Source organism: Flagellimonas sp. HMM57 (genome assembly GCF_021390175.1).
In the GTDB taxonomy this organism is placed as follows: Bacteria; Bacteroidota; Bacteroidia; order Flavobacteriales; family Flavobacteriaceae; genus Flagellimonas.
The window spans coordinates 3,286,435-3,344,105 of record NZ_CP090004.1 but is presented as its reverse complement, the minus strand read 5'-3'; the positions used below and the strand labels follow the sequence as shown (position 1 = coordinate 3,344,105).

Below are 57,671 nucleotides of genomic sequence, written 5' to 3'. Positions count from 1 at the left end.
TTAGCCGACGCATCCAAAGAATATGGCTATGAACTGGAACTAGGGGAAATTGCAAAAATCTGGCGAGCAGGTTGTATCATTCGTGCCGCCTTGTTGGCAGATATAACAGATGCATTCAAAGCAGAACCTCATTTACAAAACTTATTGTTGTCTTCCTCTTTTAAAGAAAAAATTCAAGATACGGTCAATTCTGCCAGAGAACTGGTTTCCTACAGTGCTACCAATGGTATTCCGTTACCTGGGCTATCAAATGCACTAACCTATTTTGATGCATATACCAGCAGTAGACTACCTCTAAATCTAATCCAAGCACAGCGTGATTATTTTGGTTCGCATACCTACGAGCGCCTAGATCGGGAAGGTGTTTTTCATACGGAATGGGAAAAGTAGATTCCTACTATTAAACTGAATAAAACAAAAAGAGGGCAATACGATAGCATTGCCCTCTTTTTAAATTTGTAATACGATTACTTACTTAAGTACATCTTCCTTCTAGAATACAGATTGTAAAAATCATCGTCTTTTAAACTGTCAATGAACAGGATACTTTCCCCTGTACTCTTCATCTCTGGCCCAAGGTTTTTGTTCACATTCGGGAATTTATTGAATGAAAACACAGGTTGTTTTATAGCATATCCATCCAAATGTGGTTTGAAATCAAAATCCTTAATCTTCTTTTCGCCCAACATCACTTTAGTGGCAAAATTCACATAGGGCTCCCCATAAGCCTTAGCGATGAAAGGAACCGTACGCGATGCTCTTGGGTTGGCTTCAATGATATAGACCATATCATCTTTCACAGCAAACTGAATATTGATTAATCCAACCGTTTTCAAAGCCAAGGCAATCTTGCGGGTATGGTCCTTTATCTGTTGTAATACAAATTCACCTAAATTGAAAGGTGGTAAGGTTGCATTGGAATCACCCGAATGGATACCGCAGGGCTCAATGTGCTCCATGATACCAATGATGTAAATATCTTCCCCATCACAAATGGCATCGGCTTCCGCTTCTATGGCACCGTCTAAATAATGGTCCAACAATAATTTATTATTAGGAATTTTACGGAGTAAGTCAACGACATGCTTTTCCAGATCTTCTTTATTGATCACGATTTTCATCCCCTGTCCTCCCAATACATAAGAAGGTCTTACCAATAAGGGAAAATTAAGCTCTTCTGAAAGTTCCAGCGCTTCATCGGCTGTTTCAGCAACACCAAATCTAGGATAAGGAATGTCATTTTCTTTTAATAATGTGGAAAAGCTACCTCGGTCTTCTGCCAAATCCAATGATTTAAAGCTGGTTCCAAGAATTTTAATACCGTATTTATCCAATTTTTCGGCCAATTTCAAAGCGGTCTGGCCTCCTAACTGTACAATAACGCCTTCCGGCTTTTCATGGAGGATAATATCGTAGATGTGTTCCCAAAAAACAGGTTCAAAATAGAGCTTATCAGCAGTATCGAAATCCGTGGAAACTGTTTCGGGGTTGCAGTTGATCATGATGGTTTCGTAACCACATTCGGCAGCGGCCAAAACCCCATGCACGCAGCAGTAATCGAATTCAATTCCTTGTCCAATCCTGTTTGGACCAGAACCCAAGACCACAATTTTCTTTCTGTCCGTAACCTCACTGTCATTGGCCACGTAGCGTTTACCATCTGCCGTTTCTATTTCTTCTTCAAATGTGGAGTAGTAGTACGGTGTCATTGCCTTAAATTCTGCAGCACAGGTGTCCACTAACTTAAAGACACGGTTTATTCCCAAGTTCGTTCGCTTTTTGTGCACTTCACTTTCATAACAGTCCAACATGTGTGCAATTTGTCTGTCCGCAAAACCTTTTTGTTTCGCTTCCAATAAAAACGCCTTTGGTAAACTTTCTATGGTATATTTTGAAATCTCCTGTTCCAAGAAATGCAGTTCTTCGTATTGTTTTAAGAACCACATATCTATTTTGGTAATATCGAAAATCCTCTTCAAAGGTATTCCTAATTGAATAGCGTCATAGATTACAAAAACCCTGTCCCAACTCGGAACTTTTAGTTTTTGAATAATAGTTTCATAATCTTTATATCCTTTTCCATCCGCACCAAGTCCATTACGCTTAATCTCTAAGGATTGTGTGGCCTTGTGCAATGCCTCTTGAAAAGAACGTCCGATGCCCATAACCTCACCTACAGACTTCATCTGAAGTCCCAACGTTCTATCAGAACCTTCAAATTTGTCAAAGTTCCATCTTGGAATTTTTACGATAACGTAATCCAATGTTGGCTCGAACAATGCCGAAGTAGACTTGGTTATCTGATTTTCCAGTTCGTCCAAACTGTATCCGATTGCCAGCTTTGCAGCGATTTTCGCAATTGGATATCCCGTAGCCTTGGAAGCTAAAGCGGAAGAGCGGGAAACCCGTGGATTGATTTCAATGGCAATAATATCCTCTTTTTCATCTGGACTCACGGCAAACTGGACATTACATCCACCTGCAAAATCCCCGATACTGCGCATCATATGGATGGCCATATCCCGCATGCGTTGATATGTTCGGTCAGAGAGTGTCATTGCTGGTGCCACAGTAATTGAATCTCCAGTATGAATGCCCATTGGGTCCATGTTCTCGATAGCACAAATGATAACTACATTGTCATTTTTATCACGAAGTAACTCTAATTCGTATTCTTTCCATCCCATTAAAGCCTTGTCAATCATGACCTCATGAATTGGGGAAACCTCAAGTCCATGACTTAGCAGCCCATCAAAATCCTCAGGGTCATAAACAATGGATGCTCCCGCCCCACCAAGTGTAAAAGAGGCTCTGATTACCAGTGGAAAACCAAACTCTTGGGCAATTTCTTTTCCTTTTAAAAATGAAGTCGCTGTTGCTTGAGGTGCCATTCCTACTCCAATTTGAAGCATCAACTCCCTAAATTTCTCCCTATCCTCAGTAATGTTGATAGCGTCAATATCAACACCAATGATCTCAACATCAAAATCTTCCCAGATTCCTTTTTCGTCGGCTTCAATACATAAGTTCAACGCGGTTTGCCCACCCATCGTAGGTAGCACCGCATCTATATTAGGGTGCTTTTTTAAAATGTCTATAATCGATTTTGTGTTCAATGGCTTCAGATATACATGGTCTGCCATCGCAGGATCTGTCATTATCGTTGCCGGATTGCTATTGATCAAAATAGTCTCGATTCCATCTTCGCGAAGGGAACGTAGTGCTTGGGAACCAGAGTAGTCAAACTCACACGCTTGTCCAATTATAATTGGGCCCGAGCCAATTATCAAAATGGATTTTAAATCTTCTCTTTTAGGCATTCTATTAGGTTACTCGTTGTTTAATTTTTAAAAATAGGACAAAAAAAAGGTGCTAAACTTGAAAAGTAGCACCTTTAATTAAAAGTTATTGACAGTCATTATTTTTTATGTCTTGGCTCTGAGGAAACAGTTAGTTTTTTTCTTCCTTTGGCTCTTCTTCTTGCAAGTACTTTTCTACCATTGGCAGTCGCCATGCGCTCTCTAAAACCATGCTTGTTTCTTCTCTTCCTTTTTGACGGCTGATATGTTCTTTTCATTTCGGAACTATTTTAATGGATTTCTTGTACTGGGAAACAAATCTCCCCAAATTTTCTGGGCGCAAATATACAAAGAGTTTTTACTTTGGCAAGTGCAAAAATAAAATATTTACAATAGTTTTTACTACTTTTGCATCCGCTGAAATCAAGGTAAAATTCCAACGACATATGTTCAATAAAAATTTAAAACTAGTAATTGCCGCACTTATTATAGGATACGCAGTATATCAGTTTATAGAAGGTTATATTGGCAATGGTATTTCCTTGATTTTGCTTTCCACTGTTTTCATTTTCCTATACTTTAGAAATGAATTGATACTTATGGCATTCCTACGTATGCGAAAGCAAGATATGGAAGGTACACAGAAATGGTTGGAGAAAATCAAGAACCCCGAATCTGCACTTGTCAAAAAACAACAGGGGTACTACAATTACCTTCACGGCATCATTTACTCGCAAAAGAACCTTACCCAGGCCGAAAAGTATTTTAAAAAAGCATTGAAGCTGGGTCTCAACATGGATTATGATGTTGCCATGGCCAAATTAAGTCTTGCAGGTATTTCCATGCAGAAACGCAGAAAACGAGAAGCTACACAATTGCTTCAGGAAGCCAAAAAACTGGACAAGAACAACATGCTTACCGACCAAATCAAGATGATGCAACAGCAGATGAAGAAGATTTAGGTCTGTAAAATCAACCCATCCGCTAACTCCTTACTCATCAAAATATTACTTAATATTTTTGATATTCGCTGTGCAATGAATATGCATTATTTGGATTTAGATTTATCCATGAATATCCGTAACTTCATTATCCTGTAGAGGAATAGTACCCTTATACATCTAAAGAAAACATGAGATAATTAAAGCCTACCGTATGAAAAACGTTCTGACTTTTGCAATAATAGCTTTATTGATTCTAGCAGTATTGATTACGTATTTGGGTCTACAACGAGATACCATCGTAAATCCACCAGTAGTTACCGGTGTTGGGTTTCTGATAGTTGCAGTCGTTTTTTTTATGCTTAGAAAACGACTATAACCAAGTAGCAACACATTATTTGGACTCCCTGTAGTATCCCTTATTTGGAATTTCAATCACATACTTTTTGCGGGACGCGTTGTTCAGATGCGGTTCGCGCAACCAAGGATTATGGCGCTTCAAGATTTTATAATTGATTTCATATTCCTTTGCAAAATCAGCCCAACTGGCAACGGGCTCATCAATTTCTACCGAAAATGTAGGCACAGCTTTGTACAAATCGTCCTTTTCAACCTCAAACCCATATTTTTCAGGATTGGATAGAATTTCTTTAAGTGCCATGATTCTAAACACGTAACGCCCTGTTTCTTGACCCAACAAAAGGTCGTAGTAATCATCCACTTTTTGGATGTCCATATATTTTTTGATTCCGCCCGGACCTGCATTATAGGTAGCCGCGGTAAGTGTCCAGGTACCAAAACGCTTTTTCCATTTGTTGATATACTCACAGGCCGCCTGTGTCGATTTTCTGATATGATATCGTTCATCGACATTGGCATTGACCTCCAACCCGTATTCTTTTCCCGTAGCTTTCATAAAGTGCCACATCCCTGCTGCTCCTTTGGGCGAGGCAACATCAATCAATGCACTTTCCGCAACGGCCAAATATTTGAAATCATCCGGTATACCGTTCTTTGCGAGAATCGGTTCTATGATAGGGAAGAATTTGTTGGCGCGTTTCATCAACAACAACGCATTGGATTGCCAGTACGTGTTCACCAAAAACTCGCGGTCTACCCGTTCCATGACTTCAGGGTCGTCAAGCGGCACAGGCTCACCTGCAAAATTTAAGTCTTCTGGAATCTCTATGGCACTTATCCTATACCCATCGGTCACGTTCCTGTTAACAGGATTTTCTTTTTCAGTAGTCATAGGCTCTTTATCCTCTTCCACATTGTTCGATTGTGCGGCAAAAACAAGACTTCCCACAACTACTACCAATCCAATAACCGCTAAAATATTTTTTATATGCTTCATGTTGTCTCTCTTATACTATAAAGATACTATATAGAACTACCTTCTTCTAAAATAATTGTAGGGAGATGCTCATTAAACCATTTTGCCCTATGGATTATCATAGTATGCGTTCCCTTTTTTATAGTGATGCAATTTTTGATATTGGTTGCGGGGAACACGGCATCCGAGTCACCATGAATGTGGACAAGATTTTTAGGTGGCTCAGTCTGTTGCCAGTTTACGATGTTGTCTATGGCCCAGTCTATATAATATTTATCCCTAACAGAAAGGTATTGTTCATAAAGATGCAAACGTTTGGTTACCGTTTCCCCAAAGGCATATTTTGCCAGAAGCTCTACGTTGGACACCAAACCCGTTGGAAGTAATTTGTGTACTTTGGTATATTTTGCAAAGAGCATTTTTTTAGGGAGTTCACTACTCTTTTTCACACACGAAACCGCGATTATTTTGAAAGTGGGTCTATGCTTTGCCATTTCTTGTACCAAAAGTCCCCCAAACGACACACCAAGCAATACTGGTTTTTCGTGATGTATTTTTTTCCACATTTCCTTGGCATAGTCGGCCAAGGGCATTTTCTTTTGGGGAACGAACCATTCCAATCGATGCAGTTCAAAGGTTTCTTCCGGAAGTTTTATACCGTCAAATATAGATGGGTTGGCCGCCATTCCCGGCATAAGGTATATATGGATTTTATCGTCGGGCATTTCTCACCTAATATCGATTAAGCTAGGAATTTAACTAAATTTTCACTAATTTTGTACTCCTTTTGCAACAAGCCCCATTTTAGAATACGCATGCATCAAAAATAGGGAATAAACCAAATTACCGCTACGGTAATTTCAAAGTCAATTTAAAACAATACTACATGACAGAAATGGAAGTTAATGACAATAGTTTCTTGCGTCAATTTGAAACTAAGGTTGATGGGCATTTAGCTAAAATCGAGTACTCTTCACAGGAGCGTAAAGTATTTTTAACAAAACTGGTAATTCCTGAGGAAATTACCCAAGATGGTTTTAAAGAGACCTTTATCAAGGCCGTTTTAAATCAAATCCAAGAAAAAAACCTTAGGGTCGTACCTACAAGCCCGCACATTGCAGGTTTCTTGAGAAAAAACAGACAGTACAAAGAAATGTTGCCCGTTGGTATTCGTATCTAAGTAACAAAAGTAAAATTGATTTTAGCCTCTCTTTTCGAGAGGCTTTTTTTATGCCAATACTTCGTTCTGGACGAACTCAAAGCGGACCAAACCGTCCTCATCGATTTTGGTAAGTTCCACAGTATGCAACGTGTTCACCAATTCTGGATTCCAAGGCGCCTTTACCTTGACGTAATTTTCGGTAAACCCGTGAATGTAACCCGATTTGTTCTCTCCCTCGAACAACACGGTACGGGTACTTCCCAACTGACTTTCGTAAAATGCCCTTCGTTTTTTTGCAGATAGTCCGCGCAACATTTTACTGCGCTTGCTCCTTACATTTTTGGGCACCACGTCGTCCATACCTGCCGCTACGGTATTATCGCGTTCGGAATACGTGAATACATGCAAGTACGAAATATCCAGCTCATTGAGAAAATGGTACGTTTCCAAGAAATGTTCATCGGTCTCTCCTGGGAAACCAACAATAACATCCACCCCAATACAGGCATGTGGCATCGTTTGTTTGATTCGGTTAACCCGGTCGACATATAGATTGGACAGGTACCTGCGACGCATCAGTTTTAAAATGTCATCGCTACCGCTTTGCAAGGGAATATGAAAATGCGGGACAAAGCTATTGCTCTGGGACACAAAATCTATAGTTTCATTTTTAAGCAAGTTTGGCTCTATGGATGAAATACGAAGGCGGTGTATGCCGTCCACTACCTCCAAAGCTTTCACCAAATCCAGAAACGTATGTTCGTGCTTTTTATTCCCGAATTCGCCTTTACCGTAGTCTCCAATATTGACCCCGGTAAGTACGATTTCCTTAATGCCTTTGGAAGCAATTTCTGAAGCATTTTTCAACACATTATCTAAAGTATCACTTCTGGAAATTCCACGTGCCAATGGAATGGTACAGTACGTACACTTGTAATCGCAGCCGTCCTGTACTTTTAGGAATGCCCGGGTCCTATCGCCAATGGCGTAACTGCCCACATAAAAATCGGCGTCTTCTATCTCACAGGAATGTACTTCTCCCTTATCGTTTTTGGCAAGATCGTTCAGGTAATCGGTTATCTTGAATTTTTCGGTGGCACCCAAGACCAAGTCCACACCATCAACTGCTGCCAATTCTTCGGGTTTTAGCTGGGCATAGCACCCAACGGCAGCTACAAAAGCAGCTGGATTGCTCTTTTGCGCTTGTTTTACGATAGTCTTAAAGCGTTTATCTGCATTCTCGGTAACGGAACAGGTATTGATTACATAAATATCCGCTTCTTGGGAAAAGTCCACACGATCAAAACCCTCATCCTCAAAACTTCTGGCAATGGTAGAAGTTTCGGAAAAGTTCAGCTTGCATCCCAAAGTGTAAAAAGCAACTTTTTTGTTCATGGGTATATCCCTGATTTTTAGGGTTGCAAAGATAGGAATTAGTTGTTAGTCTTTAGTGCTTAGTAATGAGCGTTGGACTTCTATACTTTTCAACTTTCAACCTGTAAACGCCAACTTCTGACTTCCCAATCCTTATTTTATGTTCCAACTTTTAATCTCAGCATAATCAACCAACAACTCTTTGAGCTTGAACCTTGAACTTGTACTTAAACAATCCTGTTGACATCTATTTGAAATCTTGCTATTAGCACCTATAGATGTTGTAGTCTTTTTCAACTAACTTCGTTATCGGTCGATATAATTCATTAAAACAGAATCATATCTTCGACGTCAGGCTACATCATATACATTTTATGTTTGAATACAAAATAGAAAAAATAAAGTTTAAGAATAGCTTCATTTTTAAACCTAAAAACTTGGTAGTTTTAATAGGGCCTAACAATTGTGGTAAAAGTCAAGTATTAAAAGATATACTTAAAATTACTACGATTGAAAAACCTGATTCCATCGTTGTTGATGATATAAGTTACAGTTGGCCATCCAAACTTAGTGAATTGCTAGACAGTTATAATATTAACTCGATAATTGATAATGATGGTAATCATTACATAAGAACTTTAAATTCCTCTTTTAGTGGTGTAAAAAACCTATATATAGGAAATGATTGGGAAGATAGAGTTGAAAAGTGGTTAGAAAAAAAAGATGAACAGTCAAGAAAGAATTTCTCAAACTATTTTGGTAATTTCTTAGTTAACTTTTTAAGTACTGAAGATAGATTGAAAAATATCTTACAATCAAAAAGTGGAGAAGTAAATAAACAGGTTGAAAACCTTTTGCAAGCTGTATACAAAGAAGGCACAGAGATTGAGGCAAAGTTAAGAGAATTGGTTAAGGATTCATTTGAATTAGATATTTTGCTCGATTACACAAACCTTGTTAATCTTTGTTTTCGAATTTCAAAATCTTTTGGAACCGTCCCTACTGATCCTAGAGAATTAAGGAAAATACTTGAGAAAGAAAGAAGATTAGATGAGCAAGGTGATGGCTTAAAAAGTTTTATTTCAACTTTTCTATCACTTCATGTTGGACAAAAGCCAGTTTTATTATTAGATGAACCTGAAGCTTTTTTGCATCCTCCTCAAGCTCTAAAACTTGGAGAAATTATTGCAGAGCAGGCAAATAATAAAAAACAAATATTTATAGCAACACATAGTGTTGATTTGTTAAGAGGTATTTTGAACATCAGACAAGATATTGACCTTATTAGAATTACAAGAAAAGATGATATCAATAGCATAAGCCAGCTAAATCCTGAGGAAGTAAAGAAAATTGCTAACGATCCTTTATTAAGTTCAACAAGAGTTTTAGAAGGTTTGTTTTACAAAGGAGTTGTAGTGACAGAAGCAGATAGCGATTCAATTTTTTATCAAAGATTATCTAGGCAACTATTCGACAATGATGACATTCATTATACTCACTCTCATAACAAACAAACTGTTACTAAAGTCTCTATGCCATATTTTAAGTTAAAAGTTAATCATGCGGTCATTGTTGATTTTGATATACTTAGAGTATGGGATGAACTTAAACGACTATTAGAGCAAAAAAATGCAGACAGAGAAATAATTGACAAGATTAGGGAATTAAGAAAAGGTATTGTATCCGAGGTCGAATCTCAATCTCCAAAATCTATATTGACAAATTTAAAAACTGAGATTAAGGATTTACTTGATACAATAAAACTTAATGTAAGTATTGACATCATAGAATCAACAACAGTAGAAGTAAGAAGAAAATTAAAAAAGATAAGAGAAGAAAATTCACCATGGTCAAAATATAAAAATGAAGGTCGAAGACAATTGTCTGTCGATAATCAGACTAAATTTGATGAAATAAACAGTTATTGTAAAGCCATTGGGGTATTTATTGTTCCTGTAGGAGAATTAGAATCTTGGCTAGTTACAAAAGGATTGCCAAAATCGTCAAGTAAATCAAAATGGATAGTTAAAGCATTGGAGAGAATACCTGAGTTATCGGCAAAGAAAACAGATATACCATGGAGTTTTGTTTCTGAGGTTCATAATTTCTTAAAGAATTAAGACAATATAAAAATAATAGCCAAAACAGATGCAAGTTCAAAGGCTTTAGTTATCTTTATAAGTAATTTAAAATCAGTTATTTAATATTCAAACATTTTGATAACGAAACCTCTGAAAACTTTTTTTGCCAGTTCCAATACTCTTACCCAAAGTATTAGTTTTTCATCCCTTAGTTTTAGATATCAAAATCAAAAAAAAAATGCCTCATAATCCCGTAGTTTATTTTGAAATTCCGGTAACCGATATGAACAGGTCTGTAACATTTTACAGTGCTATATTTAACTTGAGCTTTGAGAGAGCAATTATCGATGGCAATGAAATGGCGCTATTTCCTTTTGCGGAAAATAGCCTTGGGATTTCCGGAGCTTTGGCCAAAGGTGATATTTATAAACCTACCAAAGATGGAGCCGTTATATACTTTAAAACGGACAGTATTGACGAGACCCTGCTTTTGGTCACCAAAAATGGCGGGCAGCTATTATACCCCAAGACCTCAAACGGTGATCTAGGCTTTGTCGCCGAATTTCAAGATACTGAAGGAAACAGGATTGCACTGCACCAATCCTTACAATAATCGTTCTAATAATTCCGCCACTTTTTGGTCAGCTCAAATACATGCTCTAAAATTCGGGCTTCGGTGGCATCAAAAGTAACACCTCTACGCGCCATCATGACTTCTGCAGCCTCAAAAGCACGCTTGGGTGCGTAGGTCGTAAAGCCCGAGGCACCGCCCCAGCTGAAGCTGGGCACAAAATTTCTTGGAAATCCAGGCACATAAATATTGGAATTGACCCCAATGACCGTTCCCGTATTGAACATCGTATTGATGGCCGTTTTACTATGGTCGCCCATCATAAGTCCGCAAAATTGCAATCCCGTATGGTCAAATTTTTCGGTGGCATAGTTCCAAAGGCGCACTTTGGCGTAATTGTTCTTTAGATTGGAGTTGTTGGAATCCGCTCCAATATTGCACCATTCCCCTAACACCGCATTGCCTAGATACCCGTCATGACCCTTACTGGAATACCCAAAAATTACCGAGTTGTTAATTTCTCCACATACCTTGCCATAAGGTCCTATTGTAGTTGGACCGTATAGTTTCGCCCCCATCTTCACAATAGCATTATCGCATAGCGCTAAAGCGCCCCGTACGAGGCAGCCCTCCCATATTTCGGCATTTTTACCAATATAAATAGGGCCTTTGGTGGCATTGAGTATACTATGCTCCACCTGCGCACCTTCTTCCAAGAAAATATTTTCTGGGTGAATCAAGCGGTTGGTATCTGAAATTGGGGCACTTTTACGCCCTTTGGTAATCATATCAAAATCGGCCTGAAGCGCTTCACCGTTTTTGGAAAAGATATCCCATGTAAAATCTACGGTTAGCACTTCGTCTTCAAAATGAATGGCCTTGCATTGGGAAACCTCTACTTCTGTATTTGGATTTGCCGTACGATAGGCCACAAGTTTATCTTCATAAAAAATAGCCTCGTTCACGTCCAAGGAAACAATCTTTTCCACAAGTGCCACATTTGGCAAAAAAGAAGCCGTAATCACAATGTTGTCATCTGCAGTGACCATTCGATACTTTTCAGATAGATATTCCTCTGTCTTAAAACTTATGGTCGTATTCAGGTACCTCTCCCATTTTTCGCGAATGGTCAAGATTCCGATCCTGATTTCCGCAACGGGGCGGGTAAAGGTAAATGGTAATAAGGCTGTACGCTGCGGACCGTCTGAAAGTATATAGTTCATGGTTGTGGTTTCAAAAGTGTAAAAATAAAAAACGCCCCTGACATTCATCAGGGGCGTTATATTTTATTCAGAAAAAGGCTTACTTAGTGCTTTTCTCTTCTTTCTTGAATTTTTTGTACTTGTTCTTAAATTTATCGATTCTACCAGCGGTATCGACCAATTTAGTCTTACCAGTATAGTATGGGTGTGAAGTTCTTGATATTTCCAGTTTCACCAAAGGATATTCAACACCGTCTACAGTGATAGTTTCTTTTGCATCTGCGGTAGATTTAGTAATAAAGACATCGTCATTGGACATATCCTTAAAAGCTACCAATCTATAATTTTCTGGGTGTATACCTTTTCTCATCGTCGTAAATACTTAATCTTCGAATTTTTCGAGGTGCAAATTTAATCATTTCTTTTAGTACTGCAACTGAAAAAGAGGAAAAAAGAAAAAATTACCTTTGATTGTAACAAAATTCTTAAAGTAAACACTAACAAGCAACAATCACCACTAAATATTTAGAACAAATGGAAGAAAATCAACCTAAAACGGGAAAGTTTGCCCTCAATTACGGAATATTATTGGGACTGGTCTCAATAGTATTCAGTGTCATGCTCTATACTCAAAACATGCATTATGAGATGAGCACTCCTATAATTGTAGTATCAATAGTTTTAACTATCATTGTCATCTTTTTAGGTGTAAATGCTTTTAAAAAAGCTAATTCGGGATATTTAAAAATTGTCGAAGCGTTAAAGGTCGCTGTGGGTATAGCATTAGTTTCCACAATACTCTCTTTAGCGTACCAGTATGTACTCATAAACTTTATAGAACCCGATTTCATGGATAAAGCCTTGGAATTGGCAAAAGCTAAAACTTTTGAAGACAATCCTTCACTCACAGAGGAACAATGGGAACAAGGAGCGGCCATGCAGAAAAAATTTGCTTGGATGCGCTACCCCATAGGATTGATCATTAGCTGTGTACTGGGCCTTGTTATCGGTCTTGTTACAGGTCTTATCCTAAAAAAGGACAAAGCCTCCTACTAAGGCAAAAAATACTATTTTTGAAGGGAATTCCAGAATGTAACAATGCAGATTTCCATTGTAATCCCTTTACTTAACGAACAAGAATCGCTTATAGAACTCCATGATTGGATTGCAAACGTTATGCAATCCAATCATTTTGTTTATGAAGTTATTTTCATAGATGATGGGAGTACGGATGATTCTTGGCAGATAATTTCTAAACTGTCCAAGAAAAACGATAGCGTAAAGGGAATACGGTTTCTTAAGAATTATGGGAAGTCACAGGCATTGCATGCAGGGTTCAAAGCTGCTTCGGGTGATGTGGTAATCACCATGGATGCCGACCTACAGGACAATCCCGAAGAAATCCCAGAACTGTACCACTTGATAAAGGAAGAGGGCAACCATATTGTTTCTGGCTGGAAAAAGAAACGATACGATTCGGTCATTGCCAAGAATATCCCTTCAAAATTATTCAATTGGGCCGCTAGAAAAACATCTGGCGTTAAACTAAATGATTTTAATTGTGGCCTAAAGGCATATCAAAGCGTTGTTGTAAAAAATATAGAGGTGTCTGGCGAAATGCACCGTTATATTCCCGTACTTGCCAAAAATGCGGGCTTCTCAAAAATTACCGAAAAAGTGGTGCAGCACCAGTCTCGAAAATATGGGACCACCAAGTTTGGTGTGGACCGATTCATCAATGGTTTTTTGGATTTAATAACCATCTGGTTTGTTTCCAAATTTGGACGCCAACCTATGCACTTGTTCGGTGCTCTGGGCGTACTCATGTTCATTGTTGGCTTTGGATTTTCTATTTACTTGGGAATAGATAAAATAGTCATAAATCCAACTGGGCGACTCATTACCGATAGACCACAATTTTTTATAGCACTTACGGCAATGCTGATAGGAACCCAGTTCTTTTTGGCCGGTTTTTTAGGGGAAATCATGGTACGATCCAGAAAAAATGATACCCGTTACAACATCTCCGATAAAATTAATGTTTAGCACGCCGCCCCACATAGATTCTTTGTATTTTTAAATCCGATAAAAGCTACATCTAAATGGATTCCATACTAACTTCTGCCAAATCATGGCTAACCGATTTTTTTGACCCAGAAGTCAAAAAAGAAATTCAACATCTTATAGAAAACGATACCGAAGCCTTAAAAGAACGGTTCTACAAAAATTTGGAATTCGGTACCGGCGGAATGAGGGGAGTTATGGGCGTCGGCACCAATAGAATCAACAAATATACATTAGGAAAGAATACACAGGGCCTAAGTAACTACCTTAAAAAAACCTATGCTGGAGAAACGGTGAAAGTCGTGATTGCTTACGATTGCAGGCATAATTCCGATACTTTGGCAAAAACGGTTGCTGAGGTTTTCTCTGCTAACGGCATCAAGGTCTTTTTATTCTCAGAACTTAGGACTACGCCAGAGCTTTCTTTTGCCGTAAAATACTTGAATTGTCATGCAGGAATTGTGTTGACTGCATCGCACAATCCACCGGAATACAATGGTTACAAAGTATATTGGACCGATGGTGGACAGATTGTACCCCCTCAGGATGGTGAAATTATTTCAGAAATCGATGCCTTGTCTTTTGAAGACATTAAATTCAAAGCGAATGACAGTCTTATCGAATTGATTGACAAAGATGTGGATGAAGCTTTTTTTGATGCTTCGGTAAAGAATGGAAGCTTTGGAGCAAAGGGAAAAGATGATTTTAAAATTGTCTTTACTTCATTGCATGGTACGTCCATAACTGCAATCCCCGAGGTTTTAAAACGTGCTGGTTACAAAAACGTAACTATTATAGAGGAACAGGCTAAACCGGATGGAAACTTCCCAACGGTAAAGTCACCGAATCCAGAAGAGCCCGAAGCTTTGGAAATAGCCATGAAAAAAGCTGAAGAAATTGGTGCCGATATGGTCGTGGGTACCGACCCGGACAGTGACCGATTGGGAATAGCCGTGCGAAATTTAGAAGGGAATATGGAATTGCTCAACGGAAACCAGACCATGGTCATGATGACCAAATTCTTGTTGGACAAATACCAACAAAATGGATTCAAGGGCAATGAATTCGTAGCCACCACCATTGTTTCGACTCCAATGATGGAACAAATGGCAAAAGCATATGGTGTAGAATTCAAAACGGCATTGACCGGATTCAAGTGGATCGGTAAAATGATCAAGGATTTTCCAGATTCAAATTTTGTTGGTGGAGGAGAAGAGAGTTTTGGCTATATGGTGGGAGATTTTGTGCGGGACAAGGATGCTGTTACCTCTACCCTACTCGCCTGTGAAATTGCAGCGGATGCAAAGGCCAATGGAAGTTCTTTTTATGAGGAATTGGTAGATGCCTACGTAAAATTTGGATTCTATAAGGAGAAGCTTATTTCCTTGACCAAAAAAGGAATCAGCGGCGCAGAGGAAATCAAGCAAATGTTGGTTGATTTCAAGGAGAATCCCGTAGCATCCGTTCAGGGTTCAAAAGTGGTTTGGATAGAGGATTACAATACCACTATTGCCAAAAATGTGCAGACCGGTGAAGAAAAAACAATCGATTTACCAAAATCGAACGTTTTAATCTATGAAACCGAAGATGGTACAAGAATAGCTGCCAGACCCAGCGGTACCGAGCCCAAGGTTAAATTCTATATCAGTACAAACGCTACATTGGAAAAGGCGGAGGATTATAAATCCGTAAATTCGCAGCTGGAAGCCAAGTTGGACGGCATCCAATCTGAATTGAATTTATAAATTAATGAATTACTTTAAGAAAATCCTCCAATTTGCGGTACCGTATCGTAAATATGGGTTTCTGAATATTTTTTTCAATATTCTCTATGCACTTTTTAGTGCACTTTCTTTTGCAGCATTGATTCCTATGTTGGATGTGCTGTTCAAACCAGAAGAAAAGGTCTTCGAAGAGCCAGAGTATCCTGGTTTTGCTGGTTTAAAAGACTATTTACAGGACTATATCAATTTTAGGGTCACCGCGTATTCAGGGGACGATGACATGAAAGGATTGGTTTTGGTCATTGGTCTTGTGCTCGTTCTTTTCCTGCTAAAAAATGCATTCAATTATTGTGCAATGTATTTTATCACCTTTCTAAGAAATGGTGTTTTAAAGGATATCCGCAATAAAATGTACCGTAAAATTGTGGATTTGCCCATTTCCTATTTTTCAGAAAAACGAAAAGGTGACGTTATCGCACGAATAACATCGGATGTATTGGAAATTCAGCATTCTTTCTTGTCCGTTTTGGAGTTGATCGTTAGGGAGCCTTTAACAATCTTGTTTACGATACTGATCATGTTTGGAATTAGTACGAAACTGACCATTTTTGTTTTTGTCTTTATCCCTATTGCTGGAATGATTATCTCAAGAATTGGCAAATCACTCAAAAAACAGTCGGATAAGGTACAAAAGGAACAAGGTGAATTTCTTTCTATAGTAGAAGAAACCCTGAGCGGGCTTCGGGTCATCAAAGCTTTCAATTCCGAGTCGAGATTTTACAATACATTTAAAGCTTCCACCAGCCGATTTTTCAAATTCTCAAACTCTTTGCTGAACAGACAAAACCTAGCATCACCCACAGGTGAATTTTTAGGAATTTTGGTTATTGGCGTCTTGTTGTGGTTTGGAGGTAAAATGGTATTGGTAGATAAAACTCTGGATGCCTCTTCTTTTATTGCATACATGGGACTGGCCTACAACATCCTCACCCCGGCCAAAGCTATAAGTAAAGCTTCCTATGGAGTTCGCAAGGGAAATGCAGCCGCAGAACGGGTATTGGAAGTACTTGAGTCTGAAAATCCAATATCCGATAGTGGGAATGCTCTTGAAAAATTGAACTTCACTGACGATGTAACCTTAAAAGATGTTTCCTTTAAATATGAGGAAGACTACGTTTTAAAGGATTTTAATCTAAAGGTGAAAAAAGGCCATACGGTAGCACTCGTGGGACAATCCGGTAGTGGCAAAAGTACTATTGCCAATCTTGTCACCCGCTTTTATGATGTGAACAAAGGTGAAATTTTAATTGATGGAACCAACATTAAGGATATCACCAAAAAATCGTTGAGAGGTTTAATGGGATTGGTCACCCAAGATTCCATTTTGTTCAACGATACCGTGAAAAATAATATTGGCCTTGGAAAAGAAGGGGCTAGCGAAGATGAGATTATTGAAGCTGCCAAAGTTGCCAATGCCCATGATTTTATTGTGGAATTGCCGAACGGTTATGATACCAATATCGGAGATAGCGGAAATAAGTTAAGTGGTGGTCAAAAACAACGGCTGTCCATTGCTAGGGCCGTATTGAAGAATCCTCCTATTATGATTCTAGATGAAGCCACATCTGCATTGGATACCGAAAGTGAGCGACTTGTTCAAGACGCGTTGGAAAATATGATGAAGAATAGAACATCACTGGTTATTGCGCATCGCCTTTCTACCATCCAAAATGCCGATTCCATAGTCGTGCTGAGCAAAGGAAAAATTGTGGAACAAGGAACACATGACGAACTCATGAAATCACAAAAAGGCTACAAAAAACTGGTTGAAATGCAGTCCTTCACTGTATAATTAAACCTTTCTATAAAAATTGAGTCAAAGCTTTAAATTGTAGTACAATTGATTGCTGAGGAAGCCTTAGTCAAAGAATTAAAACAGAAAGATAGCCAAGCAAAGGCCTTTGAAGTGTTGGTCAATACTTACAAAGAACGATTGTATTGGCATATTCGTAGAATTGTCTTAAATCATGACGATGCCGATGATGTGCTTCAAAACACGTTCATCAAAGTATATAAGAATATTGATGGTTTTAAAGGCGATAGCAAGCTCTATTCTTGGATGTACCGTATTGCAACCAATGAGTCTTTGACTTTTTTAAAACAGAAGTCCAAAAAAATGGGGATTAGTAATGAGGAGCTTAAAACGGCTTTGGTAGAAAATTTGCAGTCGGATGTCTATTTTGAAGGAGATGAAATTCAGTTAAAATTGCAAAAAGCACTGGCAACCCTTCCTGATAAGCAGAAATTGGTTTTTACCATGAAATATTTTCAGGAAATGAAATATGAAGACATTTCAGAAGTCCTCGAAACATCCGTAGGGGCATTAAAGGCTTCCTATCATTTGGCGGTTAAAAAGATTGAAACCTATCTTAAATCAGATTAAACCTTTTAAAGAATTGACTATCAAACCATAAAGATGGACAAAGAGAAAAAAAATACGTTTAATACCCCAGAAGGTTACTTTGATAGTTTCCATGAACGACTTATGGATAAAATTGAAGGGGGAGAAATCAAAGAAGCGGAAGCTAGCATTCCAAAATCTGATGGTTTTGCCATTCCCAAAGGGTATTTTAATTCGTTTGACCAAAAAGTGATGGACAAGGTCAGTCAAAAAACCGTAAAGGTCATCGAATTGAAATCATATAAGAAGTTTTATTACGGAGCTGCTGCCATAGCTGCTATTTTCATTGTGATTTTTGGCATAACTTGGAACAGTGAACCAAAAGTTGATTTTGCCGATTTGGCCAGTGCAGAAATAGATTCTTATTTTGATACCACAGATTTTGAGCTAAGCTCTTACGAAATCGCAGAAATAATTGAAGTTGAAGAATTGGAAATAAATGATATACTGGAAACAGCATTAGATAAAGAAAATATCTTAGATTATTTAAATGAGAATGTTGACGATATCGAAGATTTAAATTTAGAATACAATGATTATGAATAGAGCTTTACTCATAGCATTTGTTTTTTTATTGGGAACTAATTGGTTTTATGCCCAGCGTCCCGCCAAGGATAGAATAAAAACATTGAAAGTGGCGTACTTGACGGAACAACTAAGCCTGACAAAGGAAGAAGCACAGGAATTTTGGCCAGTTTATAATGCACATGAAGAAGTAATGGACAATATTCGAAAAAAGGAGCGCCAACATTTTGGAAATCGTTTTGATAATATTTCTGAGTTATCCGAGAGTGAAGCTGACAAAATAATTGAACAGTTCATTAAACTACAAGCAGAAAAGCATAAAATAGAACAAGATTTCATCAAAGATCTGCAAAGCGTTATTCCCTCAAAAAAAGTGATTTTGTTGTTTAGGGCCGAACGAAGTTTTAAAAAGCGATTGATTCAACAATATCGAAAACGAAAAGAAGGCGGATAGCTTAAAAATCAACAAAGAACATTAGAAAAGGGCCATTTGGCCCTTTTTTAATTGAATTCGTCTTGAGTTCATTAAACCTTTTGCCAATATCAGAGTCAAAATCATAGAAATACATAAAATTCTATACTATGAAAAACTTAAAATTGATTTTGATGATGCTAGCATTAGTAGGGACTTTTAGCATTGCAAGTGCACAAAATACAGTAGTTCGGGTATATCCAAAGCACGGGACTGTGGTCAAAACGGTCAATAAGCCCAGAGTTGTTGTCCACAATAAAACTAATTTCTATTTCTCCGATGGTGTCTGGTACAGAGCCCAAGGCCGTAATTATGTGGTAGCGGCTGCACCAGTTGGAATAAAAGTAAGGAAACTCCCCAGAACGCGAAGTGTGGTAATGGTCAATGGCAGGAAACTATATAAATATAGAGGAGTGTGGTACAGAAAAACAGGTAGAAACTATGTAGTTGTAAATGTTTAGTTGATTTATTTAGGTTGGTTAAAAGAGCGAGAGGTATTTTTATCCCCGCTCTTTTTATTTGAATGTCAATCTTGCTATTCTATTTTTTCCTGCTGCATACGCTATGGAATCGTTCAAAAATCGAATCGTATAAAAACCTTCCTCACTCATGGATTGCCATGTCTGTCCCTGGTCTTTTGAGTATGAGATTCCCGTAAACCCAACTGCTACAATGCCTTTTCCACCTGAATTAGGTACAAACTGCACACAACTTTTATAACCCGGTTCTTGATTATCAGCAATAGTCCGCCATGTCTTACCACCATCCATGGTAATTATTTTGTTCTTCTTATTTGCTTTGGGCGAAGTATAGTCACCTCCTATTCCAAATCCTAGATTTTCGTCATAAAAATCGATGGAATAGATTCCTTCAGTAGGTTTTTTACTTAACATAGGTGTTCGTATTACCGACCAAGACTTCCCCCTATCCGGAGAAAAATAAATAGTTCCTTCAGTCGTGGCCACCCACGTTTTATCTCCTACTGTTTCAATATTGGTATTACTGGCAGCAAAGGCACCTTCCCCATTGGCAGCTTTGGGCAATACATTGCATGCTAACTTATTCCAGCTTTTACCACCATCTCTGGTAATTAATATGGATAAACAACCGTTCATGCTGTCCCCCACAGCAATCCCTTCGGTAGTGTTCCAAAACTTAAGGGCATCGTAAAAAACACCTTCCCCATCTTCTTGGTATACCAATTCCATTTGGCCATTTTCCCCAGTTTTATAGAGTAGTGCAGGGTTAGCAACGGAAAGCATAAAGAAATCAGCATTTGTATGACCAACTCCTCTAAATTCAGGTAGTATGGAATCCTGTTTTTGAACATTTCCACGAACTTTGTCCGTATTTGTATTTACAGAACCATACATCCCGTTGCTTCCGGCAAAAGCCAATGTTTGCTTATCCAAAAACTCTATCGCCCTAATACTGACAGAATCCGTATAGACCGTTTTTATGGCTACGGATGAGAAGGTTTTTATTTTTTCTTCGGAAGCACATCCGACTATTAATAAAAAACCAAGAATATATACTGATTTGCGCATCATTTCCATTTTTGCCAAATGTAATTGGAATCATAGAAGAAACCATACCTTTGCAAATCTTAATTTTTGAGAATGCGTTTACACCGAAATCTTGTTTTTGCCGTAATCGATGCGTTGAACCTCATATTCAATGAAAAAGAGTATGCGGACAAGGTCATTGAAAAAGTTTTACGTTACGATAAACGCTGGGGCGCACGTGATAGGGGCTTTATTGCAGAAACAACCTATGATATTGCACGTTGGAAGCGCCTCTATTCAGAAATTGCCGAAGTACGAGAACCCTATTCTCGTCAAAACCTATTCAGGTTATTTACCGTTTGGTGTGTGCTGAAGGGCATTCGTATTCCCGATTGGAAACAACTAGAAGTTACACCAGAGCGACGTATCAAAGGAAAATTCGATGAACTTTCAAAAACAAGAAAGTTTAGGGAGTCTATTCCCGATTGGTTGGATGAATTAGGGGAACAATCACTTGGAAATAATTTATGGACCAAAGAGATTGCTGCACTCAACAAACAAGCGGAAGTTATCCTCAGAACCAATACGCTCAAAATCAAAAGAACGCAGCTTCAGGCCTTATTAGCCGAGCATGAAATTGAAACGATTCCAATTGAAGGATATCCTGATGCATTAAAACTGAAAGAACGTAAAAACGTTTTCACAACTGAAGCCTTCAAGAATGGACTTTTTGAAGTACAGGATGCATCTTCCCAACTGGTCGCTCCTTTTTTAGAGGTTGAACCTGGGCAGCGTGTGGTGGATGCTTGTGCAGGTGCCGGAGGCAAAACGCTTCATTTGGCCTCACAGATGGAGAATAAAGGGCAATTGATAGCTTTGGATATCTATGAGAGTAAACTGAAAAAGCTGAAAATACGTACGAGAAGAAACAGTGTTCACAATGTAGAGACCCGGACCATTGATTCGACCAAGGTCATCAAAAAATTGCATAATAGCGCAGATCGGCTTTTACTGGACGCTCCCTGTTCTGGCTTGGGGGTACTACGCCGTAATCCAGATTCTAAATGGAAGTTGGAACCTGAGTTTATAGAACGTATTATGGGCGTTCAACAAGAAATCTTACAGAGCTATAGCAAAATGGTCAAAAAAGGAGGACAAATGGTCTATGCCACCTGTTCTGTTCTACCCCAAGAGAATGTAAATCAGGTCAAAACGTTCCTAGATTCTGAAAACGGTTCTGAATTCGAATTGGTAAAAGACCAAAACATCTATGCTTCTGAAAAAGGGTACGACGGATTTTATATGGCTTCATTAAAGAAAGTTTAATTTAATCTCTTCTAAAGTAGGGCAGTTAATACCAAGTTGTTTCAAGTAGGTGTCCTATTCGTTTTTATCGTAATAAGATTTCTCTAATACTTCCCTAAACTGGTCTCTCATTTATACCTCTTTAAAATAGTCGGACAAACGAATACCTTAGAAGCAATCCAGGCCTTGCATAACATTCTATTATTTGATTTTCATAAATTTGGAGTATGAGGCGAAAAAAGACTTTGGAGAATTTTTACTCCGAATCTGGAAATCAAGTACCTGAAAGCTTGAAATCTGGAATTGGCCATTTCAACGTGTTTAAACTGGATGAATTTGCGGGCCCAAAGCCAAAACCAATGCCCTTTAATAGAAGGGATTATTTTAAAGTAAGTTTGGTTACTGGCAAAAGTAGGGTGCATTATGCTGATAAAATTGTGAACGTGGACAAGCACGTACTTGTTTTTTCAAATCCCCAGATACCTTATAACTGGGAACAGATCGATGAACAATTGACCGGTTATTTTTGCGTATTTACCGAAGCTTTTTTTCATCAATTTGGGAATGTACTGAACTATCCCATTTTTCAACCTAACGGAACTCCGGTTTTTGAACTGAGCGATACTCAAGTTGATTCCTTTACCACTACTTTTAAAAGGATGTTTACAGAAATCGATTCTGATTATGCATACAAGTATGATATCCTACGTAATCTGGTTTCTGAGCTTATTCATTCCGCAATGAAACTTCAACCCGCCAATTTAGCTACAAATTTGCATTCTAACGCCTCGGAACGAATTTCTACTTTGTTTGTTGAATTGCTGGAAAGACAATTTCCAATAGAAAGCCCCCATCAACGCATACAGTTAAAATCCCCTTCAGAATTTGCAAAACAATTGGGCATTCACATTAATCATTTGAACAGGGCATTGAACGAAATTGTCCTGAAAAGTACCTCAACGCTTATCGCAGAACGGATTGTGCAAGAAGCCAAAATTCTTATTCGCCATAGTGACTGGAACATTTCCGAAATTGGATATGCTTTGGGGTTTGAGGAAAGTGCGCATTTTTCAAATTTCTTCAAAAAACACACCTCTTATTCCCCACTTAATTTTAGAAAAGCAGAAACTATTTGATTTTTACAAATATTGGATTGGTACTCGCAATTAAATCATGTGCGTTCCAAAGAGCTTTGTGGTATTCATAAATTAAAACTGAAAACAGATGGATACTACAAAAATTGCATTGATTACAGGGGGTAGTCGCGGATTGGGAAAAGACATGGCGCTCAACATAGCTAAAAAAGGATTAGGTGTTGTAATAACCTACAATGCAAACAAAGACGCGGCAAATGATGTATTAAATGAAATAGCGGCATCAGGCGGTAAGGCTACAGCCCTACAACTGGATACCCGTAAAGTAAGTGCTTTCAATGATTTTAAAACAACGCTTTTAAAAACGTTGAAAACCGAATTCAAAACGAATAAAATTGATTTCTTGATCAACAATGCCGGTTTTGGTTATAACGCTTCCATTACGGAAACAACCGAAGAAGGCTTTGATAACTTAATGAACGTACACTTAAAAGGAGTATATTTTTTAACACAGACTTTATTGGAAGCTATGAACGATGGTGGGGGGGTCATCAATATTTCTAGTGGTTTGGCACGTTTTTCTTTTCCTGGATACGCAGCCTATGCAGTCATGAAAGGCGCGATTGAAGTATTTACTCGGTATTTGGCCAAAGAGCTGGGCGAACGCAAAATAAAGGCAAATACCGTTGCTCCGGGTGCCATTGATACTGATTTCAACAAAGAACGCTTTGAAAAATCCCCACAAGTAGTCGATATGATTGCTTCTTTGACAGCTTTGGGCCGTATTGGGGAAAGTGATGATATTGGCAGTGTTGTTGCTTTTCTGTGTACCGAAGATGCTAAATGGGTAAACGGACAACGGATTGAAGCTTCTGGTGGAATGTTTGTCTAGCGCGTCAAATCAATCTTTATTTCTAAGGCCCCTTTTTGGGGCTTTTGTTTTAGAAAATGCAAGAGTTTCTTACTTTAGATGTCAATTGTTGTGCGTTTTGCAGAAACAATAAATCTATTTTAAAAGAACACGAGTTATGGGGCAAATTAAATGGTTTGAGCGAAAATTTGATTTTTCATTCGACCAGAACATTTTTCCATCAATTATTGAAAGAATGAAAGGGATTCCAATGCGGTTGACTTCTGTGGTAAAAGAAGTTCCATTTGACCTGCTTGAGTCAAAACCGGATGATAAATGGTCCATAAAAGAAAACATAGGCCACCTGATTGATTTAGAACCATTATGGCAAGGAAGGTTAGAAGACATATTAAACCATGAAAAATATTTAAGGCCAACGGATTTGGACAACAAACAAACCGATTTCGCGCAACATAATTCCAAGGACATAAATGAGTTGTTAGCCAATTTCGAGCAAATTCGAAAAATGACTTTGGAAAAACTGTCTGTATTATCCCAAGAAGATATTTATAAAATGGCTTTGCACCCTAGACTGGAAAAACCCATGAGAACTATGGATTTATTTCTATTTGTTGCTGAGCATGACGATCATCATCTCTCAAGAATAGTGGAAATAAGAGACACCTAATGCGGAAATTCACAAAATGATATACCTTAAAGGGGTAATTCACTAATCTATCAACACTTCCTAGTTAACAACTCCCTTATGCTGTAGATCAAAATCCAAGCTAAACTTGTAAATTTGCATTTTCTTAATCCGTTCAATCAGCAAACTGTATGATTCATTTCTTTGGAGATGTGGCAACTAAAGTATTTGCCGTCCAAACCGCTCAAGAAATTGCACCAAAAGATATTGAAAAACTCACATGGTTGTTTGCCTGTCCCGAACTCGTTTCGGGAGCGACTAAAACACCTTTGGCGTCTCTTGACGCCTTTTTTGTTGGTCCCCGAGCAGCCATGGTAACCCCTTGGAGTACCAATGCCACGGAGATTACCCAAAACATGGGCATTGCTGGAATTATTAGAATTGAAGAATTTCATGCCATTGAAGAAGCACATACCGATTACGACCCCATGCTTTTTCAGAAATACAACGGATTGGACCAAGATATCTTTACCATTAGCATTACTCCCGAAGCTATTTTAGAGATTGAAGATATTGCGGAATATAATAAACAAGAAGGACTGGCCTTAAATGACGAAGAAGTAAAGTATTTGGAAAACTTATCCAAAAAACTGGGAAGAAAGTTAACGGATTCCGAGGTTTTCGGCTTTAGCCAAGTCAACTCCGAGCATTGCCGCCATAAAATTTTCAATGGCACTTTTATCATTGATGGACAGGAAATGCCTTCATCGCTCTTTAAGCTCATCAAAAAAACATCAGAAAAGCATCCAAACGATATTGTTTCCGCATACAAAGACAATGTAGCGTTTATTGAGGGGCCCAAAGTGGTTCAGTTTGCCCCCAAGAGTGCTGATAAGCCCGATTTTTATGAAGAAGCTGAATTTCAGTCCGTTTTATCCTTAAAAGCAGAGACCCATAACTTTCCAACAACCGTGGAGCCCTTTAATGGAGCTGCCACAGGTTCGGGAGGGGAAATACGGGATAGATTGGCAGGCGGTAAAGGTTCGTTGCCCCTTGCAGGAACAGCCGTTTACATGACCTCATATTCAAGATTGGAAGATTCTTCCGACCCAACTCAAAACAGACCTTGGGAAAATGGAATGCAGGAGCGGGAATGGCTCTACCAAACTCCAATGGACATCTTGATAAAAGCATCCAATGGGGCTTCAGATTTTGGAAATAAATTTGGACAACCTTTAATCGCTGGATCTGTGCTCACTTTTGAACATGAGGAGGAAGCAAGACGATTAGGCTTTGACAAAGTAATCATGCTCGCTGGCGGTATCGGATATGGAAAAGCTGAACAAGCACTGAAAGACACTCCAAAACAGGGAGATAAAATTGTCATTTTAGGTGGGGACAACTACCGTATAGGAATGGGTGGTGCTGCCGTGTCAAGTGCGGATACGGGTGAATTTAGTGCCACCATTGAACTAAATGCGGTGCAACGTTCCAATCCAGAAATGCAAAAACGGGCATCCAATGCCATTCGTGGCATGGTGGAGAGTCATGAAAACCCTATTGTCTCTATCCATGACCATGGGGCTGGCGGGCACCTGAACTGCCTGTCGGAGTTGGTAGAAGAAACCGGAGGTAAAATAAATACCGATAAACTTCCTGTTGGTGACCCTACCCTATCTGCCAAAGAACTTATTGGTAACGAATCCCAAGAACGTATGGGACTGGTCATTGGCGAACAAGATTTGGAACTATTGGATAAAATAGCGAAACGAGAACGTTCTCCAATGTATAATGTTGGTGAAGTAACGGGTGACCACCGATTTACTTTTGAATCCCAAAAGTCCAATGAAAAACCAATGGATTTGGAGCTATCCGATATGTTCGGAAGTTCTCCAAAGACCATATTGGACGATAAAACCATAGTAAGAAATTATCCAGCGCTTTCGTACGCATTGGAACATTTTCATGAATATCTGGAGCAGGTCTTACAATTGGAAGCGGTAGCCTGTAAAGATTGGCTTACCAACAAAGTGGACCGCTGTGTAGGTGGTCGCGTAGCCAAACAACAATGTGTAGGTGCTTTACAACTGCCACTAAATAATTGTGGGGTGATGGCCTTGGATTTTAAAGGGAAAGAAGGTATAGCAACCAGTATTGGGCACTCCCCTATTTCAGGTTTGATCAATCCAGTTGCCGGGAGCAAAAACAGTATTGCCGAAGCACTAACAAATATGGTATGGGCTCCACTAAAGGAAGGCTTACAATCCGTTTCCTTGTCCGCAAACTGGATGTGGCCCTGCAAAAACGAAGGTGAAGATGCTAGGTTGTACGAAGCAGTAAAAGCAGTATCCGAGTTTTCTATAGAACTCGGCATCAATGTGCCAACTGGAAAGGATTCACTGTCCATGAAGCAAAAGTATAAAGACGGTGATGTGATTTCCCCTGGAACCGTTATTATCTCTGCTGCTGGAAATTGCAATGACATTACCAAAATAGTCGAACCTGTTCTTCAGAAAGACGCTGGGAATATCTACTACATTAATATTTCCAAGGATGATTTTAAATTGGGAGGCTCTTCCTTTAGTCAAATATTGAACGAAATCGGAGATGAAGCTCCCTCGGTACTGGATTCTGGTTATCTGAAACTAGTCTTTAATACTATACAGGAATTGATCAAGGATGGTCAAATTCTAGCTGGACACGATGTAGCTTCTGGCGGATTGATTACCACCTTGTTGGAAATGTGTTTTGCCGATACACAGCTTGGGGCCAATTTAGATGTATCTGGTCTAGGAGAAGCGGATATCATTAAACTCTTATTTTCCGAAAATGCTGGAATCGTGTTTCAATCCAAAGATACCTCGATAGAAAAAGTACTTCATGATGCAGGAATTCAATTTTCAAACATTGGTACTGTTGTAGCTTCGGATATGTTAAGCATCAGAAATAATGGAACAGAAATAGGACTCAATATTCCATCTTTACGCGATACTTGGTTCAAGACTTCCTATCTTTTGGATGACAAACAAACTGCAAACGGATTGGCAAAAGACCGATTTGATAATTACAAAAATCAACCGCTAAAATATGTTTTCCCTAAAGATTTTAAGGGTACTATTCCCTTCGACTCCGCTCAGGGAAGAGCATTGGTGGCTTCGACTTCGCTCAGTCACCGTCCAAAAGCTGCGATTCTTCGAGAAAAAGGAAGTAATTCTGAACGAGAAATGGCCAACGCCATGTATCTGGCCGGTTTTGATGTAAAGGATGTACACATGACCGATTTGATTTCGGGGAGAGAAACATTGGAGGAGATACAGTTCATAGGAGCCGTAGGCGGTTTTTCAAATTCTGATGTTTTGGGCAGTGCCAAAGGATGGGCCGGTGCCTTCAAATACAACGAAAAGGCCAATAAAGCATTAAAAAACTTTTTTGCAAGACCTGATACTTTATCTATTGGAATCTGTAACGGGTGCCAATTGTTCTTGGAGCTAGATATGATCAATCCAGAGCATGAAAAGCTAGCCAAAATGACGTATAATGATTCGGGCAAGCATGAAAGTAATTTCACGTCGGTAAAAATACAGGAGAACCATTCGGTGATGTTATCTTCTTTAGCAGGCACAACTTTGGGCGTATGGATTTCGCACGGAGAAGGGAAATTTAGTCTTCCCTTATCTGAAGACAACTATGACATTGTTGCCAAATATGGGTATGAAAGCTATCCTGCCAACCCTAACGGAAGTGACTACAACACGGCCATGTTATGCGATAAGACCGGACGCCATTTAGTGACCATGCCCCATATAGAGCGTTCTACATTTCCATGGAACTGGGCACATTATCCTAAGGATAGAAATGACCAAGTTTCTCCGTGGCTGGAAGCGTTTATGAATGCTAGAAAATGGGTGCAGGAGCATAGTTAAGTGGTTAATGGTTAATGGTTAATGGTTAATGGTTAATGGTTAATGGTTAATGGTTAATGGTTAATGGTTAATGGTTAATGGTTAATGGTTAATGGTTAAAGCAAACAATCTTAATCAAACCGAACAAATATATCTAAGTCACGTTCAAAGAAACGCCAAAATACCATAGGTGCCTTTTAACATGCCGACAGAAAGAACCGCCATTACACATATGGTCAATATACTTAATGGAATGACCCATTTGTCTATTTTGGATAGTTTCTTTGCTCTTTCCTTATCGCCGATTAACCCATTATTGTCCAAAAACATAGCCAATGCCCACGCCAATACCGGGTTTGTTACCATTGCGGCAAAAATGCAAATGCCCGCTGCTTGTGCACAGGCACTTCGTTTTATCATTTGAACCCCGGCCTCAATCAATGGCAGAAATACCCCAACGAGCAAGGCAATGCATCGAACCGGTGGCCAAACTGCAACATCCATAGGGCTTCCTAAAATAGCAACGGCCATCACAATTAAACCAAGAAGTATGGCACCTGCAGGGATTGGTCTTTTAGCAATTGCAGCAGGAATCATATAGGTACCCCAAGATGATGTAATGTTACCACCACCAACGGCCGTACCTACCATTTGTCTAAAAGAACACATGGTCATGGTATCATCAACGTCCATCAATACTTTTTCAGAATTTTTGGGATAGTTCATTTCTTGAAAAATACGGTGCCCCAAGAAATCCGGGGACCACATGGCAACCGCTAAAATGGCGAACGGCAAAGAGGCAATAAAATGTTGCGTGGTTGGTAACCCGAGCATCCAGCCCTCTTCGGTACTGCCCCACCAATATGCAGGGTTAAGATTTGGCAATCCCATTTCGGTGGTAAACTGTAGGTCAAAGCCGGCACCACCAACAAGGGCTACCACTAAGGCGGCAATAGCGCAAACAGGAATGGCCAACCAACGCTTATCGATTCGGGCAAGATAGCTGTACAGAACTACCGTAACAGCTAAAATGACCAATCCTAGAAATCCCAAAGACCCCGCTTCGATAGCTGTAGATTCAAGTCCCATGCCCCAAGATTGAATCGTCTTAATTTGACTCAATGACCCCGTGAAGCCCAAGAAAATCAACAACCCCCCTGCGACTCCTTTGCTGGTGAGGTTGACCAAACGGGAACCTCCCTTAAAAATACTGAGCAAAAGCCCAAATATTCCAATTAAAATAGCCAGTGCCAAGGGGTGTGCCCCTGCCAAAGCAATACTGGCAATTAATGGAATCATTGGGCCATGGTTACCGGCTAAATTTGCTCTGGGATTAAAAAAACCAGAAGCCAGAATGACAAACAACAAGGCAGGAATCAACATCTCTACCCGAGATACCTCAATAGCAAACTCTTTGCCCAATGTTATGTGGTCCCAAGCTTGGGTCAAACCATCTGCCCAAGCCATCATTACAGAGGAATACATGGCAATAATTCCAATGGTTCCCGCTAAAGCTGGTACTAAATCTTCCCATTCAAATCTGAAATCCCTACCCGGAAGGTTCAATCGGTACCTTCTAGGCTTCATGATTTGCAGTTCGTGGTCTAAATATTCGGTTCTTGTGGCAAATTCTGAAGCTTTTTTATGCAGTTTTTTATAGGTCATTCGATCGGCTATTTCCGGAAGCCAAATTGGTTATGTCCAAAGCCTTTCAACAACAGCTAACCTTTTAGAGTTTATCCTATTAAGATTTCTGTCAATTACTTTTAAACAATAAGGCAACGCTATGGTTTTAAATATTTTCTAAGTTTAGATGGTGCAGTTTTTAGAACCTTTTTAATTGATTTTCACTTCTTTAAAATAATTTTTTAGTATTGCTACTGCTTCCTGTATTTCTTCTTCGGTGTTTTCCCTAGCATCTTTTAGTTGATATTCCCACCCTAACGCTTCCCATTTATGAACTCCTAGTTTGTGGTAAGGTTGTAGCTCTATCTTTTCAATGGTTTTGTAATCTTTGAAATATTTTCCCATATCGTGCAAAAGGTCGGCATGGTTGGTAACATTGGGTATGAGTACATATCTAAGCCACATTTTTTTTCCTGAAGCTTCCCTATACTTTGCCAGATTGAAGGTGGTTTCCTTATTCTTCATACCGGTAATGCGTTCAAACCCATCTTCAGTCATGTGTTTGATATCCAGCATGACCAAATCGGTATAATCGTCTAACAACTCCTTTGCAAAATGATTTAGAATTCTACCATTGGTATCCAAGTTTGTGTGGATGCCTTCTTCCTTAAGCCTTTTAAAGAAAGAAACCAATTCTTTCGATTGGAGCAAAGGTTCACCTCCCGAAACTGTAACCCCTCCTTTTTTTCCAAAATAGGATTTCATTTTCAAGGCCATTTCCACAAGTTCTTCAATGGGATATTCCTTTCCTCCAGACATGTCTATGGTGTCTGGATTATGGCAGTATACACATTTTAATTTACAGCCTTGTAAAAATATAACAAGTCGTATTCCAGGACCGTCATGTGTTCCGAATGACTCAATGGAGTGTACTCGTAAGGTATGTTCTTCTGGTATGATAAGCAGTGAATTGGTTAAAAAATTAGCATCTGGAAAAAAGCCTTTACACTTCTCTCCAGATGCTTACAAAATACTAATGGATCTACATTGATTCGTGGAAGGAACGTGTTATCACTTCCATTTGCTGCTCCTTGGTCAACCTTACAAAATTCACAGCATATCCCGATACCCTAATGGTCAACTGTGGATACTCTTCAGGACGTTCCATGGCATCTAACAACGTTTCTTTGTCCAAGACATTGACATTGATGTGCTGAGCGTTTCTGGAAAAATAACCATCCAGAATTGTTGATAGGTTATCAATTCTATCATCTTCATCAGCTCCCAACGATTTTGGTACTATTGAAAAGGTATTCGAAATACCGTCTTGAGAGTCGTTGTAATCAATTTTGGCGACAGAATTCAATGATGCGATGGCTCCATTGGAATCTCGCCCGTGCATTGGATTTGCACCTGGTGCAAATGGTACTCCTTTAGCCCTTCCATCTGGTGTTGCCCCCGTTTTTTTACCGTAAGCAACATTGGATGTTATCGTCAATACGGACATCGTAGGGTTCGCATTTTTATAGACTGGCAATTGTTTTAATTCATGGTTAAAATCAGCTACAGCATTTTTGGCCAATTCATCTACCCTATCATCGTCATTCCCATAGTAAGGGAACTCTCCTTCAATCTTAAAATCAACGGTCAACCCTTCTTCGTTTCTGATAGGCTTTACTTTTGCGTACTTAATCGCTGATAGTGAATCTGCAACAATCGACACACCTGCAATACCATAGGCAATATCAATGGCAGGATTGGTATCGATCAATGCCATTTGTGCTCTTTCGTAGTAATACTTATCGTGCATGTAATGGATGATGTTCATTGAATCGTTGTACACCCTTGCAACTTCTTTCATTGCTATTTTATAATTGGCCATTACTTTGTCAAAATCCAAATACGTATCGTCCATCATTTCAATACCATCTACCATCTGGGTTCCCGTTATTTCACAACGGCCTCCATTAATCGCCAATAACAGTGTTTTGGCCAAATTGGTCCTAGCACCAAAGAACTGAATTGATTTTCCTAGTTCTTGGTACGAAACACAACAGGCGATTCCGTAGTCATCCGAACCTCTATTGTTCCGCATCAATTCATCGTTTTCAAACTGAATGGATGAGGTATCAATAGCAACTTTTGAGCAATAGTCCTTAAAGTTTTGTGGCAAATCTTGAGACCAAAGCACGGTCATGTTCGGCTCTGGAGATGGCCCTAGATTGTATAAGGTGTTCAAGAAACGGAACGAGGTTTTGGTTACTTTGGTCCTGCCATCAGCGAACATTCCTCCTATCGCTTCAGTTACCCAAGTAGGATCACCTGCAAAAATCTCATCGTAAGCTCCCATTCGCAAGTGACGAACCATACGCAACTTCATTACGAACTGATCAATGAATTCCTGTGCTTCCTCTTCTGTTATAAGCCCATCCTGTAAGTCATTTTCGATAAAAATATCGAGGAAAGTAGAAACATTGCCCAAAGACATTGCCGCTCCATCTTGTTCTTTTACAGCAGCCAAGTAAGCCATATAAGTCCATTGTACGGCTTCTTGCGCATTTTGAGCTGGTCTTCTAAGGTTCAAATCATATTTGTCGCCCAATTCGATCATTTCGTTTAGCGCCTTGATCTGATCGGACACCTCTTCACGTAAACGAATGACCTCATCACTCATTGGTCCTTGGATTTGTTCTAAATCCGCTTTTTTGGACGCTATCAAAAAGTCAATACCATACAGTGCTATCCTCCTATAATCACCAATGACCCTTCCTCTAGCGTAATTATCGGGCAACCCCGTTAAAAAACCGAGAGATCTATATTTTTTTATTTCTGTTGTATAGGCATCAAAAACACCGTCGTTATGTGTTTTAACATATTTGGAGAACAATTCGGTCAACGAATCGTTGGGTTTTAAACCATGCTCAGATAATGCTTTTTGTACTACTTTAAACCCTCCGAATGGTTTCATTGTACGTTTTAAAAGCTCATCGGTTTGCAATCCAACAATTACTTCATTCTCTTTATCAATGTATCCTGCATCAAATGCGCTTACAGTGGAAATTGTGTCCGTATCCAAGGAACGTACACCTTTGTTCTGACGTTCCTCCTTGGTAGCTTCTTTACAGATATCCCACAATCTCTGGGTTCTTAAACTTGGACCTGTCAAAAAATGATGTGTTCCATAATACGGGGTTATGTTATTGATGACAAAATCCCTAACATTAATTTTTTCTGTCCAAATACCTTCTTTAAACTGTTTTACTTCCATCTTTTATCCAATTACTATTTTGTACAATACATGCTAATTATAGAGCTCGAAATTAGTAGCTAGATTCGATAATAAAGATGACAATTATCAGTGTCGTATTTAAGAAATGCTAATTTTTGCTTAAAAAGTACTTTTTAATTCAATAAAAGTAGATGGAAACACGAAGCGATACTGTTGCAAAAAATGTCCAAAAACAAAGTCTATCAATTATATTGAATCACTATAAAGTGCTGGGATTTAAGGTGTCTCGTATGATTATGAAACTAAATTTCTTGTAAGATTGGCAATTATTTAGGAGGGTTTTTGAATAACTCATTTTATAATCCGGCTTCCTTTCCCTATTTTGCAATTACTTTACAGAAACTTACTATGCAAACAGTTACTAGACTTTTCGATTTTCCGTACTATCAATTGGAAAAATTTCCTCTTGAAAAATCGTTGGTCACAAAATATGATGGTAAATGGGTGGCCACTTCAACCAAAGATTATATTGACCAAGCTAATGCCATAAGCCGTGCGCTTTTGAGAATGGGTGTAAAGCCTAACGATAAAATCGCTGTCATTTCCATGAACAATAGAACAGAATGGAATATCATGGATATTGGAATTCTTCAGATCGGAGCGCAAAACGTGCCAATTTATCCAACGATATCATCTTCGGATTATGAGTATGTGCTCAACCATTCCGAAGCAAAGTATTGTTTTGTGTCTTGTAGCGAGGTTTTGGAAAAGGTTTTGGAAGTAAGTCCAAAAATCAAAAAATTAAAAGATGTTTTTTGCTTTGATGAGTTGCCTAATTGCAAAAACTGGAAAGAAGTCTTGGAACTAGGCGCAGATGATTCCAATCAAGATGAAGTAGAACAATTAAAAGAGAAAGTTACTCCAGGAGATTTAGCAACTTTAATATATACATCGGGAACCACGGGGCGCCCAAAAGGGGTCATGCTGTCCCACGATAATCTAGTAAGCAATGCCATAGAAAGTTCAAAACGATTTCCTATCGTAGATGGCGAGACCCGATCATTGAGTTTTCTACCCCTTTGTCATGTGTATGAACGTATGCTGATTTATCTATATCAATTTAGGGGAGTTACCATATATTATGCAGAGTCTTTGGAAACTATTAGTGATAATCTTAAGGAAACTGAACCACATGTAATGACCGCTGTACCAAGATTGTTGGAGAAGGTATATGATAAGATTATTGCGAAAGGTGCAGCGTTAAGCGGTATAAAAAAGAATATTTTCTTTTGGGCCGTAGAGGTTGGATTGCAATATGAACCTTATGGACAGAATGGTTGGTGGTATGAAAAAAAACTGTCATTGGCCAGAAAATTAATCTTCAGTAAATGGAAAGAAGGCCTAGGAGGGAATCTTGCATTGATAGCTTCTGGTAGTGCAGCACTGCAACCTAGATTGGCCCGTATTTTCAATGCTGCAGAGATGGGCGTAATGGAAGGGTACGGCCTGACCGAAACTTCTCCTGTAATTTCAGTTAATGATATGCGAAAAAACGGTTTTAAAATTGGTACCGTAGGAATCCCAATAGACCGAACTGAAGTTAAGATTGCCGACGATGGTGAAATCTGCATAAAGGGACCACAAGTTATGATGGGATATTACAAAGACCCAGAAAAAACGGCCGAAGTATTAAAAGATGGTTACTTCCATACAGGTGATATAGGTGAGCTTGATGACCAAGGATTTTTGAAGATTACGGATCGTAAAAAAGAGATGTTCAAAACCTCTGGCGGTAAATATGTTGCACCTCAACTATTGGAGAATCGTTTTAAACAATCTCGTTTTATTGAGCAGATAATGGTCGTTGGCGAAGGTGAGAAAATGCCAGCTGCCTTGATTCAACCCAATTTTGAATTTTTGTACGAATGGGCCAAACGCCATGATATTACTTTAGGACAAAACTCAGACATTATCTTGAATGAAAAAGTTATCTCAAGAATACAGGAAGAGGTGGATTTGGCCAATGAGGAATTTGCCAAATGGGAAAAAGTAAAGCAGTTTAGGTTAACCCCTGATGCTTGGAGTATCGATGATGGACACATGACACCTACTATGAAACTTAGGAGAAAAATCATTAAAGAAAAGTATAAAGATTTATACGATAGCATTTATTCACATTAGTATCTAATTAAAAATCTATTGTAAAAACAAAGCTCTGTCGAACACAGAGCTTTATTTGTTTTATTAGGATTTATTTAATCGAATTTATTATGCATGCATAATAAATTTTCCTATATTTGAAAACACCAAACAAGTTCTATGAAAGAATTGACTATTGATTATGCGTTAAGAGCTACCTGGCAGGCCGTAATCAAAATGTACAATGAAGAGGCAAAAAATTATGGGCTTACCATGGCAATTGGTTTTACTTTATTGAGTATAGACCCAAAAAAAGGTACTCCAAGTACTGCATTGGGGCCAAAAATGGGAATGGAAGCAACAAGCCTGTCCAGAATATTAAAAAGTATTGAAGAAAAAGGATATATCCAGCGTAAACCAAATCCAAGGGATGGAAGAGGGGTACTCATTCATTTAACGGCTTTGGGCTTGGAAAAAAGAAGAGATTCCAAAGATGTGGTTCTACGTTTTAACGACGTGGTGAAAGAACATGTTTCCGAAGAAGATTTGTTGAGTTTTTTTAAGACCACAGAAGTCATCAACAAACTCATCTCAGACAAAAAAATATACATAAAAACAACAACTTAATTCTAATTCTTAAATGAAAAGGCATATCAATAAAGTTGCCGTGATAGGTTCTGGTATTATGGGAAGCGGAATCGCTTGCCACTTTGCAAATATTGGGGTCGAGGTTTTATTATTGGATATCGTACCCCGCGAACTTAACGATAAAGAAAAGGCGAAAGGCTTAACCTTGAACGACAAGGCAGTACGCAATAGATTGGTCAATGATTCTTTGACAGCCGCTCTAAAATCTAAACCGTCCCCTATTTATCATACAAAATTTGCTAGTAGAATAGCCACAGGTAATCTTGAGGACGATATTTCAAAAGTAGGTGAAGTTGATTGGATTATCGAAGTCGTCGTAGAGCGATTGGATATTAAAAAACAAGTATTCGAAAATCTGGAAAAATACCGGAAAGAAGGTACGCTGATTACTTCCAATACCTCTGGAATTCCAATTAAATTCATGAGCGATGGAAGAAGTGATGACTTTAAAGAGCACTTTTGCGGTACACATTTCTTCAATCCCGCCCGTTACCTTAAACTTTTTGAAATTATTCCTGGCCCTGAGACTTCCCCAGAAGTATTGGACTTTTTAAATGGTTATGGAGAACAATATCTTGGAAAGACTTCCGTAGTCGCTAAAGATACTCCCGCCTTTATAGGAAACCGAATAGGTATTTTTAGCATTCAAAGTCTATTTCATGCGGTCAAGGATTTGGGAATGACCGTTGAAGAAGTGGACAAACTTACCGGCCCAGTAATTGGCAGGCCAAAATCTGCAACCTTTAGGACCGTAGATGTGGTCGGATTGGATACTTTAGTACATGTTGCCAATGGAATTCATGAGAACTGTAAAGACGACGAACGCTTAGAATTGTTCAAACTACCGGATTTCATCAATACAATGATGGAAAACAAATGGCTCGGAAGCAAATCGGGACAAGGTTTTTACAAAAAAGTAAAGGGTGATAACGGTAAAAGCGAAATCCTCACTTTGGACTTGGACACGATGGAATATCGTTCCAAAAAAAGTGCAAAGTTTGCTACTTTGGAACTTACGAAGACCATTGATAAAGTCGTTGAACGGTTTTCGGTCCTAACTGCTGGAAAAGACAAAGCAGGAGAATTCTACAGAAAAAGTTTTGGTGCATTATTTGCATACGTTTCCCACAGAATTCCAGAGATTTCCGATGAACTTTATAAGATAGACGATGCCATGAAGGCTGGATTTGGTTGGGAACACGGTCCCTTTCAGATTTGGGATGCCGTTGGTTTGGATAAAGGCATCGAGTTTGCGAAAGCTGAAGGTTTAGAGATTGCTTCTTGGGTAATGGCGATGAAGGAAGCAGGGATAACTTCTTTTTATTCGGTCAAGGACGGAGCCACCCATTTTTACGACATCCCTAAAAAGGAAATGGAAAAAATTCCTGGTCAGGATGCATTTATCATTCTTGATAACATTAGAAAATCAAACGAAGTATTTAAAAATAGTGGCGTAGTCGTTGAGGATTTAGGAGACGGCATTTTAAATGTAGAGTTCCAATCCAAAATGAATACCATTGGTGGCGATGTGCTCTCAGGATTGAACAAAGCTATCGATATCGCTGAAAAGGATTTTCAGGGGCTGGTTGTTGGTAATCAAGCCGCAAATTTCTCAGTAGGTGCCAATATCGGAATGATTTTCATGATGGCTGTGGAACAAGAATATGATGAGCTGAACATGGCGATTAAAATGTTCCAAGATTCAATGATGCGCATGCGCTATTCTTCAATCCCTACAATTTCAGCTCCACATGGTATGTGTTTAGGCGGTGGTTGTGAGCTTTCCATGCATGCCGATAAGGTTGTTGCAGCTGCGGAAACGTATATAGGGTTGGTGGAATTTGGCGTAGGTGTCATTCCCGGTGGCGGAGGATCCAAAGAAATGGCGTTACGGGCATCCGACACATTCCGTAAAAATGATGTTGAACTCAATGTCCTTCAAGAATATTTCTTGACCATTGGAATGGCAAAGGTGTCCACCTCGGCTTATGAAGCCTTTGACTTAGGGATTTTGCAGAAAGGCAAAGACGTAATTGTCGTAAACAAAGACCGGCAAATCGCTACTGCAAAGGCACATGCCAAACTGATGGCAGAAGCTGGTTATACGAAACCTGCAAAACGAAAAGACGTAAAAGTACTTGGCAAACAGGCACTGGGCATGTTCTTAGTTGGGACAGATTCGATGGAAGCGGGACATTACATCTCTGAACACGATAAAAAGATTGCCGATAAATTGGCTTATGTAATGGCTGGTGGAGACTTATCAGAAGCTAGCTATGTGTCTGAGCAATATCTTTTGGATTTGGAACGTGAAGCCTTTTTATCACTGTGCAGCGAACGAAAAACATTGGAACGCATACAACATATGTTGAAAACAGGTAAACCACTTCGCAATTAATTGCGAATAGAATTAAGATATTAGATTTGAGATATTAGATTATGCATAATTTTCAAGACTTGATTATCTGGAAAAAAGCAATGGGCTTTGTAGAAGAAATATATAAGCTGACCACGTCGTTTCCAAAAGACGAAAAATTCGGACTTAAAAGTCAAATCAGAAGAAGTGCGGTATCCATTCCTTCAAATATCGCAGAGGGTGCTGGAAGAAATACAAACGGTGAGTTCAGAAATTTTCTTGGAATCGCCAATGGTTCCATCAACGAACTTTCTACTCAATTTTTACTATCTCAAAAGTTATGTTTGATAAGCGAAGATAAAATATCACCAATTCTAGAAAATCTAACTGAGATTCAAAAAATCAATCATTCGCTTATCAAAAAATTCAAATATCAAGAATCTAAAATCTAACTTCTTAAATTCTAACATCTAGAATAAATGAAAACAGCATATATAGTTAAAGCATACAGAACTGCAGTTGGTAAAGCGCCTAAAGGGTTGTTCCGATTTAAAAGACCAGATGAACTTGCGGCAGAAACCATTGAACATATGATGAAAGAACTGCCTAGTCTTGATAAAAAAAGAATCGACGACGTAATTGTTGGGAATGCCATGCCAGAAGCAGAACAAGGTTTGAACATGGCACGATTGATTTCGTTGATGGGATTAAATATTGACGATGTACCGGGCGTTACTGTGAACCGCTATTGCGCATCAGGATTGGAAACTATAGGAATTGCTACTGCAAAAATTCAATCTGGGATGGCGGATTGTATCATTGCTGGTGGTTCGGAAAGTATGAGCTACATCCCTATGGGAGGATATAAACCTACTCCCGATTATGCCACTGCCAAAGAAGGAAATGAGGATTATTACTGGGGAATGGGCCTCACTGCGGAAGCTGTTGCTCAACAATTCAAAATTTCCAGGGAAGACCAAGATGTTTTTGCATACAGCTCTCACATGAAAGCTTTAAAAGCACAAGAGGAAAACCGATTTCAAGAACAAATAGTGCCCATAGACGTGGAGCATACTTTTGTAAATGGAGCTGGAAAAAAAGAAACTAAAACCTACACAGTAAATAAGGACGAAGGCCCAAGAAAAGGAACTAACATTCCCACACTCAACAAACTACGTCCAGTATTTGCAGCAGGAGGAAGCGTAACAGCAGGTAATTCTTCCCAAATGAGCGATGGTGCAGCTTTTGTAATGGTAATGAGCGAAGAAATGGTAAAAGAATTAAACCTTGAGCCTATTGCCCGTCTTGTAAATTATGCCGCCGCCGGTGTAGAACCCCGCATTATGGGGATTGGTCCCGTAAAGGCCATTCCAAAAGCATTAAAGCAAGCTGGAATGAAACAAGATGATATTGAGCTTATAGAGTTGAACGAAGCTTTTGCCTCGCAATCATTGGCCGTAATGCGTGAACTGGATTTAAACCAGGAAATCGTTAATGTGAACGGTGGAGCAATCGCATTGGGGCACCCGCTGGGGTGTACAGGTGCAAAACTATCTGTTCAGTTATTTGATGAAATGCGCAAACGCGATATGAAAGGAAAATATGGAATGGTAACCATGTGCGTTGGAACCGGGCAAGGTGCTGCGGGGATTTATGAATTTTTGAATTAACAAGAAATGAGATTTTAGTATTGAGTAGTCAGATTTCAATGAACGCTCAATACATATTGCTAAACACTTAATACTATTACAATGAGTACTGAGACCCTAAACAAAGAAATCCTAAGAGGTGGCCAATTTTTGGTAAAAGAGACCGACTGTGAAGATATTTTCACTCTTGAGGACTTGGACGAGGAACAGAAAATGATGCGTGAAAGTACCAAGGAGTTTGTAGACAGAGAACTATGGGCACATTGGGAGCGATTTGAGAAAAAGGACTATGCCTACACCGAAGAAACCATGCGCAAAGCTGGAGAACTTGGTCTTTTGAGCGTAGCTGTTCCGGAATCATATGGTGGTATGGGAATGGGATTTGTATCCACTATGTTGGTTTGTGATTATATCTCGGGAGCAACCGGTTCGTTCAGCACTGCTTTTGGAGCACATACCGGAATAGGAACTATGCCCATTACCCTTTATGGAACCGAAGAACAAAAACAAAAATATGTACCAAAATTAGCTTCTGGAGAATGGTTTGGAGCCTATTGCCTTACTGAACCTGGTGCTGGTTCCGATGCGAACTCGGGCAAGACTAAGGCCGTTTTATCGGAAGATGGAAAGCATTATAACATCACCGGACAGAAAATGTGGATTTCCAATGCAGGTTTCTGTAACGTGTTCATCGTTTTTGCGAGAATAGAAGATGATAAAAATATCACGGGATTCATTGTAGAAAATGACCCTAGCAATGGCATCACCCTAGGTGATGAAGAAAAGAAATTGGGGATACACTCCTCCTCTACCCGACAAGTTTTCTTTAGCGAAACAAAAGTACCTGTTGGGAACATGCTATCTGAAAGAGGGAACGGATTCAAAATAGCTATGAACGCTTTAAATGTGGGGCGAATCAAGTTGGCCGCAGCATGTTTGGAAGCGCAACGTAGAGTAATCAATGAAGCTACAAAATATGCGAATGAGCGTATTCAATTTAAAACCCCAATTATAAATTTTGGTGCTATCAAAGCGAAAATTGCTGATATGGCTACCAATGCCTATGCAGATGAGTCAGCCTGTTACCGGGCGGCAAAAAATATTGAGGATAGAATCGCTATTCGTGAATCCGAAGGCAATTCTCGCCAAGAAGCGGAGTTGAAAGGTGTTGAGGAATATGCTATCGAATGCTCTATTTTAAAAGTGGCCGTTTCAGAACATGTACAGCACACAACAGATGAAGGTATTCAGATATTTGGAGGAATGGGCTTTAGTGCCGATACACCGATGGAATCTGCGTGGAGAGATGCCCGTATTTCCAGAATTTATGAAGGAACGAACGAAATAAACAGAATGTTGGCCGTTGGCATGTTGGTCAAAAAAGCGATGAAAGGTCATGTCGACCTGCTTGGTCCTGCCACTGCAGTTGGAGAAGAATTAATGGGAATCCCATCGTTTGACACTCCAGATTTCTCAGAACTCTTCGCAGAAGAAAAAGATTTAATCGCACGATTAAAAAAAGTATTTTTAATGGTAGCCGGTAGTGCCGTACAAAAGTTTGGCCCACAATTAGAAGAGCATCAACAATTGTTAATGTCGGCATCAGATATTTTGATTCAGGTTTATTTGGCAGAATCCACTATCTTACGTACCGAGAAGAATGCTAAACGCTTTGGAGAAACATCACAAGCGACCCAAATTGCAATGTCCAAACTGTACCTATATAGAGCTGTGGACATTATTTCCCAAAAAGGTAAGGAAGCGATTGTTTCTTTTTCAGAAGGTGATGAACAGCTTATGATGCTTATGGGACTAAAACGTTTTACAAAATATACAAATCAACCCAATGTCGTAGCATTGCGTACACAAATAGCAGATAAAGTTGCTGCGGATAATGGGTATACCTTTGACTAATTCAAATAATGCTTGAGACAAAGCTGATTTTGAAAACCGCTCTAAGTTTTAGAGCGGTTTTTTTATTTAACGGAAAACAGGGGTTTCCTGTATTATTCACGCGATTATCTTTGAGAAAATCTAAAAACTTCTTACGAATGAAAATATTAAAAGCCTTATGTATCCTAAGTATAGTAACGCTGACCACCTATTCCTGTGGAGAGAATTCCCAAAAAAAGGAATCTGTCAATACAGACAGTAAAGAAACTACGGCTGAAGATACCATAGACGAAAAACAGGCTTACATTAATAAATATAACGTCTATGTAGCTGTATGGAACAACGTAAGCCCCAGAGTTGAACGCTCATATAATGCATTGTACAATCTTATAAACGATAAAACGGGAAATCCACTAAAAGATCAAAAGACTTATTTTGTACCACCGGTTCCCGAGAATAGTGCGATTACTAGATTGGAAGAAATTTTACACCAAAAACCAGAAATAAAAGAGTTGGACGTGTTAGGTCCGCAACTCGTCACAGCCTATAAGGAACTAAGACCAGCATTACAGCAATTGTCAGATTACTACAAACTCCAGTCTTATAAAGACGATGATTTTGCTAAATCTCCCAAACTATACTTTAAGGTCAGAAAACCGATTAAAGATTTTATGGAGGCAAGCTCCAAATTGGGGTTGGCCGTTCAGGAAATTGATAAGAAACTATCATTTGAAGCAATGGAGGAGTATAAAACCAATGACCAACTGCTACTTTACAACAAAGGAATGATTATCAATAGCATTAAATCCCACAGTGCACCTCTTTACAATATTAGCTATGATGAGTATACAAAGTTGGATATGGATGCTTTTGACAAAGACCTTCAAAATCTAATAAAACACTATAGTGCATTCAAAGAATTAGCCAGCGACAAAGAACGGGTTAAAGCAGAATTGAACATTAGCAGACCTTCTCCCTTTGTTAGCTATTATATTACCATTGACACTTATATTAAGGAAAGTAGAAATTTTAGAGAGCTCATTGACAGCTCAAAAAAGTACGCTGCCATGAAATCGATTGTAGAACGCATGGGCCTTCAATTTGCTTCTTCTAGCCATAAAAAAGTTTTGGATGCGGCCGATAGCGTGATAAACAGTTCGAATAACATAGACTAAAGCAATGATGGAATTGTAGCCTTCTATTGATAAGAATTCTACCAAAATGAATACCCCAGTGAAATGGACTTTCTAGAAATTTCATCTGTGCCCATAGTGGGTATGCTAGGGTTTAAGATATTTTGTTTAGATCGCCAATTGAATCTCAAAAAAACTCTTTTATTGTAAGAATAGCCTATTCCTAAAAAACCTCCAGTATCGTTATCCAAAGACCTTGATTGCTTTTCATTGGTTGTTGTTGGTGCTCTTTGCAACACTCTGCGAGTAGAGGTTTTATTTAGAGTAACTTCTGATTGTATGTTAAATGCCAGACCAGCATCTACGAAAATATAATTCTTGGGACTTAAAGGAATATAATACCTCAGTCCTGTTTCCATTTCAAGAATTTCATATTCTGCTTTTAAAAAAGTATCAGTAACGGAAATATCAGTTTGACTTGTAGCATTAAATTCTTTCTCTGAGCGACTATAATCTGCTGCGAAAAATACAGAGATATCCTTCAAACCGAAATAAGGAAAAAACGATTCCACTTCTGCACCATATTTCAGTAAATTTTCATCATCGTAACTATTAACAGCCAAAGAATTTCCCATTTCAAAAGTATTACGTTGAATTCCAACCCATGCTTTTAAAGTTATTGGGAACTTGTTTTTTTGTGCCGTGACTTTTTTAAAAATGACATATTCATTGTATCCAGAACATTCGTTTAACGTTTTAAAATACTTTATCAAAGATTTTCTATTATACTTAATTTGTTGAACCATTGGGGTATTCCCACATTCAAAATCCTTAATTAGTTGGGATTTATAGGTATTAACCTTCTTCATTTTTTGGGTTTCATCAACATATTCATAATAAATCAAAGGTTGAATGGGCCCATCTTCTTTACTATACAAATACACTATTCCTTTTTCATCTGAAAACCAGTATAAAGAAGCTTTTCCGCCAACTATTTTTTGAACAAAAACTGTCTTAGAAACAAACTCTATATCTTGGTTTATACTTATTTGTTCAAAGCGAGATGGAGTAATTGGAAAATTTGTTGTGATTTTTTTGAAAATACCCGCATCACCAATTCTAAACTCTAAACAGTTTTCAATAGCAAATGATTTTATTTCAGAATTTTCATCTAATTTATACAACACTTTCTCAGGCGAAACAATCCATTTTTCACTTTGAATTAAACATTGGGTTTTATTTCCTGAATTATCAATAAAATATCCAGATTCAAAATTTAATTGCGCAGATAAACCAATAGAAAAGAATATTATAAAAAGTAAAGTAATTTGTTTTTTCATTGTAGGACATTTTGGTCAATACAAACATCACTCTTTAAAAGAAATATTACTACTTTTTGAGTTAAAAAGATTAATTTCATCTATGATTTTAGAACAGCTTTATTCTTATCAAAATTTCAAGGAAATAGGTCATAATCTCATAGATTTGTTGACAGAACATCTTCAAAAAACCTCTTCTGGCAATAACCAAAAAACCATAAGCTGGAACGAACCCGAAGACGAACTCGATTTCTGGAAAGAGTTTATGGAAAATGGAGATGAAAACGACTTTTTCAACCATATCTTAACAAGGACCACGCATACGCATCACCCAAAATATGTTGGGCATCAAGTTGGTGTAACGGCCCCAATGACCGTTTTGACAGGTATGCTCAGTAATCTGTTGAACAATGGCATGGCAGTCTATGAAATGGGAATGTCTCCAAATGCCATTGAACGTATAGTAACAGAAAAATTATGTGAAGCCATTGGGTACGATTCAAAATCAGGGGGTTTTTTGACTTCAGGCGGAACTTTGGCCAATCTCACTGCTTTACTTGCTGCAAGAAAAGCCAAGGTAGCACATGATGTTTGGAATGAAGGACACACCCAACCACTAGGGATACTGGTTTGCGAAGAAGCACATTACTGCGTGGATAGAGCCGCAAAAATTATGGGATTGGGTGAAAAAGGTATCATAAAAGTTCCAGCTGGTGAAAACTTTGCCATGGATACCGGTCAATTGGAAGCTTATTACCAAGAAAGTATATCAAAAGGCATAAAAGTATTTGCAATTGTGGGCAGTGCTCCTTCAACCGCAACAGGTGCTTATGACAATTTGGAGGCCATTCAAGAGTTTGCCCAGAAATATAACCTTTGGTTTCATGTGGACGGTGCCCATGGCGGAGCTGCCATATTTTCCGAAAAACACAAGCATCTCCTTGAAGGTGCTGAAAAAGCGGATTCTATGGTCATTGATGGCCATAAAATGATGATGATGCCAACCATAACCACAGCCTTGTTATTTAAAAATAAAACACATTCCGATCATACCTTTAGTCAAAAAGCAGATTATCTTCTAAACGATACCGAAGAAGACGAATGGTACAACAGTGGACGAAGAACCTTTGAATGTACCAAAAACATGATGTGCATGCACTGGTTCATTCTGTTGAAAATGTACGGGGAACAAGCATTTGATACCTATGTGACCCGTCAATATGATCTGGCACAGGAATTTTCGGAAATGATTTTAAAGGAAACCAATTTTGAAATTGCGACCAACCCTATGTCCAATATCTTATGTTTTAGATATGTAGACGATAAACTTTCCCCTGAAGAATTAAACCATTTGAATCAGTCTATCCGCAAAGAACTATTGGAAGATGGTGAATTCTATTTAGTGCAGACCAAACTTAATGGGATACACTATCTAAGGACAACTTTGATGAACCCGTTCACGACCTTAGACCATCTAAACTTGCTACTAAAAAAAATCAAAGTAAGTGCCATGGAGTTACTAGCTGTTAAGATCAACCGATAGATTCCAATATTTTTTCCTCATTTTTCTTACGCGAAAAGTTGATAGCACATTCTATTAGCGCCAAATGTGAATACGCCTGTGGAAAATTACCCAACAAACGCTTTGTTTTAAAATCGATATCTTCACTAAAGAGACCCAAATGATTACTATACCCCAATAATCGTTCAAAATGTTCCAAGGCTTTCTCCTCCTCTCCTATTTTGAACAGGCTGTTGATGAACCAAAAGGTGCAAATGGTAAACGACGATGAGGGCAATCCAAAATCATCTTCATTTTTATACCGATAGAGCAATCCATCATTGCTTAAATCTGTTTCAATTGCTTTGACCGTGCTCACAAATTTTGGGTCTTTGGCATGTATAAAACCATAAGATTCCATCAACAGCACAGAAGCATCTAAATGATTGGAACCGTAGGATTGTACAAATGCATTGACCTCATTGTTCCATGCATTTTCATGAATATCCGCTTTCATTTCTTGTTCCAAAGCAGTCCATTTTTCAATTTTTCGCTCTTTTCCAAAAATCCTGGCCACTTTTATCGCCCTATCTATCGCCACCCAGCACAGTACTTTGGAGAATGTAAAGTGCCTGTCCTCTTCCCTAAACTCCCAGATGCCTTTATCGGGTTCTCTCCAGTGCTTGCTTACAATCCAAACAATTCCTTTGGTAATGCTCCACAACTCTTCCCCATTTTCTATGTCATTGCTAAACTTCACCAATTGCTCGTAAATCACATCCATTAGAATGCCATAGATATCATTTTGCTTTTGCATGTAAGCCGCATTACCAATTCGAACAGGTTTGGAACCTTTGTACCCATCCAAATGGTCCAAGGTATGTTCCGTAAGCTTTTTCTCTTTATTAATGCCATACATGATCTGAAGCTTTTCGTCTTTGTCCGGCATCAAATCAATAATAAACTGCAAATACCTTTTGGCGGAGTTTCTATGTCCAAGCTCAGAGACTACTTTAATTACCATAGAGGCATCACGTATCCAGCAAAAACGATAGTCCCAATTGCGTACTTCGCCTATAGTTTCTGGTAAAGATGTAGTAGCTGCTGCCAAAACAGCACCTGTTTTATCATAGGTCAGCATTTTAAGGGTAATCGCACTTCTTATGATTTCTTTATTGAACTGCTTATAGGTTGGGGTTCTATCCGCCCAATCCAACCAATAAGTTTTGGTGCGTTCCAACTCCAACGACATTTTCTCCGTAGTTGGCCTTAAAATCTTTTCGTTGTAACATATCAGAAAGTACCCATCTTCCTTTAATGCTATTTCCTTTCCATCCAATACCGCATTCTTATCAAAAGAAGTATATAAAAACAAGGTGTCGAACTTTTTCTTACTAGTCAGGCTGACAATGAAATCAGTTTTAGCGTGATTGGTGGTCTGCCCCTGGGCATATTCTAGCTTAGGATTATAGAGTACTCTAAGTTTTGGTGAGCCAGATATATGTTTTAAATAGCGTACAATCTCTGGAGGGGCATTGTATTTACCTGTAAGCTTGTAATACCTTGGCATAAAATCATGCACTTCAAAGGTATTGTCGCCGTCGGAGTATCTGGTAACCAAAATAGCTGTGTTTCTGTGGTATTCTTGTTGTATTTCGTAATCGCTATCCGTTTTAATTTCGAAACTTCCTCCCTTTTCATTGTCCAAAAGCTTTGCAAATACGGAAGTTGAATCAAATTGGGGCAGACAGCACCAGTCCAAAGACCCATCTTTGGAAATTAGGGCCGCACTCCTACAATTTCCTATAATTCCATAGTTTAAATTATCCATAGGCTAAATATCTTCTAAAAGAAGTCTTGTCAAATTGTTTTTACGGTTCAATTTGTCGAAATTTAAAGAAATTAAATAGTAAAATACGGCAAACGCATTCATTTTATGGGCAAAACTATCATAATCTCAAATCGCTTACCAGTTCAATTACAAATTAGCAATGGAAGTATAAATGCGACGCCCAGTGTTGGTGGTTTGGCCACTGGTATGAAATCCGTTCATAGTGGCGGAGAAAGCCTGTGGATCGGTTGGTCTGGCCTTACAGACGAGGAAACTCCCGTTGCCCTTGAAAATGAAATAGATAAAGCCTTGGAGAAGCATAGTTGCGCCAAAGTTAAACTTACGGAAAATGAAATTGAAGGCTTCTATTTTGGATTTAGCAATAGAACGGTCTGGCCATTGTTCCACTATTTTTCGGAATATACCGAGTTTGAATTGGAGTTTTGGAACACCTACAAATCGGTTAACCAAAAATTTGCAGATGCCATTATAGAAAAATCAAATGAAGATGATACCATTTGGGTACATGATTATCAATTAATGCTGGTTCCCCAAATGGTCAGGGAAAAACGCCCAAATACTTCGATTGGTTTCTTTTTGCACATTCCTTTTCCATCTTATGAAATTTTCAGGACACTGCCTTGGCGAGAAGAAGTGCTGGAAGGATTATTGGGCTCTGACCTTATCGGTTTCCATACGTACGATTATGAGCGGCATTTTTTAAGCTCTGTACGAAGATTACTAGGCTTGGATGTTAGCTTCAATGATGTGTATTTGGAGAACAGGGTCATAAAGGTGGACTCTTTCCCTATGGGAATAGACTATAAAAAATTTGCAAACGCCGCTAAAAAACATGATTCCAATGGGTTTGATTCAGACCTACAAAAAAAATTGAACAGCCATAAAGAATCTGCTCCTGGTACCAAACTTATCTTATCCATAGATCGTTTAGATTACAGTAAGGGTATTGCAAAACGCATAAACGCTTTTGAATATTTTCTGACCAAGTATCCTGAATACAAAGAAAAAGTACGCCTTATCATTCTAGCCGTTCCTTCCAGATCCAATGTACCACAATACCAATTATTAAAAAGGGAAATTGATGAATTGGTAGGTAGAATCAATGGGGAACTATCAACCGTTAATTGGACCCCAATCTGGTATTTCTATCGTTCCTTGCCTTTTGAAAACCTTATTGACCTATATGCCTCAAGCGATATCGCATGGTTAACGCCTCTTCGTGATGGCATGAATTTGGTCGCCAAAGAATATATTGCTACACGTACGGATAAAACCGGTGTTTTGATCTTAAGTGAAATGGCGGGTTCTGCAAATGAAATGAATGAAGCGTTACTTATTAATCCGAATAATTTTGAACAACAAGCAGATACCTTGGTCACTGCACTAAAAATGCCCAAAGAAGAGCAAATATCACGTAACACATTTTTACAAAAACGACTGGAACGATACAATGTAGAGGTCTGGGCCAATGAGTTTATGAGCGCTTTAAACGCCAAGAGTGAAGAGAACGAAACTTTTGTATCCCAAAAAATGTCGGATATTATTCTAAGTCAAATCCAAAAGGATTACAACAACGCAAAAAAAAGACTCTTATTTCTAGATTATGACGGTACACTTGTGGGTTTTCATAAAGACCCACAAAAAGCTTCCCCAGATGATGAACTTTACACCCTACTGGATAAGTTGCACAACCAAGAGAATACAACCTTATTTCTTATTAGTGGTAGGGACAAGCAAACGTTCTCCAAATGGTTCCTCTCTAAAAAATACAACATGATCGTTGAACATGGCGTATGGATTTCTACCAAAGGCGAAGAATTTAAACTTCTAGAAAAAGTAAAGGGAGAATGGATGGAGAAAATAAAACCGGTCCTTGAATCCTTTGTCGATAGAACACCAGGTTCTTTTATTGAAGAAAAAAATTATTCCCTAGCTTGGCATTATAGAAATACCGACCCCGATTTTGGCACTAAACGAGCAACAGAGCTAAATACGGTACTGACCAGTCTCATTGGCAATGACGATATTAGTGTTTTGAACGGTAATAAAGTAATGGAGGTCAAGAGTAGCAATGTGAACAAAGGAAGGGCCTCAGTACGCATGTTAGGGGAAGATGATTATGATTTTATTATGGCCATTGGAGATGATTGGACAGATGAATTTATGTTCCAAGAGCTGCCTCAATCTTCTGTAACCATAAAAGTGGGACTTAAGAAAACCCAGGCAAAGTACCATGTGGAAAACACAAAAAGAGTTAGGAACTTACTTAATAGATTAATTGAATGAAGCAGTTATTTTCTGTAACACTGTTTTTATTTATGAGCTGTGCTATACAGGGACAGACAAACACGGACGTTTACCTTTTTGATTTAGAGATAAAAGGAGGTGAACCCGTTTTATCCAATCCAAAAAATATTTCCAATAATGATGGTTACGATAATCAACCATCATTTTTGAACGATAATACCGTAGTCTATTCGGCAACCAGAAATAATCAAACCGATATTCTGAGATTCAATATCGAAGCGGGCAGCACCACGTCTTGGATTACCAACACACCTGATGGTAGTGAATATTCCCCGTTAAAAGTTCCAAATAAGAAGGCTATTTCTGCCATTCGGTTAGATTTGGATGGACTGCAACGGTTGTACGAATACGATATCCAAACAGGAGACTCCAAAGAAATTTTAAAGGATTTAAAAGTAGGGTATCACGTATGGTACAATGACCATATTTTGGTTTCAACCATTTTGGTCGAAGGCCGTATGGATTTGGTGGTAAACAACCTAAAAGATGGCACAAACCAGACCTTTCAAAAGAATGTAGGTCGTAGTCTTTGGAAAATTCCCGATTCGGATTTGATAAGCTATATCAGTAAAGAAAAAGAAGTTTGGGAGATAAAATCCCTAAATCCAGTTTCTGGAGCCACAAAAAAAATAACGAATACCTACAAAAATGCCGAGGATATGTGCTGGTTGAACAGTACTATTATTTTGGCAGGGGCAGAAAAGTCGGTTCTAAAATATGATACAAGCCTGGACATTAATTGGCAACCCGTTATCACTTTTAAACAGGATGAAATCAATAACATCAGTCGTATTGCCGTAAATCCAGCAGGAAACCGTTTGGCTTTTGTAGCCGAAGAATCTCCAGCAAACATTGTTCAAAAACAACTCGATGCTTACAATGCCAGAGACATCCAAGCCTTCATGGATACCTATTCGGAGAATGTAAAACTCTATGAATATCCGAATACTTTGTTCATGGAAGGGCAAAATAAGATGAAAGAAAGTTACCATTCTTATTTTGAAAATACCCCAGACCTAAACTGCCAAATCAAAAACAGAATAGTAATTGGCAACAAGGTGATAGATGAAGAATATATTACTGCAAATGGCTCCAACTTCAGCGCTGTTGCGATTTACGAGGTAGAAAATGGTAAAATTGCCAAAGTAACCTTTTTACGATAAATTGCATTCCAATTCAACACTTACGTAATTCACTTAAAAATGAAATCCATACTCGTAGCCTCACTTTTTGTTTTTGCAGCATCACTTTTTGCCCAAACTGATACCAGAATCTATGATATCATAAATGATGTATCGGCAGAGCGCATAGAAAAAGATGTAACCACACTTGTAAATTTTGGTACTAGGCATACGCTAAGCGATACCATTTCACAAACTAGTGGCATTGGAGCGGCACGAAGGTGGATAAAATCCGAATTTGAGAAAACATCGTCCAATTGCGACGGCTGTCTTGAGGTTTTTTACCAAAAAGATTTGGTCAAAAAAGATGAAGGACGGCGCATCACTAAAGATGTTTGGATCGTGAACGTGGTGGCCATCCAACGGGGTACCAAGTATCCAAACCGGTTCATTATTATGAGTGGCGATATTGATTCCAGAGTAAGCGATGCTAATGATTTCACATCCGATTCTCCAGGAGCAAACGATAATGCAAGTGGTATGGCAGGCACTCTTGAAGCCGCTCGTGTCCTTTCAAAATACAAGTTCGAAAGCAGCATTATTTATGTTGGATTGTCCGGTGAAGAACAGGGGCTATATGGTGGAAAAGGTTTGGCAGCTTATGCAAAAGAGAAAGGTTGGGATATCGTAGGTGTCCTAAACAACGATATGATTGGCAATATTACTGGAGTAGATGGTGTAATCAGTAACCGCGATTTTAGGATTTTTTCAGAACCTGTTCCACCTACCGAAACTGAGCAACAAAGACGTGCAAGACGTTTTTATGGCGGCGAAGTAGATGGGATTTCCCGTCAGCTGGCACGATATGTTCACAAAACAACAAAAACCTATATGCCAGAGATGAACCCGACGCTCATTTACCGTTTGGATAGATTTGGACGTGGAGGGCACCATAGACCTTTTAATGATGCTGGCTTTGCGGGAATCCGAATCATGGAAGCTCACGAAAACTATACCCAGCAACATCAAGATATTAGAACAGAAAATGGAATTGCCTACGGCGATGTTTTGGAACATGTGAACTTTGAATATGCAAAAAAGCTGACCGCAGTAAATGCTATCAATTTGGCATCTATAGCATGGGCTCCCCCAGCGCCTACCAGAGTTGAAATCGGTGGTATTGTAGAGCCGTCTGCAAAACTCAAGTGGAGTAAAGTTGAAGGTGCAATTGGCTATAAAATCTATTGGAGAGATACTACTTCGCCAACTTGGGACAACTACAAATACGTGAAGGACTTTACAGGACATGTCCTTGAAGGCATTGTAATCGACAACTATTTTTTTGGAGTGGCCGCTGTTGGAAAAAATGGTCATGAAAGTCCAGTAACTTTTCCTAATGCAGTTTTTAGGTAATAAATTTCATTTTAACTTGTAAATATTGTCATCCTGAGCCTGTCGAAGGATAATTTAAAATTTTTGAAATGATAAAGATTAATCAGAATACTTTATTGATACTACTTACACTAAGCATTGTATCAATTGCAAATGCCCAAAACTTTACCAAAAGTGACACATTAAGGGGTAGCATTACACCTGAAAGGGCTTGGTGGGATTTAAACTACTACGACCTCAACATTAAAGTGCAACCAGATAAAGAATTCATTGCAGGTTACAATATCATCAGATACAAGGTTTTGGAGGAATCCGATGTCATTCAGATAGACCTTCAGGAACCCATGAAGATTGATGCGGTTGTACAGGACAAAGAAGATTTAAACTATAGTTCTTATGGAAATGCGCATTTCATACATCTAAAGAAAAAACAGGTGCCTGGGGAGTTCAACAAATTGTACGTTCAGTTTTCAGGTCACCCCAGAAAAGCCATAAGAGCACCTTGGGACGGCGGTTTTTCATGGAAGAAAGATAGTAATGGGAAACCATTTGTTGCCACTTCTTGTCAAGGGTTGGGTGCCAGTGTTTGGTGGCCTAACAAAGACCATATGTACGACGAAGTGGACAGCATGCGAATAGCCATCGATGTCCCAAAAGATTTAGTGGCCGTGGCCAACGGCAGATTACGGGAAGAATATGAGTATGAGTTTGGTGGGTATAAATTGTACGACTGGTTTGTAGCAAACCCAATCAATAATTATGGGGTAAACGTGAATATTGGCGATTATGTTCATTTTGGTGAAACATATGAGGGCGAAAAGGGCACTTTGGATTTGGATTATTATGTCTTGAAGGACAATTTGAAAAAAGCAAAGGAACAGTTTAAGCAAGTTCCGTTGATGTTAAAGGCCTTTGAACATTGGTTTGGTCCCTATCCTTTTTACGAGGACAGTTTTAAACTAGTGGAAGTTCCCTATTTGGGCATGGAGCACCAAAGTTCCGTTACATATGGAAATCAATATAAAAATGGATATCTGGGCAGGGATTTATCAGGGTCGGGATGGGGCTTAAAGTTTGATTTTATCATCATCCACGAGGCAGGTCACGAATGGTTTGCCAACAACATTACCTATAAAGATATTGCCGACATGTGGATTCACGAGGGATTCACGGCCTATTCCGAAAACCTGTATCTGGATTATCATTTTGGAAAAGAAGCTTCGGCTGCATATGTCATTGGTACGCGTGCCAATATCAAAAACGATAAACCCATTATTGGCACCTACAATGTGAATTCTAGGGGTTCGGGTGACATGTATTACAAAGGTGCCAATATGCTACACACGTTAAGACAATTGATAGAGGATGATGAATTGTGGCGAAAAACACTTAGAGGCCTTAATGAAGAATTCTACCACCAAACCGTAACTACAGAGCAGATTGAAAATTACATCAGTAAAAAGACCAAAAAAGACCTTTCGGCTTTTTTCAATCAATATTTGCGAACTACTATGATACCTAAGTTGGAGTACAAGTTCGATGGCAAATCCATAACATATCGCTATGTGGATATTGTCAAGGATTTTGATATGCCCGTTCGTGTTTTTGTGGACGAAAAAGAAAAATGGCTTTTTCCATCAAAAGACTGGAAAACCGAAAAACTAAAGAACGAAAAAGTGGTTTTTGATGATAATTTTTATATCCGACATCAAAAGGTCTAATCCTAAAAAATGGAGGTTCGATGAAAATTTATTTTCCCCAGTGGCAAGGCTCTGGAAATGGGGTTCAAATTGAAGCCGGGGCCAAAACGATATTGGATTATCTAAATGACCCAGATTTTGTTCAAGTGCCGCTTTCCACACTGGATGCTGGTAAAACGGACACACAGAAATTCAGTATTACTAATTACGATGCGATTGTTGAACAGTTGACCCGACTCAAACAGACGATTTTAGAAGAAAGTCCTTCTACAATACAAACCATTGGCGGAGATTGTGGTTTGGAAATTGTACCAGTTTCTTATCTCAACCAAAAATATCCAGATTTAGGGGTTATCTGGTTCGATGCCCATGCAGATATCAACAGACCCTGTGAATCTAGTAGTTGCAATTTTCATGGGATGCCTTTGCGTACGCTTTTAGGGGAAGGTGAAAAAGAGATGGATTCGTTGTTGTTCAGTACGATACAAGATTATCAGATTCACTACGTTGGCCTGAGGAATATCGATGAGAAAGAAAAAATCCGATTGGAAAAGGGCAATATCTACCACCCTATAGCATTGGGTGTTCAGAATTTAGTACAAACCCTTCAATCGAAAAACATCAAAAACATTTATCTACATTTTGATTTTGATTGTTTGGAGCCTTCCGATTACAATAAGACCTACTACCAAGTGTCCAATGGCATAAAAATTAAGGAGGCAGAGCACTGTATTGCAACGTTAAAAGAGAATTTCAACGTTGTTGGCACTAGTATTTTGGAATCGATTACTGAAAATCAACAAGAACTGGAACCGATTCATAAAATTATCAAACTTTTAATAACGTAGTGTTATGGGAATTCTCCGCTACCGCCAGTCTGTGACTAGTGGCGAGTATGAGAAAGAAAACCATGTACTACAACTGGTTTTTACAAAAAATAGGTTTAGATTAACTTTGACCCCACCAGTTGCAAACTGGCGGTAGCAGGGGTAAAGCTATACCAGCACTCCAAAAGATATTTGAGAGCAAAGGAATAAGAAGAACTCAAAGTCAGCTTAAAAAACAGGCTAGAGAGGGTCTTTAAAAATTTAAGAATATGAAGAAATTATACGGATGTTTCGCTTTTTCAATATTTATATTGATTGGTTGCAATTCTAACGACAAAAATGAGAGTCTACAGATAGGTATTGTAAATGATGTTTTTTTGGAACTAGTAGGCGACATTCACAAATACCAGACCTATGAGGATTTTGAAAAAGAATATTATATGAAAACAACTGATTCTTTGACCTATGAACAGCTTTATTCTAAATACAATAATCAAGATAAAAAGTTCTTGGCCAATGGAAAAATACTATTGGATAATCACCTGAAGAAATTAGATTCAAATGACATAGAACAATTGTACGTTGGAGATTTATATGATGAATTCATAGTAGGCAATCAGACTAGTATTGAATTTGATATAAATCAAATCACTAAGAAAGGGAATTATGAAGTGTTGAATGGATCTTCAAATAATATAGAAGTTGGAAATGGTGTTTCTAGAGTCGGTTTTTCGAGAGCATATTTTAACTATGCTGGCGATAAAGCGATTTTATTTTTTGAGATTTTCTGTGGCGAATATTGCTATAAAAAAAAGATAGTCACTGTTAAAAAGCATGCAGGTTCTGGAAAATGGGTAATAATAGATAGAAATACGTTGGAAGTAGCATAACTTGATTTATCACTACTCCCCCTAGCCCCTCCCGCTACCGCTAGATTGCCCAGAAGGTAAAGGAGTAAAACATACTTATGTTGATGCTGATGGAAATGAGCTTGGAATAAGATGGGATTTTAGAGACGATAGCACAAGGCATGGTTTGTACTCTGGAGCAGGTTCTATAACTGATGCAGTAGGAGATTATGATTTTTCTTTTCAGCCTATTGATTTAGCTGATGCTATTGCTAAAGAGCACGATATTAACTATGCAAATGCTCAAACAGAATCTGATATTTTTGGTTATGTAGAAGATACTAGGACTTTAGATGCTGATAACATTATGGTAAACAAAGTGAATAGTGTTTTAGGATCTTCTGCGCCATTGGCAAGACAATTTGGACTGGAAACTCCTTTTAGGGGAGGGTTTTCAGCAGAAATGACTACTGCATTAGGAGGACAAAGTATTTTTATTGGAATATTATCTAATTATAAGCAATGGAAATCGAAAACTCTTAAAAGTTTTGGCTTTAGTCCTGATAAACCACAGGATATTGCAAGGATATCCATTATGCAAGATAATAACTATTCCAGCTATTCAAGAAGCCAAGGAAATGCAAGAGCTACGATTATAAGAACGGCAGAGGAAATGAGGCGTAGCGGACAATAAAATTTTATATTTATGAAATCTATATTATTTGCAATATTATCAATAGCTTTTTTTGCTTGTAGTAATCAGCCTATAACAATTACAAAAGATAAAATTGTTAATGGAAATTGGAGTCCAGACCCAAGAGAGGGAAGGAATGGAATGACTGTACAAAAAGTAACTGTAATAAACGATTCTATTGATTATTATTTAGATAAAGGCTTTTTAAATGACGGCTATTTTCTAGGCAACTCTTCATTCCATTATAGAACTCACTTTGGTAAAAGAGAAGTGAAAGAAGTAAATTTTGATAGTGAATATGATTGGAAATGGATTGATGTTAAGAATAAGAGTGAAATCAGCAAAATTGGTTTGTTAGAAAATGATACTTGTTATAAGTTCTCTGGTTTGACAAACAATACAAAGTTTTTTTTATATGTGTATATCGATGAAAAAGGATTCCCTCATCAATACGCAGTCAATAAATCAAATTATTAAATTACGAGAAAAATGTATCAAAGACCACCTTTAACGAGGTGGTTTTTTATGTGTAAGATTCCCCCCGCTACCGCTAGATTGCATCTAGTGGGAGTACAGCAAGGGTGAGCATAAGATGAACCACGGCAGTTTTGTTGTGGTTTTTTAATCTTATGGATTTAGGGAAATATCTTTAAAAAATTCGTTAAGTGTCATCTCATGGGCATCCAATATTTTTAAGAAACTGGCAAAGGTAAAATTAGTACCCTTTTCCATACGCCAGTACTGCATGCGGGATATACCAAATTCAATGGCAAAATTTTCGTAGCTTGAATAGCCCTTTTTTATTCTTAGGGTTTCCAACTTTTTGGCAATCGCCATAATTCTAGGGTCCAATTCTTTTTTTTTATCGTCTTCTTGCTTTGCCATCAGATTCTTTTAATGATAACAAAGCTGAGGTTTTAAAA

Annotated in this window: 49 protein-coding genes (1 of these 49 running past the window's edge); 35 read left to right on the top strand and 14 right to left on the bottom strand. The window is 38.6% G+C overall.

Annotated features, from left to right (window positions below; genetic code table 11):
- Nucleotides 1-390, top strand: the final stretch of a protein-coding gene (gndA, locus tag LV716_RS14795) for an NADP-dependent phosphogluconate dehydrogenase (protein WP_163418559.1). The gene continues 1,020 nt to the left of window position 1, outside the view; only the last 390 of its 1,410 coding nucleotides appear in the window; the start codon falls outside the window, past its left edge; its stop codon occupies nucleotides 388-390.
- 77 nt (nucleotides 391-467) lie between these two features.
- Here the strand turns inward: gndA and carB are convergent, their stop codons facing one another.
- Together carB and rpmH are read right to left on the bottom strand one after the other, a co-directional pair.
- On the bottom strand, nucleotides 468-3,320 hold the full coding sequence (gene carB / locus LV716_RS14790) for a carbamoyl-phosphate synthase large subunit (protein WP_163418558.1): 2,853 nt from the start codon (nucleotides 3,318-3,320) through the stop codon (nucleotides 468-470).
- Between the two features lie 98 nt (nucleotides 3,321-3,418).
- Nucleotides 3,419-3,577 (bottom strand): 50S ribosomal protein L34, encoded by a 159-nt coding sequence (gene rpmH, locus LV716_RS14785; protein ID WP_082433296.1) that lies wholly within the window; start codon nucleotides 3,575-3,577, stop codon nucleotides 3,419-3,421.
- A 168-nt stretch (nucleotides 3,578-3,745) separates the two neighbouring features.
- Here rpmH and LV716_RS14780 point away from each other — a divergent pair, with 168 nt between their 5' ends.
- Nucleotides 3,746-4,261 (top strand): DUF2892 domain-containing protein, encoded by a 516-nt coding sequence (locus LV716_RS14780; protein ID WP_163418557.1) that lies wholly within the window; start codon nucleotides 3,746-3,748, stop codon nucleotides 4,259-4,261.
- A 193-nt stretch (nucleotides 4,262-4,454) separates the two neighbouring features.
- Complete coding sequence (locus LV716_RS14775) at nucleotides 4,455-4,619, top strand: hypothetical protein (protein WP_163418556.1); 165 nt, start codon at nucleotides 4,455-4,457, stop codon at nucleotides 4,617-4,619.
- A gap of 15 nt (nucleotides 4,620-4,634) precedes the next feature.
- Here LV716_RS14775 and LV716_RS14770 read toward each other — a convergent pair whose 3' ends face one another.
- A complete protein-coding gene (locus LV716_RS14770) occupies nucleotides 4,635-5,597 on the bottom strand; it encodes a lytic transglycosylase domain-containing protein (RefSeq protein ID WP_163418555.1) in 963 nt (320 codons plus the stop codon).
- 26 nt (nucleotides 5,598-5,623) lie between these two features.
- A complete protein-coding gene (locus tag LV716_RS14765; protein WP_163418554.1) occupies nucleotides 5,624-6,301 on the bottom strand; it encodes an alpha/beta hydrolase in 678 nt (225 codons plus the stop codon).
- A 161-nt stretch (nucleotides 6,302-6,462) separates the two neighbouring features.
- Here LV716_RS14765 and LV716_RS14760 point away from each other — a divergent pair, with 161 nt between their 5' ends.
- On the top strand, nucleotides 6,463-6,756 hold the full coding sequence (locus LV716_RS14760; protein ID WP_163418553.1) for a GNAT family N-acetyltransferase: 294 nt from the start codon (nucleotides 6,463-6,465) through the stop codon (nucleotides 6,754-6,756).
- 48 nt (nucleotides 6,757-6,804) lie between these two features.
- Here the strand turns inward: LV716_RS14760 and mtaB are convergent, their stop codons facing one another.
- Nucleotides 6,805-8,133: a tRNA (N(6)-L-threonylcarbamoyladenosine(37)-C(2))-methylthiotransferase MtaB gene (mtaB, locus tag LV716_RS14755; protein ID WP_163418552.1), complete on the bottom strand. Its 1,329-nt coding sequence runs from the start codon at nucleotides 8,131-8,133 to the stop codon at nucleotides 6,805-6,807.
- Between the two features lie 353 nt (nucleotides 8,134-8,486).
- Between mtaB and LV716_RS14750 the strand changes: the two genes are divergently transcribed.
- Nucleotides 8,487-10,232 carry an ATP-dependent endonuclease gene (locus LV716_RS14750; protein ID WP_163418551.1) on the top strand — a complete coding sequence of 582 codons (1,746 nt, stop codon included), beginning with the start codon at nucleotides 8,487-8,489 and terminating at the stop codon, nucleotides 10,230-10,232.
- Between the two features lie 199 nt (nucleotides 10,233-10,431).
- Entirely contained in the window at nucleotides 10,432-10,806 is a 375-nt protein-coding gene (locus LV716_RS14745; RefSeq protein WP_163418550.1) for a VOC family protein, read from the top strand.
- Nucleotides 10,807-10,811: 5 nt separating this feature from the next.
- Here the strand turns inward: LV716_RS14745 and LV716_RS14740 are convergent, their stop codons facing one another.
- Both LV716_RS14740 and LV716_RS14735 read right to left on the bottom strand, forming a co-directional pair.
- Nucleotides 10,812-11,987, bottom strand: coding sequence for a GlmU family protein (locus LV716_RS14740; protein ID WP_163418549.1), 1,176 nt, complete (start codon nucleotides 11,985-11,987; stop codon nucleotides 10,812-10,814).
- A 79-nt stretch (nucleotides 11,988-12,066) separates the two neighbouring features.
- Nucleotides 12,067-12,336 (bottom strand): type B 50S ribosomal protein L31, encoded by a 270-nt coding sequence (locus tag LV716_RS14735; RefSeq protein ID WP_163418548.1) that lies wholly within the window; start codon nucleotides 12,334-12,336, stop codon nucleotides 12,067-12,069.
- Nucleotides 12,337-12,500: 164 nt separating this feature from the next.
- On the opposite strand from LV716_RS14735, the gene LV716_RS14730 reads away from it, so the two are divergent.
- The 8 genes from LV716_RS14730 (at nucleotide 12,501) to LV716_RS14695 (ending at nucleotide 19,673) form a co-directional block, all read left to right on the top strand.
- Nucleotides 12,501-13,022, top strand: a complete 522-nt coding sequence (locus LV716_RS14730) for a DUF4199 domain-containing protein (RefSeq protein WP_163418547.1) — start codon at nucleotides 12,501-12,503, stop codon at nucleotides 13,020-13,022.
- A gap of 42 nt (nucleotides 13,023-13,064) precedes the next feature.
- Complete coding sequence (locus tag LV716_RS14725; protein WP_163418546.1) at nucleotides 13,065-14,012, top strand: glycosyltransferase family 2 protein; 948 nt, start codon at nucleotides 13,065-13,067, stop codon at nucleotides 14,010-14,012.
- 56 nt (nucleotides 14,013-14,068) lie between these two features.
- Complete coding sequence (locus LV716_RS14720; protein ID WP_163418545.1) at nucleotides 14,069-15,775, top strand: phospho-sugar mutase; 1,707 nt, start codon at nucleotides 14,069-14,071, stop codon at nucleotides 15,773-15,775.
- 4 nt (nucleotides 15,776-15,779) lie between these two features.
- Complete coding sequence (locus LV716_RS14715; RefSeq protein WP_163418544.1) at nucleotides 15,780-17,606, top strand: ABC transporter ATP-binding protein; 1,827 nt, start codon at nucleotides 15,780-15,782, stop codon at nucleotides 17,604-17,606.
- A 48-nt stretch (nucleotides 17,607-17,654) separates the two neighbouring features.
- Nucleotides 17,655-18,197: an RNA polymerase sigma factor gene (locus LV716_RS14710; protein ID WP_163418543.1), complete on the top strand. Its 543-nt coding sequence runs from the start codon at nucleotides 17,655-17,657 to the stop codon at nucleotides 18,195-18,197.
- Between the two features lie 33 nt (nucleotides 18,198-18,230).
- Nucleotides 18,231-18,761, top strand: a complete 531-nt coding sequence (locus tag LV716_RS14705) for a hypothetical protein (protein WP_163418542.1) — start codon at nucleotides 18,231-18,233, stop codon at nucleotides 18,759-18,761.
- A complete protein-coding gene (locus tag LV716_RS14700; RefSeq protein WP_163418541.1) occupies nucleotides 18,754-19,194 on the top strand; it encodes a hypothetical protein in 441 nt (146 codons plus the stop codon). The genes LV716_RS14705 and LV716_RS14700 overlap by 8 nt, the downstream gene beginning before the upstream one ends.
- 128 nt (nucleotides 19,195-19,322) lie before the next feature.
- Nucleotides 19,323-19,673, top strand: a complete 351-nt coding sequence (locus tag LV716_RS14695; RefSeq protein WP_163418540.1) for a DUF6515 family protein — start codon at nucleotides 19,323-19,325, stop codon at nucleotides 19,671-19,673.
- A 54-nt stretch (nucleotides 19,674-19,727) separates the two neighbouring features.
- On the opposite strand, the gene LV716_RS14690 is transcribed toward LV716_RS14695, so the two are convergent.
- The gene (locus LV716_RS14690) at nucleotides 19,728-20,759 is read right to left on the bottom strand and encodes an oxidoreductase (RefSeq protein WP_163418539.1); all 1,032 of its coding nucleotides are present in this window, start codon (nucleotides 20,757-20,759) and stop codon (nucleotides 19,728-19,730) included.
- Nucleotides 20,760-20,831: 72 nt separating this feature from the next.
- Between LV716_RS14690 and LV716_RS14685 the strand changes: the two genes are divergently transcribed.
- From LV716_RS14685 to purL, 5 genes are all read left to right on the top strand, one after another.
- Nucleotides 20,832-22,043 carry an RsmB/NOP family class I SAM-dependent RNA methyltransferase gene (locus LV716_RS14685; RefSeq protein ID WP_163418538.1) on the top strand — a complete coding sequence of 404 codons (1,212 nt, stop codon included), beginning with the start codon at nucleotides 20,832-20,834 and terminating at the stop codon, nucleotides 22,041-22,043.
- A 206-nt stretch (nucleotides 22,044-22,249) separates the two neighbouring features.
- A complete protein-coding gene (locus LV716_RS14680) occupies nucleotides 22,250-23,158 on the top strand; it encodes an AraC family transcriptional regulator (RefSeq protein WP_163418537.1) in 909 nt (302 codons plus the stop codon).
- A gap of 88 nt (nucleotides 23,159-23,246) precedes the next feature.
- Complete coding sequence (locus LV716_RS14675; protein WP_163418536.1) at nucleotides 23,247-24,008, top strand: SDR family oxidoreductase; 762 nt, start codon at nucleotides 23,247-23,249, stop codon at nucleotides 24,006-24,008.
- Between the two features lie 136 nt (nucleotides 24,009-24,144).
- Nucleotides 24,145-24,654, top strand: coding sequence for a DinB family protein (locus LV716_RS14670; protein ID WP_163418535.1), 510 nt, complete (start codon nucleotides 24,145-24,147; stop codon nucleotides 24,652-24,654).
- 149 nt (nucleotides 24,655-24,803) lie between these two features.
- Nucleotides 24,804-28,535 carry a phosphoribosylformylglycinamidine synthase gene (gene purL / locus LV716_RS14665; protein WP_163418534.1) on the top strand — a complete coding sequence of 1,244 codons (3,732 nt, stop codon included), beginning with the start codon at nucleotides 24,804-24,806 and terminating at the stop codon, nucleotides 28,533-28,535.
- 144 nt (nucleotides 28,536-28,679) lie between these two features.
- Here purL and LV716_RS14660 read toward each other — a convergent pair whose 3' ends face one another.
- The 3 genes from LV716_RS14660 to pflB all read right to left on the bottom strand — a co-directional run bounded on the left by LV716_RS14660 (nucleotide 28,680) and on the right by pflB (nucleotide 33,408).
- Entirely contained in the window at nucleotides 28,680-30,179 is a 1,500-nt protein-coding gene (locus LV716_RS14660; RefSeq protein WP_163418533.1) for a DUF3360 family protein, read from the bottom strand.
- A gap of 171 nt (nucleotides 30,180-30,350) precedes the next feature.
- A complete protein-coding gene (pflA, locus tag LV716_RS14655) occupies nucleotides 30,351-31,064 on the bottom strand; it encodes a pyruvate formate-lyase-activating protein (protein ID WP_255674481.1) in 714 nt (237 codons plus the stop codon).
- A gap of 118 nt (nucleotides 31,065-31,182) precedes the next feature.
- Complete coding sequence (gene pflB, locus LV716_RS14650) at nucleotides 31,183-33,408, bottom strand: formate C-acetyltransferase (RefSeq protein WP_163418532.1); 2,226 nt, start codon at nucleotides 33,406-33,408, stop codon at nucleotides 31,183-31,185.
- 369 nt (nucleotides 33,409-33,777) lie between these two features.
- Here pflB and LV716_RS14645 point away from each other — a divergent pair, with 369 nt between their 5' ends.
- The 7 genes from LV716_RS14645 (at nucleotide 33,778) to LV716_RS14615 (ending at nucleotide 43,229) form a co-directional block, all read left to right on the top strand.
- Nucleotides 33,778-35,550 (top strand): long-chain fatty acid--CoA ligase, encoded by a 1,773-nt coding sequence (locus LV716_RS14645; protein ID WP_163418531.1) that lies wholly within the window; start codon nucleotides 33,778-33,780, stop codon nucleotides 35,548-35,550.
- Nucleotides 35,551-35,688: 138 nt separating this feature from the next.
- Complete coding sequence (locus LV716_RS14640; protein ID WP_163418530.1) at nucleotides 35,689-36,135, top strand: MarR family winged helix-turn-helix transcriptional regulator; 447 nt, start codon at nucleotides 35,689-35,691, stop codon at nucleotides 36,133-36,135.
- 13 nt (nucleotides 36,136-36,148) lie between these two features.
- Nucleotides 36,149-38,554, top strand: a complete 2,406-nt coding sequence (locus LV716_RS14635; RefSeq protein ID WP_163418529.1) for a 3-hydroxyacyl-CoA dehydrogenase/enoyl-CoA hydratase family protein — start codon at nucleotides 36,149-36,151, stop codon at nucleotides 38,552-38,554.
- A gap of 41 nt (nucleotides 38,555-38,595) precedes the next feature.
- Nucleotides 38,596-38,964, top strand: a complete 369-nt coding sequence (locus LV716_RS14630) for a four helix bundle protein (protein WP_163418528.1) — start codon at nucleotides 38,596-38,598, stop codon at nucleotides 38,962-38,964.
- Between the two features lie 27 nt (nucleotides 38,965-38,991).
- Nucleotides 38,992-40,182, top strand: a complete 1,191-nt coding sequence (locus LV716_RS14625; RefSeq protein WP_163418527.1) for an acetyl-CoA C-acyltransferase — start codon at nucleotides 38,992-38,994, stop codon at nucleotides 40,180-40,182.
- Between the two features lie 81 nt (nucleotides 40,183-40,263).
- Nucleotides 40,264-42,075 carry an acyl-CoA dehydrogenase family protein gene (locus tag LV716_RS14620; protein ID WP_163418526.1) on the top strand — a complete coding sequence of 604 codons (1,812 nt, stop codon included), beginning with the start codon at nucleotides 40,264-40,266 and terminating at the stop codon, nucleotides 42,073-42,075.
- Nucleotides 42,076-42,212: 137 nt separating this feature from the next.
- Nucleotides 42,213-43,229: a DUF3829 domain-containing protein gene (locus LV716_RS14615; protein ID WP_163418525.1), complete on the top strand. Its 1,017-nt coding sequence runs from the start codon at nucleotides 42,213-42,215 to the stop codon at nucleotides 43,227-43,229.
- Between the two features lie 38 nt (nucleotides 43,230-43,267).
- Here LV716_RS14615 and LV716_RS14610 read toward each other — a convergent pair whose 3' ends face one another.
- On the bottom strand, nucleotides 43,268-44,527 hold the full coding sequence (locus LV716_RS14610; protein WP_163418524.1) for a hypothetical protein: 1,260 nt from the start codon (nucleotides 44,525-44,527) through the stop codon (nucleotides 43,268-43,270).
- An 82-nt stretch (nucleotides 44,528-44,609) separates the two neighbouring features.
- Between LV716_RS14610 and LV716_RS14605 the strand changes: the two genes are divergently transcribed.
- Nucleotides 44,610-46,049, top strand: coding sequence for an aspartate aminotransferase family protein (locus LV716_RS14605; protein ID WP_163418523.1), 1,440 nt, complete (start codon nucleotides 44,610-44,612; stop codon nucleotides 46,047-46,049).
- Here the strand turns inward: LV716_RS14605 and LV716_RS14600 are convergent.
- Complete coding sequence (locus LV716_RS14600; protein WP_163418522.1) at nucleotides 46,039-47,838, bottom strand: glycoside hydrolase family 15 protein; 1,800 nt, start codon at nucleotides 47,836-47,838, stop codon at nucleotides 46,039-46,041. The two genes, LV716_RS14605 and LV716_RS14600, sit on opposite strands and share 11 nt — an antisense overlap.
- A 105-nt stretch (nucleotides 47,839-47,943) precedes the next feature.
- Here LV716_RS14600 and LV716_RS14595 point away from each other — a divergent pair, with 105 nt between their 5' ends.
- The 8 genes from LV716_RS14595 to LV716_RS14560 all read left to right on the top strand — a co-directional run bounded on the left by LV716_RS14595 (nucleotide 47,944) and on the right by LV716_RS14560 (nucleotide 57,225).
- Nucleotides 47,944-50,145 carry a bifunctional alpha,alpha-trehalose-phosphate synthase (UDP-forming)/trehalose-phosphatase gene (locus LV716_RS14595; protein WP_163418521.1) on the top strand — a complete coding sequence of 734 codons (2,202 nt, stop codon included), beginning with the start codon at nucleotides 47,944-47,946 and terminating at the stop codon, nucleotides 50,143-50,145.
- Nucleotides 50,142-51,329 carry a nuclear transport factor 2 family protein gene (locus LV716_RS14590; protein WP_163418520.1) on the top strand — a complete coding sequence of 396 codons (1,188 nt, stop codon included), beginning with the start codon at nucleotides 50,142-50,144 and terminating at the stop codon, nucleotides 51,327-51,329. Before LV716_RS14595 ends, LV716_RS14590 begins: the two co-directional genes overlap by 4 nt.
- Before the next feature lie 39 nt (nucleotides 51,330-51,368).
- The gene (locus LV716_RS14585; RefSeq protein ID WP_163418519.1) at nucleotides 51,369-52,700 is read left to right on the top strand and encodes a M28 family peptidase; all 1,332 of its coding nucleotides are present in this window, start codon (nucleotides 51,369-51,371) and stop codon (nucleotides 52,698-52,700) included.
- Nucleotides 52,701-52,768: 68 nt separating this feature from the next.
- The gene (locus LV716_RS14580) at nucleotides 52,769-54,400 is read left to right on the top strand and encodes a M1 family metallopeptidase (RefSeq protein ID WP_163418518.1); all 1,632 of its coding nucleotides are present in this window, start codon (nucleotides 52,769-52,771) and stop codon (nucleotides 54,398-54,400) included.
- Nucleotides 54,401-54,420: 20 nt separating this feature from the next.
- A complete protein-coding gene (locus LV716_RS14575) occupies nucleotides 54,421-55,227 on the top strand; it encodes an arginase family protein (protein WP_163418517.1) in 807 nt (268 codons plus the stop codon).
- A 248-nt stretch (nucleotides 55,228-55,475) separates the two neighbouring features.
- Entirely contained in the window at nucleotides 55,476-56,096 is a 621-nt protein-coding gene (locus LV716_RS14570; protein ID WP_163418516.1) for a hypothetical protein, read from the top strand.
- 145 nt (nucleotides 56,097-56,241) lie between these two features.
- On the top strand, nucleotides 56,242-56,748 hold the full coding sequence (locus LV716_RS14565) for a hypothetical protein (RefSeq protein ID WP_163418515.1): 507 nt from the start codon (nucleotides 56,242-56,244) through the stop codon (nucleotides 56,746-56,748).
- A 12-nt stretch (nucleotides 56,749-56,760) separates the two neighbouring features.
- Nucleotides 56,761-57,225 carry a hypothetical protein gene (locus LV716_RS14560; protein WP_163418514.1) on the top strand — a complete coding sequence of 155 codons (465 nt, stop codon included), beginning with the start codon at nucleotides 56,761-56,763 and terminating at the stop codon, nucleotides 57,223-57,225.
- Between the two features lie 150 nt (nucleotides 57,226-57,375).
- Here the strand turns inward: LV716_RS14560 and LV716_RS14555 are convergent, their stop codons facing one another.
- Nucleotides 57,376-57,633 carry a helix-turn-helix domain-containing protein gene (locus tag LV716_RS14555; RefSeq protein WP_163418513.1) on the bottom strand — a complete coding sequence of 86 codons (258 nt, stop codon included), beginning with the start codon at nucleotides 57,631-57,633 and terminating at the stop codon, nucleotides 57,376-57,378.
- Nucleotides 57,634-57,671 lie beyond the last annotated feature (38 nt).

What these genes read in the sequence shown, in the direction of transcription:
- LV716_RS14600 (WP_163418522.1), bottom strand. Translation starts at nt 47,838, where the DNA reads ATGGATAATTTAAACTATGGAATTATAGGAAATTGTAGGAGTGCGGCC.
- LV716_RS14705 (WP_163418542.1), top strand. Translation starts at nt 18,231, where the DNA reads ATGGACAAAGAGAAAAAAAATACGTTTAATACCCCAGAAGGTTACTTT.
- LV716_RS14580 (WP_163418518.1), top strand. Translation starts at nt 52,769, where the DNA reads ATGATAAAGATTAATCAGAATACTTTATTGATACTACTTACACTAAGC.
- LV716_RS14630 (WP_163418528.1), top strand. Translation starts at nt 38,596, where the DNA reads ATGCATAATTTTCAAGACTTGATTATCTGGAAAAAAGCAATGGGCTTT.
- LV716_RS14605 (WP_163418523.1), top strand. Translation starts at nt 44,610, where the DNA reads ATGATTTTAGAACAGCTTTATTCTTATCAAAATTTCAAGGAAATAGGT.
- LV716_RS14575 (WP_163418517.1), top strand. Translation starts at nt 54,421, where the DNA reads ATGAAAATTTATTTTCCCCAGTGGCAAGGCTCTGGAAATGGGGTTCAA.
- LV716_RS14595 (WP_163418521.1), top strand. Translation starts at nt 47,944, where the DNA reads ATGGGCAAAACTATCATAATCTCAAATCGCTTACCAGTTCAATTACAA.
- LV716_RS14590 (WP_163418520.1), top strand. Translation starts at nt 50,142, where the DNA reads ATGAAGCAGTTATTTTCTGTAACACTGTTTTTATTTATGAGCTGTGCT.
- LV716_RS14760 (WP_163418553.1), top strand. Translation starts at nt 6,463, where the DNA reads ATGACAGAAATGGAAGTTAATGACAATAGTTTCTTGCGTCAATTTGAA.
- LV716_RS14685 (WP_163418538.1), top strand. Translation starts at nt 20,832, where the DNA reads ATGCGTTTACACCGAAATCTTGTTTTTGCCGTAATCGATGCGTTGAAC.
- LV716_RS14680 (WP_163418537.1), top strand. Translation starts at nt 22,250, where the DNA reads ATGAGGCGAAAAAAGACTTTGGAGAATTTTTACTCCGAATCTGGAAAT.
- LV716_RS14675 (WP_163418536.1), top strand. Translation starts at nt 23,247, where the DNA reads ATGGATACTACAAAAATTGCATTGATTACAGGGGGTAGTCGCGGATTG.
- LV716_RS14625 (WP_163418527.1), top strand. Translation starts at nt 38,992, where the DNA reads ATGAAAACAGCATATATAGTTAAAGCATACAGAACTGCAGTTGGTAAA.
- LV716_RS14740 (WP_163418549.1), bottom strand. Translation starts at nt 11,987, where the DNA reads ATGAACTATATACTTTCAGACGGTCCGCAGCGTACAGCCTTATTACCA.
- pflB (WP_163418532.1), bottom strand. Translation starts at nt 33,408, where the DNA reads ATGGAAGTAAAACAGTTTAAAGAAGGTATTTGGACAGAAAAAATTAAT.
- LV716_RS14770 (WP_163418555.1), bottom strand. Translation starts at nt 5,597, where the DNA reads ATGAAGCATATAAAAAATATTTTAGCGGTTATTGGATTGGTAGTAGTT.
- LV716_RS14570 (WP_163418516.1), top strand. Translation starts at nt 55,476, where the DNA reads ATGAAGAAATTATACGGATGTTTCGCTTTTTCAATATTTATATTGATT.
- LV716_RS14660 (WP_163418533.1), bottom strand. Translation starts at nt 30,179, where the DNA reads ATGACCTATAAAAAACTGCATAAAAAAGCTTCAGAATTTGCCACAAGA.
- LV716_RS14670 (WP_163418535.1), top strand. Translation starts at nt 24,145, where the DNA reads ATGGGGCAAATTAAATGGTTTGAGCGAAAATTTGATTTTTCATTCGAC.
- LV716_RS14730 (WP_163418547.1), top strand. Translation starts at nt 12,501, where the DNA reads ATGGAAGAAAATCAACCTAAAACGGGAAAGTTTGCCCTCAATTACGGA.
- LV716_RS14720 (WP_163418545.1), top strand. Translation starts at nt 14,069, where the DNA reads ATGGATTCCATACTAACTTCTGCCAAATCATGGCTAACCGATTTTTTT.
- LV716_RS14780 (WP_163418557.1), top strand. Translation starts at nt 3,746, where the DNA reads ATGTTCAATAAAAATTTAAAACTAGTAATTGCCGCACTTATTATAGGA.
- LV716_RS14725 (WP_163418546.1), top strand. Translation starts at nt 13,065, where the DNA reads ATGCAGATTTCCATTGTAATCCCTTTACTTAACGAACAAGAATCGCTT.
- LV716_RS14635 (WP_163418529.1), top strand. Translation starts at nt 36,149, where the DNA reads ATGAAAAGGCATATCAATAAAGTTGCCGTGATAGGTTCTGGTATTATG.
- LV716_RS14765 (WP_163418554.1), bottom strand. Translation starts at nt 6,301, where the DNA reads ATGCCCGACGATAAAATCCATATATACCTTATGCCGGGAATGGCGGCC.
- LV716_RS14645 (WP_163418531.1), top strand. Translation starts at nt 33,778, where the DNA reads ATGCAAACAGTTACTAGACTTTTCGATTTTCCGTACTATCAATTGGAA.
- carB (WP_163418558.1), bottom strand. Translation starts at nt 3,320, where the DNA reads ATGCCTAAAAGAGAAGATTTAAAATCCATTTTGATAATTGGCTCGGGC.
- mtaB (WP_163418552.1), bottom strand. Translation starts at nt 8,133, where the DNA reads ATGAACAAAAAAGTTGCTTTTTACACTTTGGGATGCAAGCTGAACTTT.
- LV716_RS14745 (WP_163418550.1), top strand. Translation starts at nt 10,432, where the DNA reads ATGCCTCATAATCCCGTAGTTTATTTTGAAATTCCGGTAACCGATATG.
- LV716_RS14735 (WP_163418548.1), bottom strand. Translation starts at nt 12,336, where the DNA reads ATGAGAAAAGGTATACACCCAGAAAATTATAGATTGGTAGCTTTTAAG.
- LV716_RS14695 (WP_163418540.1), top strand. Translation starts at nt 19,323, where the DNA reads ATGAAAAACTTAAAATTGATTTTGATGATGCTAGCATTAGTAGGGACT.
- LV716_RS14750 (WP_163418551.1), top strand. Translation starts at nt 8,487, where the DNA reads ATGTTTGAATACAAAATAGAAAAAATAAAGTTTAAGAATAGCTTCATT.
- LV716_RS14690 (WP_163418539.1), bottom strand. Translation starts at nt 20,759, where the DNA reads ATGCGCAAATCAGTATATATTCTTGGTTTTTTATTAATAGTCGGATGT.
- LV716_RS14700 (WP_163418541.1), top strand. Translation starts at nt 18,754, where the DNA reads ATGAATAGAGCTTTACTCATAGCATTTGTTTTTTTATTGGGAACTAAT.
- LV716_RS14610 (WP_163418524.1), bottom strand. Translation starts at nt 44,527, where the DNA reads ATGAAAAAACAAATTACTTTACTTTTTATAATATTCTTTTCTATTGGT.
- LV716_RS14615 (WP_163418525.1), top strand. Translation starts at nt 42,213, where the DNA reads ATGAAAATATTAAAAGCCTTATGTATCCTAAGTATAGTAACGCTGACC.
- LV716_RS14560 (WP_163418514.1), top strand. Translation starts at nt 56,761, where the DNA reads ATGAAATCTATATTATTTGCAATATTATCAATAGCTTTTTTTGCTTGT.
- rpmH (WP_082433296.1), bottom strand. Translation starts at nt 3,577, where the DNA reads ATGAAAAGAACATATCAGCCGTCAAAAAGGAAGAGAAGAAACAAGCAT.
- LV716_RS14585 (WP_163418519.1), top strand. Translation starts at nt 51,369, where the DNA reads ATGAAATCCATACTCGTAGCCTCACTTTTTGTTTTTGCAGCATCACTT.
- purL (WP_163418534.1), top strand. Translation starts at nt 24,804, where the DNA reads ATGATTCATTTCTTTGGAGATGTGGCAACTAAAGTATTTGCCGTCCAA.
- LV716_RS14715 (WP_163418544.1), top strand. Translation starts at nt 15,780, where the DNA reads ATGAATTACTTTAAGAAAATCCTCCAATTTGCGGTACCGTATCGTAAA.
- LV716_RS14555 (WP_163418513.1), bottom strand. Translation starts at nt 57,633, where the DNA reads ATGGCAAAGCAAGAAGACGATAAAAAAAAAGAATTGGACCCTAGAATT.
- LV716_RS14775 (WP_163418556.1), top strand. Translation starts at nt 4,455, where the DNA reads ATGAAAAACGTTCTGACTTTTGCAATAATAGCTTTATTGATTCTAGCA.
- LV716_RS14640 (WP_163418530.1), top strand. Translation starts at nt 35,689, where the DNA reads ATGAAAGAATTGACTATTGATTATGCGTTAAGAGCTACCTGGCAGGCC.
- LV716_RS14620 (WP_163418526.1), top strand. Translation starts at nt 40,264, where the DNA reads ATGAGTACTGAGACCCTAAACAAAGAAATCCTAAGAGGTGGCCAATTT.